Consider the following 56,484-nt stretch of genomic DNA (forward strand, 5'->3'; position numbering starts at 1 on the left):
AAACCCGCCAGAAACCAGCCGTCGATTCGCCCCTCGGTCGGGCGCAGCAGGTGCACATGGGGGCCACGCACGGCGCCGACGTCGTCATTCTCCGCGACACGGGCAGTTCGGCTGCCGCTGCGACCACTACGGATCGCGGAGACCATCACGTCACCGGCTTGGATCACTTCGACCTCCTGCGGCGGGGAAGTCTCGAAAGAAGCCGATGGTGCGCGGCTGGTCGCGATATCTGCCGCCGTCAGGACCCGGCGTGTGTCCGAAAGATCCTGTGCAGCTGGCGAACTACTCCGTATCCATTGCAGTGCGCCACCATTGACGAGATCAGCGAGCGCTGCTTCCCGCCAGGATTTGGCCCCGGATACCGACCAGCGCCCCAGACTTGCCGTGATGGTGGACAACTCGGAGACTGCGGCATCGAGTCGTGAAACCGCTTGGTCGACTTCGTTCGTGATCATTGCTGGGTCCACCGACGACCGAAGATGCCGGGCGGGCGTCAGGTCGACATCCTCGTCGAGGACCTCCAGCACGCGGACAGGCGCCGCCACACCCGGCACGATCACCCTATCCACGTCGGATGCGTCGAATGCGTACCACGCGGTTGTCACAAGGTCAGTCAACTGCCCCCAAGCGACATCACCCGTAGTGCGATGGACAGACGCCGACCCCGAAGTGTCGACAAAGAGAACAGAGTCAGGTGTCGGCGCACCCGGAACAGGCCGCCGCAGCACCCATAGATGCAATCCCAGCCCCCAAGGTGGCGCGACCCCGGCAGGCAACTCCACGACCGCTCGTAGAACACCCTTGCGTAGCAGCGCTCCACGAATTTTGCGACCGGTACTCCGGCGAGCTGCTGCTGGAGGAACTACCAAGACCGCTGTGCCACCAGGGCGGAGATGCGCCACCGCATGCTGAATCCAGGCCAGCTCCGATTCGCTGCGAGTTGGCGTACCGTACTCCCACCGCTCATCTTCGAGCTCTAAATCGTCTACGCCCCAATCCTTTTGACCGAACGGCGGATTGCACAACACAGCATCGACCCGGAGGTCACGAAATGCATCGTCGGTCAGGCTGTCGCCGGAATGCAGGTGCGGAGTGATCTCGGTAGATGCCTGGATGTGCAGCCTGGCTCGCTCGACCTGCACGGCAAGGACATCTTGGCCATACAGTTCGCTGGCGCCAGCGGCAATGGAAGCCAGTAAGAGCGAACCGCTGCCACACGCAGGGTCAAGCACACTTTCAAAAGGCTGTGCTGCTGGAGAATTCGCGAGGGCCGCCATCAAAGACGTGACCGGCAGGGGAGTGACGTAGACCCCTCCCGAGGACTCCTTGTCCAACACCCGTTCCGCGAGGGCGTCGATCGCCGCACGGGGACCCTCCGCCGCTGCCGCCGCGTTCAAGGCCGGCAGCATATCGGTGAGCAGTTTCGGCGCCCGCGATCCGCTCGCCTCCCAGCCCCCAGCTGACGCCCTCAGCTGGGTCATCACCTGCACGATCTCGTCCGCGGTGGCGTCCGCGCGAACCAGCGTGCGCAAGCCGGTAATGGGCGACTCGTCGGTGTCCTTACCCCGGCCCGCTAACCATGCCTGCACCTCATTCCAGTCAAAAACCGGCCGGGACTCAGTACCTCCAATCGGCGCGGGGAAGTCGTCGTGACGCCGCCGCCAGTTGCTGACCGTAGCCCTTGTGACGCCTGCCAGCTGCGCGATCTCTGTTGCGGTCACGGGTGGAACCAGGTTCGACATGTCGCTCCTCTCGTGTACATCCACCATCCTTTCCGATCTATCTGAAAAAATCAATCCACCAATTATATTGTGAAAACATTTTCAGTCATGCTAGCGTCGTAGTCAGTCAACAACCACTCAGCGCACCGCCAGGAGGACGCGATGAGCAACAACCGAAGATTCCGGCACTGCCGACCCCGACAGGCGGCGACACACCGCGAGTTCACATTGCGTAGCGGTGGCGATCTCGCTGGCAGACCCCCGATGATCCGCATGGCGCGCTGCTGTACCGGCAAGGTGCAGTACTTCGCCCAGACCGATGCCGAACTCGCACTAGCAGGCATCGATCGCACCGATCCCAGGCGCCACGAGCAGCGGGCGTATCGGTGCCCGAGCTGCGACGGCTGGCACCTCACCAGCCGGAACCGGCGCACCCCAGAACCTGTTGGCGGTGGATTGCAATGAATAAGGAGACCAGCTTGGACCGCACGACCACACCGAAGACCGCCACCCGGTGGTCGAGCCTGCACCGCATGATCGAACCCGCCGGCGCACGCCTCGACCTGCGTAGCTTCGTCCGAAAGAAGTACCTCGAGGATGCCGGATACGAGGTGCGAGAATTCAGCCACGACGGGCTCTCCGGGCTCCTGATCAGCGGCGCGAATCCGCCGGAGCGCGCCGAATGGTGCCCGGCCGCGCACGGTCTCACCGGCCTTCCGGTGTCGGTAACGACCAACCAGACTGGTGGCCTGCTGCTCACCAGAACAACCGGCAGGGTATACGCCCTGACCTACGGCCACCTCGGGCACCGCATCCTCGATTCCGCCTACCGCGACAACGATTTCGGGCTGGAGTTCGCCGTCCGCTGCCTCGATGAGAACGATGTCACACGGTTTCGCAGCGAGATCATGGACCGGCGTGGCCGGGTCGAGGACTACACCATGCTCGCCGGTAGCGACATCGCCGGCTTCGGTCTCGACCAGTTCACCTCACTCGTCCGCAGGATCTGCGGCAGGGCGCATCTGAACCTCACCGCCCGGTCCCGTTCCTCGGCGGCGGTTCGGGTCGAATGTTCCGGCTACGCAATCAAACTGCCACTCGCCGACACTCCCGCCCAGTTCCTGGCAGACCTCGCCGAGATCGAGCGAGTCTGCGAAATGAACGACCCGCTCAATGGCCTCGCGTTCATCCAGCGGTTCCGGATACTGAACAAGAACAGCCCGGCTGCCTTGGCCGCCGACCAGTCCTTGAGCAAGTTACTTGGCGATCCCAGCGACGCACGTCTCGGCATCACCCTGCCCGACAGCTGCGCAGACTTCTACGGCGCGGTCCGGTCATACGGTATAGCTCTGGGCAGAAAGGCAGCCACCGTCCGGGAAATCGACCTGGGCGCACTGCTCACGTGGATCTGTGACCGCGACGAACACCGCCGCCTGCGCGACCTGCACCAGCTCAGGATAACCATGTACGAGGACGAGGCTCAGACTGTACCGATCGGCCCGGATACCCGTGGCACCGACTGGCTGGTCGCCGAGGTCGAATCCGGTACCGAGAGCTACTACTTCGGCCAGGGCTGCTGGCATGAGATCGGAGCAGGGTACCTCGAAACCCTGCGTGAAGTACTCGACGAACTCCTCACCGCGACGACCGACATCACCGTCGTTGCATGGCCGAAAGGCAAACCGCACACCGATGGGCCGAAGCGGGGCCAGGACTCCCACGATGAGGACTGGTTCAACCGTCAGCTGGCCGCCCAGACCGGCTATCAGCTCTTCGACAAGCAGAAGATCGTCACCGGCTTCTACCGCGGCGGCGGCCTCGAAATCTGCGATGTCCTGGGTCCCGACTGTGAGCTGATCTGTGTCAAGAAGGCCAGCAGTAGCGCGCCGCTGAGCCACCTGTTCGCACAGGGTGTCAACGCGGTGAAGGTACTGCGGTTGGACAAGGAGGTCGCGCAGAAATTCCGGGACTACGTCGCGAGCCACAATCCCGAGCACCAAATGGTGCGTGACATCGGCACCCTGAAAGTCGTGTTCGCGATCCTGCTCAACGACGGCAGAGACATCACCACCGATTCGCTGTTCCCGTTCTCGCAGATCTCGCTGGTCAGGTCGCTGAACGAGCTGCGCGCCATGAACACTGAGGTCAGTGTCGTAGCGATCAAACGGTCGTAGGGGTGCGATCGAAATCCGCATGAACTCATGGTCACCGGCAGCTCGACGGCATTCCGCAAGACGCACCGCTGACCACCCGCGACACCATTCCAACCGGCTGTGAAGACACTTTCGTTGTTTCTCAGTCCAGCCAGCTGTGGTGACCTGCGCATCGGAGCCAGGGTGCGTATTTGGAGTGCGCTCCTCGGCGATGGTGTAGGCCAGCCGCCCGAGCACTTTGACTTCCTCGAGATCGATCGCGAATGGAGCGGCGACCAGACCCAGTTGTCACCATGGCTGCTCGTCAAGCGGCTGAAACTGTGGTGGGAGCCAGCAGGGCGGTTGCTGGTAACCATCTCCAAAGGGCCTGGCACGCCGCGCACAGACTCAACCCTGACCCCTCCACCGCGTACCGAGCAGCGATCCTCGCCGTAGAGTCGGCGGCAATCCCTGTGGTCGATCCGGCGCAAGCCGGTGCAAATCTGGGAAATGTTCTTGGCCAACTCGACCGACAAGTCCATCTGTACGGGATTGCCATCACCGACAAGTCGGGTGTGTCGGCTCCGATGACAGCAGTAGTACAGATGATCCGGCTGCTCTGGGAAGGCCATACCGACCGCCACGAGGGTGCCAGCCCAGCAATCCCGATTTCACGGGAAGCCGTCCAGATGGCGGTGCACCTTGCCGCAACTCTTGTCCCGTGGTTCGCTTCCGGAGCGATTCGACGGCGATAGCTCGACACCTGCAGTTGGCTCACGCCGGCGCGAGGTCGATTCGCCCGGTGTGGACGCCGTCCCGAAGGCGCTTTCTTCGTTCGAATTCAACAGCAGAACGTTTTTGTCCACCCCGTATTGTGACCCAGCCGTCGTACCGTGCGACCGCAGGCAAGTGCTTGTGAGTCGAGTGGTCCGTTTGGTGGCGTGATTAAGCGCCCACGTAGCAGATCCAACCGTTCAGTGCCGGGGCCGCGGCTGGCAACGTGGGCAGGAGAAGGAGGAGCGGTTCATGAACTTCTCCCGCACCAGCGGGGCGCCACAGCGGCGGCAGGGCTCGTCCTCACGACCATAGGCGTTGAGCGAACGCTCGAAGTAGCCGGACTGCCCGTTGACGTTGACGTACAGCGTGTCAAACGAGGTGCCGCCCGCGGCCAACGCTTCATTCATGACCGCAGTCGCCTCGTTCATCAGCGTACGCACCACTGGCTGGCTCAAGGCGGCGGCCGACCTGGCGCCGTGAATCTTCGCGCGCCACAACGACTCGTCGGCATAGATGTTGCCGATGCCGGAGATCACGCTCTGATCGAGCAGCACGCGTTTGATCTCGGTCTGTTTGGCACGCACCGCGGCCACCACGGCTTCGGGGTCGAAGCGGGGATCCAGCGGGTCGCGGGCGATGTGCGCCACCGGTTCCGGCACCAGGGTGCCGTCCACCTCGACCAGCGGTGCGAGCGCCCAGCCGCCGAAGGTGCGCTGGTCGACGAAGCGCAGCTGGGTGCCGTCGCCGAGGGTGGCGCGGATGTGCGCGTGCTTCTCCAGCGGCGCGTCCGCGGGTTGCACGAGCATTTGGCCGCTCATGCCGAGGTGCACGACGAGCGAGGTGTCCGGCTCGTCGAAGGTGAGCCAGAGATATTTTCCGCGCCGCTCGGCGGCGGCGACCTGCAATCCGGTCAACCGTGCGGCGAGATCGGCGGCGCCCTCGAGGTGCCGGCGCACCGAGCGGGGATGGGTGATCGCGACCGACTCGATGACGCGACCGACCACGTGTTCGGCGACGCCGCGCCGGACGACCTCTACCTCGGGGAGTTCGGGCACGTCAGGCTTCGGCGGTCAGCGCCTGGTAGGCGGTGCCCGCGGCCTTCTGCTCGGCTTCCTTCTTGGAGCGGCCGACGCCCTGCCCGTAGGCCCGGCCACCGATCACGGTGGTCGCGGTGAATTCCTTGTCGTGATCGGGGCCCGTCGAGGTGATCTCGTAGCTGGGCACGCCGAGGCCACGCTCGGCGGTGAGCTCCTGCAGGCTGGTCTTCCAGTCGAGGCCGGCCCCCATCCGGGGACCGCGCTCGAGCAGGTCGGCGAACAGCCGCAGCACCACCTCGCGCGCGACGTCGATGCCGTGCTCCAGGTGCACCGCGCCGAGCAGCGACTCCATGCCGTCGGCGAGGATGCTCGGCTTGTCCCTGCCGCCGGTGAGCTCTTCGCCCTTGCCGAGCAGCAGGTGCACGCCGAGGCCGCCCTCACCGAGCTGGCGCGCCACCTCGGCGAGCGCGTGCATGTTCACCACGCTCGCGCGCAGCTTCGCCAGCTCGCCCTCGGACTTGTCCGGGTGCTCGTGGTAGAGCCGCTCGGTGATGCTCAGTCCGAGGACGGAGTCGCCGAGGAACTCCAGGCGCTCGTTGGTCGGCAGCCCGCCGTTTTCATATGCGTACGACCGGTGCGTCAGCGCCAGGCGCAGCAGCTCCGGCTGCACCTCGACGCCGAGCGCCGCGAGCAGGCTCGCATGTCCACCGGACGAATCGGGTTCATCGCTCACGTCGATACGACAGGTTGAACTGTTAGACAGCCGCCGTGACCTGACGGCCCTTGTACGTGCCGCAGGACGGGCACGCGATGTGCGGCAGGGTCTTCTCACCACAGGCGCGGTTCGGGCAGGTGATCAGGGTCGGCGCGGTGGCCTTCCACTGGCTGCGCCGCGACCTGGTGTTGGAACGGGACATCCGGCGCTTGGGAACGGCCACGACTACTTCTCCTCTGTCATATTGCTTGCCATTTCGGCTGACTGGTCTGCTGCGGTGGCCGCACCCTCGTCGGGGCTGCCGTTGCCGGGCGATGCGGTGGCAAATTTCGCCAACCCGGCCCAGCGAGGGTCAAGTATCTCATGCGAGTGCTCAGAACCCGCAATCGCCATCCGCACGCCACATTCCGCGCACAGCCCGGCGCAGTCCGGCGTGCACAGCGGCTGCAGCGGCAGCTCGATGCCGATCGCGTCGATGATCACCGGTTCGAGGTCGATCGTGTCGTCGACCATGCGGTACGAATCGTCGTCGTCGGTGGTCTGCTCGGTGGTGCTGTCCGGGTAGGCGAACAACTCCGTGAGGTAGATGCTCACGCTGTCGGTGAACGGCTCGAGGCAGCGCGAGCACTCGCCCTCGATCGGCGCGGACACCGTTCCGGTGACCAGCACACCTTCGGACACTGCCTGCAGCTGCAGGTCGAGCACGACCTCGGCGCCGACCGGGACGCCGACCAGGTCGAGCCCGATCCGCTCGACGGTGGTGAGCGTGCGATGGAGCTCGCGCATCGTGCCGGCCCGGCGGCCGAGGCTGCGGACGTCCAGCACGAAGGCCGCGTCGGGCTCCCGGCGCGCGGCCGAGTCCTTACGCGGGGCAGAACCGGAACCGGCGGGCATCACGAACTCACTTCACTATCGGGGGAATGGGCAACCACACCACGATACGCGAGGCATACCGCCGACCTCAAACTGGCTCTAGCGGCGGTAATCGGCGGCGTAGTCGGGAGCGCCCGCGCCGGAGCGGAGCTGGTGGCGGCCGCGGCCGACGGTGCGCAGGGTGTTGCTCAGGGTCTCCTCGAAGTCGGCCAGCTTGGAGTCGACGTAGACGTCGCACTCCTCGCGCATCCGATCGGACTCGGCGTGTGCCGCGTCGATCACCCGCGCGGATTCGGCGTGCGCGGCGCGCACCACCTCGGTCTGCGCGACCAGGCGGTCCCGCTCGGCCTCGCCCTCGGCGACGGAACGATCGTAGGAAGCCTTGCCCGCGTCGATCATTCGCTCGGATTCCAGGCGGGCGCGGGCGGTGACGGCCTCGAACTCGGCGTTGCCGTCGGCGACGACGCGGTCGGCCTCGGCCTGGGCGGTGGCCACGAGGTGGTCGGCGTGCGCGCTGGCCTCGGCGACCATCCGGTCGGCGTGCGCCTTGGCGTCGGCGAGGATGCGGTCGGCCTCCTCGCGGGCCGAGCCGATGGTGTGCGCGGCCTGTTCGTTGGCGCTGGTGACGGTCACCTCGGCGGCCGATCGGGCGTCCGAGACGATCTTGTCCCGGATGTCGAGCACGTCCTGGGCGTCGTCGAGCTCGCCCGGCAGTGCGTCGCGCACGTCGTCGAGCAGTTCGAGCACGTCGCCGCGCGGCACGATGCAGCTGCGGGTCGGCGGGATGCCGCGCGCCTCCTCGACGATGGCGACCAGCTCGTCGAGGGCTTCGAATACGCGATACATGCTGACTGACCCCACTCTCCTACGACTCTTCGGCGAACTGTCCGCCGAGCCCCAGTGTGCCCCTCATCACGGCCTGTGCCGAGTCACCCTCCGGTGTGTCGTCGCAGTGTCTTGCACGCCACACAAATCAAGTGGAGGATCTGTCTCCGCTTCGTGTTATCGTCGATACGAAGATCGACAAGGTCTTCAGACGAGCGCAGGCCCCACCGGGCGTGCGGGATCAAGGCTCATGTTCGATCGGAAAGCCCATGACTGTTCTGGATCTACAGAGATCGGCAGGAGTTAGCACTACCAGCTACTTCATGCCGTGGGTAGGCCCATACCCGGCGTTGCAGACGGCTCCGGCGTCCGCGCGGTTCGAGCAGGCGATGGTTTACCTGCGCGGCGACCGGGCCTTCGCCCAGCTGATCCGCTTCGCGCTGGTCGGCGGGTCCAGCAACATCGCCTACGTGCTGCTGTTCTTCGCGATGCACGGCGTCGGGCCGCTGCTCGCGAACGTGGTCGGCTCGATCGTCAGCACCGTGATCGCCAACGAGCTGCACCGACAGCTCACCTTCCACGCGAGCGGCCGAGTCGGCTGGTTCACCGCACAGTGGGAAGGCGGCGGGCTGGCACTGGTCGGACTCGCCATCACCACCGCGTGCTTGGCCGCCCTGGACGTCTGGGCGCCCACCATCGGCGGACCGGCAGAGGCCACCGCCGTTCTCGGCATCACCGCGGCCGTCGGCGGCATGCGCTTCCTGGCACTACGGGGTTTGGTCTTCTGAACCTCGTCGAGTGAGGGGAATCAGCCCCGGTCCCAAGGCTTTCGGGACCGGGGCTGATTTGCGTTCTCAGCCTTTGCGTTCGGCGAGACGATCCAGCAGACGCTTGTGCACGGCTGGCGGGAGCATGTCGGTGACGTCGCCACCAAAGGTCGCCACCTCCTTGACCAGCGAGCTGGACAGGAAGCTGAGCATGGGATTGCTGGCGATGAAGAAGGTTTCGACGCCGGACAGCTTTTTGTTCATCTGAGCCATCTGCAGCTCGTAACCGAAGTCGGTCGCGTCGCGCAGGCCCTTCACGATGGCCGTGACACCCTGCTGCTTGGCGAAGTCCACCAGCAGGCCGTACCACGACTCCACGCGCACATTGGGCAGGTGAGCGGTCGCCTCGCGCAGCATCTCCATGCGCTCGTCGACGCTGAACATGCCCTGCTTGTTCTTGTTGATCATGACGGTGACAACGACCTCGTCGAACTGGGCCGCAGCCCGGTTGAAGACGTCGATGTGACCGTGCGTCACGGGGTCGAAGGACCCGGGGCACAATGCTCCTGCCATGGTCAGACGCTATCGTGCGGGACCGGCGGGCACCACAGAGGGTGCACAAGACCACATCGTTAGTCGAAAGTCGCCATCTCGATGCGCGTTTCGCCGTACTTACGCGGCTTCATCGCCGAATAACCCACGGGCCATTCGATTTCCGGCGATCGGCTGGACCGCTCGACCACGACGAGCGCATCCGGCCGCAGCCAGCCAACGGCGAGCGCCTGCAGGTCGGCGAGCACGGCATCGGTGTCGACCGCATACGGCGGGTCGGACAGCACCAGATCGAATTCGCCCGCGCCACCCAGTTCGAGCACGCTCGCCACCGTGCCGACGCGCAGTTCGGCGCCGGGCAGCCCGAGATCGGCGATATTGCCGCGCAGCACCGCGGCCGCCTTGCGGTCGGACTCGACCAGCAGTGCGTGCGCGGCGCCACGAGACAACGCCTCCAGCCCGAGCGCGCCCGACCCCGCGTAGAGGTCGAGCACCCGGACGCCGTCGAAGTCGATGCGCGCGTCGAGCGCGCTGAACAGCGCCTCCCGCACCCGGTCGGAGGTCGGCCGGGTGCCGGCCGGCGGCACCCGCAGCCGCCGCCCGCCCGCCGTTCCGGCGACGATCCTGGTCATTCGCCCGCGGACTCGCGCACGGCCAGCTCGATCAGCAGATCGCCACCCTCGACCTGCTGCACCGGGCCGATCGCGACCCGGCCGACGGTGCCCGCCCGCGGTGCGGTGATCGCGGCCTCCATCTTCATCGCCTCGATGGTGCCGACGGTGTCTCCGGCCGCGATCGTGTCACCTTCGGACACCGCCAGGGTCACCACACCGGCGAACGGCGCGGCGATATGGCCCGCGTTGCCCTTGTCGGCCTTCTCCGCGGCCGGGACCTCGCTGGCGATCGACCGGTCGCGGATGGCGACGGGGCGCAACTGGCCGTTGAGGATGCACATGACCGTGCGGATGCCGCGCTCGTCCGGCTCGGAGATGGCCTCCAGGCCGATGAGCAGGGTGACGCCCTTCTCCAGCTGCACCCGGTGTTCCTCGCCCTGGCGCAGCCCGTAGAAGAACTGGTTCGCCGACAGGCCCATGGTGTCGCCGTACTTTTCCCGGTGCGCGGTGAATTCGGCGGTGGGGCCGGGGAAGAGCAGCCGGTTCAGCGTCGCGCGGCGCTCATCCGAGGTGCCGGCCAGCCCGGCTTCGTCCGCGGCGGTGAGCGGAGTCTCCGGCTTCGCCTCACCGCGCCCGGCCAGCGCGCGGCTGCGGAACGGTTCCGGCCAGCCACCCGCCGGGGTGCCGAGTTCGCCACGCAGGAAACCGATTACGGAGTCGGGGATGTCGTAGCGGCCGGGGTCGGCGGCGAAATCCTCGATGTCGACGCCGGTGCCGACCAAGGCCAGCGCCAGGTCGCCGACCACCTTGGACGACGGGGTCACCTTCACCAGGCGGCCCAGCAATCGGTCCGCCGCAGCGTATTTCGCTTCCACTTCCTCGAACCGATCACCGAGGCCGAGAGCGATGGCCTGCTGGCGCAGGTTCGACAGCTGGCCGCCGGGGATCTCGTGGGTGTAGACCCGGCCGGTCGGGGCGGGCAGCCCGGACTCGAAGGGCGCGTACACCTTTCGCAGCGCTTCCCAGTACGGCTCCAGGTCGCACACGTGCTGCAGGTTCAGGCCGGTGTCGTACTCGCTGTGCGCAGCGGCCGCGACGATCGCGGAAAGCGCGGGCTGGCTGGTGGTTCCGGCCATCGCGGCGCTGGCGCCGTCCACCGCGTCCGCGCCCGCCTGCCAGGCGGCCAGGTAGGTGGCCAGCTGACCGCCGGGGGTGTCGTGGGTGTGCACGTGCACCGGCAGGTCGAAGTTGCTGCGCAGCGCGGTGACCAGGGTGGCGGCCGCGGGGGCGCGCAGAAGCCCGGCCATGTCCTTGATGGCGAGCACGTGCGCGCCCGCGTCCACCATCTGCTCGGCCAGCTTGAGGTAGTAGTCCAGGGTGTAGAGCGTTTCGTCCGGGTTGGACAGGTCGCCGGTGTAGCTCATCGCGACTTCCGCGATGGCCGTGCCGGTTTCGCGCACCGCGTCGATGGCCGGGCGCATCTGGTCGACATTGTTGAGCGCGTCGAAGATGCGGAAGATGTCGATGCCGGTGGCGGTCGCCTCCGAGACGAACGCGCGGGTCACCTGCTCCGGGTAGGGCGTGTAGCCGACGGTGTTGCGACCGCGCAGCAGCATCTGCAGGCAGATGTTCGGCACCGCCTCGCGCAGCGCGGCGAGCCGCTCCCACGGGTCTTCGTACAGGAAACGCAGCGCCACATCGTAAGTCGCGCCACCCCAGGCCTCGATGGACAGCAGCTCCGGGGTCAGCCTGGCCACGTGCCCGGCGACGCCGAGCAGCCCGTTGGTGCGCACCCGGGTGGCCAGCAGGGACTGGTGCGCGTCCCGGAAGGTGGTGTCGGTGACGCCGACTGCTTTCTGCGCGCGCAGATCCTGCGCGAACCCGTCCGGGCCGAGGCGGAGCAGGCGCTGCCGCGAGCCGTCCGGCGGCGCGACGGTCAGGTCGATCGGGGGCAGCTTGTCGTGCGGGTACACCGTGGTCGGACGCTCGCCGTGCGGCTTGTTGACGGTGATGTCGGCCAAATAGGTGAGGATCTTGGTGCCGCGGTCGGCCGAACCACGCTGGTTGAGCAGCTGCGGACGCTCGTCGATGAACGAGGTGGTGACCCGGCCCGCCTGGAAGTCCGGGTCGTCGAGCACCGCGAGCAGGAACGGAATGTTGGTGGTGACGCCGCGAATTCGGAACTCGGCGAGCGCACGCTGAGCCCGCGACACCGCGGCGCCGAAGTCGCGGCCGCGGCAGGTGAGCTTCACCAGCATCGAGTCGAAATAGGCGCCGATCTCCGCGCCGAGGTTCGCCCCGCCGTCGAGCCGGATGCCGGCGCCGCCCGGGGTTCGATAGGCGGTGATCCGGCCGGTGTCGGGGCGGAAACCGTTGGCCGGGTCCTCGGTGGTGATCCGGCACTGCATCGCGGCACCGCGGATGCTGACGGTCTCCTGGCTGAGGCCGAGCTGTTCGAGGGTCTCGCCCGCCGCGATGCGCAGCTGCGCCTGCACCAGATCCACGTCGGTGATCTCCTCGGTCACCGTGTGCTCGACCTGGATGCGCGGGTTCATCTCGATGAAGACGTGGTTGCCGCGCTCGTCGAGCAGGAACTCGACGGTGCCCGCGCAGCTGTAACCGATCTCCTTGGCGAAGGCCACCGCGTCGGCGCAAATACGGTCGCGCAGTGCGGGATCCAGATTCGGGGCGGGCGCGAGCTCGATCACCTTCTGGTGCCTGCGCTGCACCGAACAGTCGCGCTCGAACAGGTGCATCACGTTGCCCTGCTGGTCGGCCAGGATCTGCACCTCGATATGGCGCGGGTTCACCACGGCCTGCTCGAGGAAGACGGTGGGATCGCCGAACGCCGACTCGGCCTCGCGCGACGCAGCCTCGATGGACTCGCGCAGGTGCGCGGCGTCGGCGACCCGGCGCATGCCGCGCCCGCCACCGCCGGCTACCGCCTTGACGAAGATCGGGTAGTCCAATTCGTCTGCCGCGGCGAGCAACTCGTCCACGTCGGCGGACGGCGCGCTGGACCGCAGCACCGGCAGCCCGGCCGCCTTGGCCGCCGCGATGGCGCGCGCCTTGTTGCCCGCGAGTTCGAGCACCTCGGCGGACGGGCCGATGAAGGTGATGCCCTCGCGGGCGCAGGCCGCCGCCAGGTCCGGGTTCTCGGACAGGAAGCCGTAGCCCGGGTAGACGGCGTCGGCGCCCGCCGACTTGGCCGCGTCGACGATCGCGTCGATCGAGAGGTACGCCCGGACGGGGTGCCCCGGTTCACCGATCTGGTAGGACTCGGCCGCCTTCGTGCGATGGACCGAGTTGCGGTCCTCGTACGGGAAGACGGCCACCGTCCCAACGCCGAGCTCGTAGGCCGCGCGGAAGGCCCTGATGGCGATCTCGCCCCGATTGGCTACCAAGACTTTCGTGAACATTGGCCTAAGGTACCCGGACCCACCCGCCTCACAGACACGGAAGGGCCCTTCGCAAGCATCTTCACAACGCCGTCCGGCGGCGTTGCGAAGATGCGTTCATCCGCGCGTCACACTGTCAGATCCAGTGCATCGTGCGATGCCGGAGCCCACCGCGGAACTGACCGACGGCGAGGCCGATCATCAGTCCGCGCTCCTCGCCAACCAATCCACGGGTGAATGGCAGACGAATCATGCGTAACAAGACTTCCGGCAGGTGAATTTCCGGCAACCCATTGTTCGGGAATTCCGCATTCAGCCGGGCGAGGCCGATGCCACGGCTGCGTCCCTGCCGATATCCGGGACGGAAGCCCTGCCGGTATCGATAGGCGACGAGCGCCTCCGGCAGATATCCGAGACGGTATCCCTCGCGATGGGCCCGCCAGCCGAATTCGAGATCCTCGTTGGCGGCGTAGCTGGTGTCCTGGCCGCCCAGCTTCCGATACACCTCCGCCCGGCACGCCATGCTGGTCCCGATGATCACAGGTGCATAAACGCCGGTCGGCTGGAATTTGTCGGGGGTCGGGATGTTGGCGACGTGGCGGGGATTGGCCGCGTTGAGCGAATCACCTTCGACCGCAGAGCAAATCAGGTCGTACCCCTCGTCCAGGAACGCGACCATGCGGCTGATCCAATTGGAATGGGCCTGGTCGTCGTGATCGCAGAACAACAGGATCGTGCCGGTGGCGTTCGCCGCACCGACATTACGGGCAAATGCCGCGCCAGAGGTCCCCGACGCGTCCACATAGCGCAGTTCGAGGCGTCCTTGCAGCGGATGAGTTTCGATATGGAGTTTCACATCGATCGGGGATCCGTTGTCGGCTATGACGACATCGAATTCCCCCCTATAATCTTGACGCGTCAAGGCGCCTAGTTGGACATCGAGTAGATCCAGGCCGTCGGCCGTCCCGATGTAGGTTGGAATGACGATCGATACCGACCGTTCAGTCACCACGCGTACTCCTGCAATCGTTTCCCCACGCGGGAGCCCCTCCCCCGAGGGGACAACCTTAAACGCATTCCGGAAAGAGCGGCTACACCCGAGTTCCGTGGGCTTCCTCACAGACTTGGTCAAATGACCAAACGGTGATGGGCAAATGATCCGAGACCGCCGCTCCCCCGCCCGGCCGTCCACCACCGCGCCGCGCGCCCTATGCTCGTAGGTGCAGCTGGTTCACTGCGGCGCGTACGAGATGGAGCCCCGTCGTCGCGCAGCGGAGTCGAGTTCGACCGCCCCGAAAGGGTGGCCGGGCGAGAGGGAACCCGGTGGGAATCCGGGACTGTCCCGCAGCGGTGAGCAGGAACGACCGCCGTCACACGCACTGGGCAGCACGCCCGGGAAGCGACGGCCAGTAGGTCGGCCGAGAGGCCGGTGCCTGTGAGTCCGAAGACCTGCCAGCCGTGTCGGATACGCCGTATCCGGCGGCCACCGCCTCGTGGATCTGGGCGCGCGGTTCTACCAGTACAGATATGTCGGGCTCTAGTTTGTCGAAATCTCCTGGCGTATCTCGGTAGCCGCGCAGCCTGTTAAGGCGTCGGCCTACGACACCAGCACTGGAGAGACAACGTGACTGTTGTAAATCAGACACCGTTCACCGCAACGGTTCTCGGGCTACCTAGGGTCGGACCGCGGCGTGAGCTCAAGCGGGCCACCGAGGCCTACTGGGCGGGCAAGATCGACGCCGACAAGCTGCACGCCGTCGCGCGCGAGCTGCGCCACGCCCAGCTCACTGAATTACAAACGGCAGGCCTGGATTCGATCCCGGTGGGCACCTTCTCGTACTACGACCAGGTGCTCGACACCGCCCAGCTGCTCGGCGCACTGCCGCAGCGGGTCGCCGGGATCGCCGATCCGCTGGACCGGTACTTCGCCGCCGCCCGCGGCACGGACACGGTGGAACCGCTGGAGATGACCAAGTGGTTCGACACCAACTACCACTATCTGGTGCCGGAAATCGGCCAGGACACCGTGTTTTCGCTGAACCCGCAGAAGCTGCTGGACGAGGTGCGCGAGGCGGCCGAGCTCGGCGCGAACGCGCGCCCGGTGGTGGTCGGGCCGATCACCTTCCTGAAGCTGGCCAAGGCCACCGGCGGTGCGCCGCTGGACCGGCTCACCGAGCTCGTCCCGCTGTATCGCGAGTTGCTCCGGCTACTGGCCGAAGCGGGCGTCGGCTGGGTGCAGATCGATGAACCCGCGCTGGTCACCGACCTCACCGACGACGAAATCGACCTGGTGCGTAGCACTTACACCGACCTGTCCGCGTCGGCGCAGCGGCCCGCGATCCTGGTGGCGACCTACTTCGGCCACCCCGACGCGGCACTGACCGCGCTGGCGGGCACCGACATCGAGGGCGTCGCGCTCGACTTCACCGCAGGCACCAGCGTTTCCGATGTGGCGGGCGTGCCTGCCTTGGCGGGCAAGCTGCTGGTGGCCGGCGTGGTCGACGGCCGCAACGTGTGGCGGGCCGATCTCGACCAGGCCCTGTCCACCCTGGGCACCCTGCTGGGTAGCGCCGCGTCGGTGGCGGTCTCGACCTCGTGCTCGCTGCTGCACGTGCCGTACACGCTCGTCGCGGAGACCGGACTGGACGACCGGCTGCGATCCTGGCTGGCTTTCGGCACGGAGAAGGTGGCCGAGGTTCGGCTGCTGGCGACCGCGCTGACCGAGGGCACCGAGGCGATCAGCGCCGAATTGGCTGAGGTGCGTGCGGCATTGGCGACCCGGCAGTCCGACCCCCGGCTGAACGACGCACAGGTCCGCGCCAGGCTGGCGGCGCTCGGCCCGGACGCGAGCCGGCGCGCGCCCGCCGAGGAACGTCGTGCGCTGCAACAGGAACGGCTGCAACTGCCGCCGCTGCCGACCACGACCATCGGGTCGTACCCGCAGACCTCGGCGATCCGGTTGGCCAGGGCGGCGTTCCGCAAGGGCGAGATCGATGAGGCCGAGTACATCCGCCGGATGCGCGCCGAGGTCGCCGATGTCATTGCGCTGCAGGAGAAGCTGGGCCTGGACGTGCTCGTGCACGGCGAGCCGGAGCGCAACGACATGGTGCAGTACTTCGCCGAACAGCTCGACGGCTTCGCCGCCACCGAGCAGGGCTGGGTGCAGTCCTACGGTTCGCGCTGCGTGCGACCGCCGATCCTGTTCGGCGACGTGACCCGGCCCGCGCCGATGACCGTCGATTGGATCAGCTACGCGCAGTCGCTCACCGACAAGCCGGTGAAGGGCATGCTCACCGGGCCGGTCACCATCCTCGCCTGGTCGTTCGTGCGCGACGACCAGCCGCTCGGCGACTCGGCGCGGCAGGTCGCGCTGGCCATCCGGGACGAGACGGTGGACCTGCAGGCCGCGGGTATCCGCATCATCCAGGTGGACGAGCCCGCGCTGCGGGAGTTGCTGCCGCTGCGCAAGATCGACCAGCAGGCCTACCTCGACTGGTCGGTGCAGGCGTTCCGGATCGCCACCTCCGGCGTCTCGGACGCCACCCAGGTGCACACCCACCTCTGCTACTCGGAGTTCGGCGAGGTGATCGACGCGATCGCCGGGCTGGACGCCGACGTGACCTCGATCGAGGCGGCGCGCTCTCGGATGGAGGTGCTCGATGACCTCAACGCCGCGGGCTTCGACCTGGGTGTCGGGCCGGGCGTGTACGACATCCACTCGCCCCGGGTGCCGAGCGTGGAGGAGATCACCACCTCCTTGCGTGCGGCACTGAAAGCCGTTCCCGCCGAACGGCTGTGGGTCAACCCGGACTGTGGGCTGAAGACCCGTGGACAGGCCGAGGTGGAGGCGTCACTGCGGAACATGGTGGCCGCCGCGACGGCTGTGCGCTGATTCCGGCTCTTTGAAGTTCAGCCCCCTTCGTGTTCGCGGAGGGGGCTGAACTTCACCCTTGTTTATGACTGACTGGTCATTCATAATCGGCTCATGCCGAAGAAAGTCGACCGGGTCGCCCGCCGAGCGGAGATTCTCGAGGCTGCGGTGCGCGTGTTCGCCCGCAAGGGTTTCGCCACCTCGCGCATCGAGGACGTCGCCGCCGAGGCGGGCATCGCCAAGGGCAGCGTGTATCTGTACTTCGACAGCCGAGATGCCTTGCTGGCCGGGGTTTTCGACAGCTACGCCGAGAGCAGCGGGCAGGCGCTGGCCGAGCTCGGCGACGGCACCGCGCTGGATCGGCTGACTCGGCTGATCCACGGGACGGTCGAGATGCTCGCCGCGCACCCCGACCACGCGCGCGTCCTGCTGGATGTCTGGGCGTCGAATCCACCGCTCGATATGGCGTCGGTGTATCGCGAATACCGCGCGGCCGTCGCGGATCTGCTGCGGCAGGCCCAGGCCGACGGTGAGCTGCGGCCCGGTATCGGCGAACCGCATGCCGCGGTCGTGGTCGGTGCCATCGAGGGCTGTCTCGTCCAAGCGTTGGTCGATCCGCAGGTGCCTCTGCGCGAGCTGGCCGACCCGATCGTGCAGATCTGCGTGGAAGGAATCCGTCGATGAAGCTCACGGATCGATTGATCGCTCCGAATGCCACGCGCGGCGAGGTCGGCACGGGCTTCGGCGCGGCATTCGGCGGCGCCGCACTGGCTTTCGGGTTGGCGCTGCACGCCGAGTTGTCTTGGCTGAGCGTCGCCGTCGTCACGCTGGTCGCCTTCGACATGTTCGGCGGCGCGGTCGTCAACGCCACCGATTCGGCGAAGCGCTGGTATCACCGTCCGGGCCGAACCAGCCTGCACCACCTCGGCTTCGTCGCCATCCACGTCCAGCCGTTCCTGCTCGCCCTGGTGGTCCCCGGCTTCACCTGGCTCGCCGCCGCCGGCATCTACGCCTCGGCGCTTACCGGCGCCGTCCTCATCACGACCGCCCCGCGCGAGCTACGCCGTCCGATCGCCTTCGGCGTCACCGCCGCCGCACTCACCATCACCACGAGCATGCTCACCATCCCGCACGTCGTTGCCTGGTTCGCTCCGCTCCTGCTGATCAAACTGCTACTCGCACACCTACTTCCGGAGAACGCCGCCCGCTGACGATCGGTGCCTCCCACCCACGGGAGGCACCGACCTACCGCCTCACTCGAATTCGGTCTCCGGCCGCAGCCGCTGCCGCCGCCGTGACGTATACCGCTCACACGGTTCCTCGGCCCGCTTGACCGGTTGCTGCCGCGACCTGGAACTCATCCCCCGCCGCCACGCCGTATGACACCCCGGACATCGGTCCATACCAACCCCTTTTCACCCGTCGCCAACCACTCCATGAATCGCCCCTAACCACCTTCGACGCGCGAACTCACCCGTCGGTTCCGGGTAGCTACCAGGAATTTTCCAGAACGGTCCGGCTGGTTCGGCCGGGTTCAACCCGCCAGGTTGAAGGCCCGGTTGATCACGCCCATGTCGAAGTAGTCGCGCCAAGCGATGATGGCGTCGCCGACTATCTCGAAGACGCCGGTGACCGGGAGCGGGATGGCTTGGCCCGCGCTGCGGAGGGTGTCGGTGCGTTCGTTCATGACCAGGTTGCCCGCGGCGATCTGGTGGTGGATCTCGAAGTCGATGGCCTCGAAGGTGGTGAGGAAGCCCGCGATGAACTCGCGGATGGCGGCGCGGCCGACCACCGGTTCCATCGGGATGTTGTGGTAGACAGCGTCTTCGGCGAAGTAGGACGCGATGCGGTCCGGATCGGGGTCGGACCAGCTGCGGCACATGTCGCGGACGAGTTCATCGGGGCTTGGCATGGGTTTGGCTCACTTTCTGATGCCGGGGGCGGCCGAACCGCGTTGTTCGCACCGCCTCCCCGATTGAACCAAGCAAGTGTTCGGTTGGGAAGCCCCTGTCTCAGCGGAGGCCGGCGAGCTCGCGTTGCGGCACACCGACATACTCCGACAGCGGCCGGATCAACGCGTTCGAGGCCGCCTGCTCCGCGATATGCGCGGTCCACCCGGTGATCCGGCTCATCACGAAGATCGGCGTGAACATCTCGATATCGAAGCCCATCAGGTAGTAGGCGGGGCCCGCCGGGAAGTCGAGATTCGGCTTGATGCCGGTGGCCTCGGCCATCGCCCGCTCCAGTTCGGTGTACATCCGCAACCACCGTTGCCCGCCGGTCACCTCGGCGACCTCCGCCAGCGCGGCCCGCATGGTCGGCACCCTGGAGTCGCCGTTCTTGTAGACGCGATGCCCGAAGCCCATCACCTTCTGCTTGCTTTCGAGCTTGGCGCGCAACCATTGCGCGGCCAGCTCCGGTTCGCCGATCGCCAGCATGGTGTGCATGACGGCCTCGTTCGCGCCGCCGTGCAGCGGTCCCTTCAACGCACCGATGGCGGCCGTAATCGCGCTGTACATGTCCGACTGGGTGGAAGTGACCACCCGCGCCGCGAAGGTCGAAGCGTTGAAACTGTGCTCCGCGTAAAGGATCAGGGAGACCTCGAAGGCGCGGACGATGCGTGGGTCGGGCACCGTGCCGAAGCACATGTTCAGGAAGTTCTCCGCGAAACCCAGATGTGACTGCGGCGCAATGGGATCGAGGCCGCGCCGACGGCGCATATCGGCGGCGATGATCGTCGGCAGCGCCGCGGTCAGCCGTAAGGCCTTGGCCCGCAACGCTCGCGGCGCGGGGGCGGTACCCAGCTCCTCCTCTGGTTCCTCGGCCCCGAGGAAACTCACCACCGTCCGGACCACGTCCATCGGATGGCAGGAGGTGGGCATTTTCTCGATGAGCGACAGGATTGATCGGTCGACCCGGCGCTGCGCCCGCTCCCGCTGGCACAACAGGGCCAGCTGGGCCGCGTCGGGCAGTTCGCCGTACCAGAGCAGGTAGGCGACCTCTTCGAAGGAACAGTGGGCCGCGAGATCCTGCACCGCGTAGCCACGATAGGTCAGTGAGTTGGTCTCGGGCACCACCTTGGAGATGGTCGTGGTATCGACCACCACCCCGGCCAGGCCCTTCTTGATCTCGGTCATGTCGCTCACTCGCTAGGGGTGTACGTGAAGATTCCGGAATCGAAGTCGTTGTACTGCTGGTAGTTCAGGAGTTCGTAGAGTCGCGACCGGTGCTGCATCGCCGGGACGAGGCCGGATTGAGTTCCGGTCGAAGCGATTTCGCGCAGTCCGTGTTCCACGGCGTGCATGGCCAGCCGCAGCGTCGTCACCGGGTAGATGACGGCGTTGTAGCCGAGATCCGCCAGGGTCTGTGCCGAGAGCAGCTCGGATTTGCCGAACTCGGTCATGTTGGCGAGCAGCGGAACATGCACGGCGGCGCGGAATCTCGCGAACTCCGCGGCGTCGGTCAGGGCCTCGGTGAAGATGAGGTCCGCGCCCGCGTCGGCGTAGGCCTTGGCCCGATCGATGGCCCCGGCCAACCCCTCGGTACCGCGGGCGTCGGTCCTGGCACAGAGCACGAAGTTCGGGTCACGCCGCGCCGATACGGCGGCGCGCAGGCGGCGGATCATCTCGGCGACGGGCACCACCGCCTTGCCGTCGAGATGGCCGCAGCGTTTCGGGTTCACCTGGTCTTCGAGATGGCAGCCGGCCAGGCCCGCGTCCTCCAGGAGGGTCACCGTGCGTGCCGCGTTCATCGGCTCGCCGAACCCGGTGTCGGCGTCGATCAGCACCGGCAGGTCGGTGACCCGCGCGATCTGCTGCCCCCGCGCGGTGATCTCGGTGAGCGTGGTCAGGCCGATATCGGGCAGGGCGAGCTCGGCCGACATCACCGCACCCGAGACGTAGACCCCCTCGAAGCCGACTTCCTGAATCAGCTTGGCCACCAACGGATTGAACGCACCGGGCAACCGTTGAATCCGCCCGGAAGCTAACCCAGCCCGGAACGCCACCCGCTTGTCCGCCGCGCTCGTCGCGGCCGCCAGCAGTCCCGTCATCGGGGGCACCGCTCTAGGCTGACGGCATGAACGATCGTCCCTTGCGTTACCGCTTGATCACCGGCGTCGACGACGCCTCGTTCTGTGAGCGGATCAGCGGACTGCTCGATGAGGGCTACCGGCTGCACGGCTCCCCCTCGGTGACCTTCAACGGCGTCGCGGTGATCGCCGCGCAGGCGCTGGTCTGGGATGGCGAGTAGCTCGACGCCGCGCATCAGAAGATCCCTTCCGGAGTCCTGGGCGCGCGGTCCAGCACGGCGTTCGACACGGTGAACGTAAGCTGATCCAGTTCGCCCGCAGCCAGTTCCGGGGTGCGCTGGGCCGCGTCGAGGAAACGATCCTGCTCGGCCGGGTCGAGCACACCCTCGGCGAGCGTGCGGAACTTGGTGATGTACTGCTCCCGCGCGAACGGTCGCGCACCGAGCGGGTGCGCGTCGGCGACGGCGAGCTCGTCGACGATGGTCTCGCCGCTGCGCAGCGTCACCACCGCCCGTGCGCCGAACGCCTTTTCGTTCGGATCGGTGGCGTGATAGCGCCGCGTCCACTCCGGATCCTCGGTGGTGGAGATCTTGCGCCACAGCGCGACGGTGTCCGGTCGCTGCGCACGCTCCGGCGCGTAAGACCGCTCGTGGTGCCAGGTTCCGTCCTGTAGCGCGACCGCGAAGATGTAAGGCACGGAGTGGTCCAGGGTTTCGCGGCTGGCATACGGGTCGAACTTCTGCGGGTCGCCCGATCCGGTGCCGATCACCACGTGCGTGTGGTGGCTGGTGTGCAGCACGATCGAGGCGATCTGGTCGAGATCGCCGATGCGCGAACGCATCCGGCGGGCCAGGTCGATCGGCGCCTGGCTCTGGTACTCGGCCGAGTGCTCCTTGGTGTAGCTGTCCAGGATCGCGCGCTTGGCCTCGCCCGGACCCGGCAGTGGCACATGGTATTCCGCGTCGGCCCCGCCGAGCAGCCAGGCGATCACCCCGTCGGCGCCCTCCCAGATCGGCGACGGCGCGCCCTCGCCGCGCATGGCCCGGTCCACCGCCTCGACCGCCATCTTCCCGGCGAACGCGGGGGCGTAGGCCTTCCAGCTGGAGATCTCGCCCTTGCGTGACTGCCTGGTCGCGGTGGTGGTGTGCAGCGCCTGGCCGATCGCCTGATAGATCGTCTCGGTGTCGAGCCCCAGCAGCGTGCCGATGCCTGCCGCGGCGGACGGCCCGAGGTGCGCGACATGGTCGATCTTGTGCTCGTGCAGGCAGACTCCGCGCGCCAGGTCGATCTGGATCTCGTAACCCGTTGCCAGGCCACGGATCAGGTCACTACCGCTGCGACCGAGATGCTGGGCCACCGCGAGGATCGGCGGGATGTTGTCGCCCGGATGCGAGTACTCCGCCGCCAGGAAGGTGTCGTGAAAGTCGAGCTCGCGCACCGCGACTCCGTTGGCCCAGGCGGCCCATTCCGGCGATACCCAGCGCTGCGTGGGCAGGCCGAACACCGTCGCGCCCGACCGCCCCGGGCCGGGCCGATAGGGCTGCGCGAGCGCCTGCGCCCGAGCACTGGTCACCGGGCGGCGGGTCAGCGACGCGGCCGCGACCGCCGCGTTGTCGATGATCCGGTTCACGATCATCTCGGCGACCTCGGCCGGGACCTCGACCGGAACGGCGGCTACCTCGGCGATCTTGGTAGCCAGGTGTTCCGCGCGCGGGAAATCGGCGTCGGCGGGGCGGGCGCGTACGATGTGTGTCTTCAATGCGTCCTCCAAGGGGTGGTGAACGAACCTCTCTTCGCACGCTACGCAGCCGACATCTCGCGGAAAATACCTCGCAGCAGCATATTTCTGCGGAAAAGAAGTGTGGATATTGCGATGATTGCGAAGGCCCGGGGCTACGATCTTGCAGTGCGGAAGATGTATGCGGGCGCCCGGCTCCGGCGGTTGCGCGAAGAACGCAGACTCACCCAGGCGGCTCTCGCGAAGTCGCTGGATCTATCGCCCAGCTATCTCAACCAGCTCGAACGCGATCAGCGACCGCTCACCATCCCGGTCCTGCTGAAACTCAACTCCACCTTCGATCTGGACGTCCAGTTCTTCGCCGCCGACTCCGACGCGCGCCTCGTCTCCGATCTGCACGAGGTGCTGATCGACGCCGCGGGCGGGCACACCGCGCCGCTGACCGAGGTGGAGGAACTGGCGACCAGGCAGCCCGAGGTCGCCAGGATCGTCGTCGCGATGCACCGCCGCCTGCGCGCGGCGACCGACCAGCTCGACCTGCTCTCCGCCCGGGTATCCGCACCCACCGGCGCGCCGGGCATGCCCATGCCCTACGAGGACGTCCGGGACTTCTTCTACGACCACCACAATCACATCCCGCAGCTCGACCTCGCCGCCGAGCACCTGTTCGAGCAGTCCGGCCTGACCATCGGCTCGCTGGACCGCCAGCTCGCCAGAGTGGCCGAGGAGCGGGCCGGGGTCACCGTGCTCGTGCGCGGCGACGGCGCGGATCCGTCCATCCCGAAGCGGCAGTACGACCCCGACAGTCGCACACTGACTTTGGCGAGGCGCCTGCGGCCGGGGCAGCGCGCCTTCCAGATCGCGACCACCCTCGGATTCCTGCTGTACAGCACCGAGCTGGACGGCGTGCTCGCCGAAACCCCCTCGCTCACCGGCGAATCCCGCACGCTGGCGCGGATCGGGCTGGCCAACTACTTCGCGGGCGCACTGGTGCTGCCCTATGGCCGGTTCCTGCGCTCGGCCGAGGAGTTGCACTACGACATCGACCTGCTCGCGCTGCGCTTCGAGGTCGGCTTCGAGACCATCTGCCACCGGCTCAGCACGCTGCAACGCCAGGGCCAGCGCGGGGTGCCGTTCTTCTTCGTCCGCACCGACCGCGCGGGCAATATCTCGAAACGCCAGTCCGCCACCGCCTTCCACTTCTCCCGGGTCGGCGGCAGCTGCCCGCTGTGGGTGGTGCACGAGGCGTTCGCCCATCCCGGCCGCATCCTCACCCAGGTCGCGGAGATGCCGGACGGGCGGCGCTACCTGTGGATCGCGCGCACCGCGATGACCGCGCCGCACGGATTCGGCACCGCGACAAAGAACTGCGCGATCGGCCTCGGCTGCGACATCGAATACGCCGAGCGCCTGGTCTATTCGTCCGGCCTCCAGCTCGTCGACCCCGCCGTGGCGGTCCAGATCGGCGCTGGGTGCAAGGTCTGCGAGCGGCCGTCGTGCCCGCAGCGCGCCTTCCCGCACATCGGCAGCCCCCTCGCCGTCAACGAGCTCACCAGCACCGACCTGCCCTATCCGCGCGTCGGACGCTGATCGCCCGCGATCCTGGCGAGCTTGTCCGGGTTGGCCACCGCGTAGATGCCGCGGATCTGCTCGGTGCCCGGATCGATGTCGAGCACGACGACCGCGAACAGCGCGTCACCGGAGAAGACCACCGCCGACGGGTCGCCGTTGACCCACCGGTGCCGGATGCGCAGGTTCGGCACATGGCCCAGCACAATCGGACTCGTGATCAACCGGGCGACCTTGTCCATGCCGTGGATCGGGCGCAGCGCCGCCCGCTGCTTGCCGCCGCCGTCGGACCAGAACGTCACGTCCGGCGCCAGCAGTTCGAGCAGGCCCGCCATATCGCCGCCGAGCTGGGCGGCGAGGAACCTCTCGGTCACCTCCCGCTGCACCCGCGGGTCGGCCTGGTGGCGCGGCCGGCGGGCATGGACGTGTTCGCGCGCCCGGTGCGCGAGTTGCCGGACGGCCGCGGTGTTGCGGCCGAGCATGTCGGCGATGTCTGCGTGCGGATAGCCGAACACGTCGTGCAGCACGAAGACCGCGCGCTCTAGCGGCGTGAGCGTCTCCAGCACCACCAGCATCGCCATCGAGACGGATTCGGCGCGCAGCGCGGGCTCGGCGCTGTCCTGGGCCGTCGGTTCGTCGGAGACCAGCGGCTCGGGTAGCCACGGGCCGACGTAGGTTTCCCGCCGCCGGCTGATCGCGGCACGCCTGGCCAAGGCGTGGTTGACCGCGATACGCACCAGATAGGCGCGCGGATGCTCGATCTCGGGGCTGTCCGCGCGCAGGCGCGCTACCCAGGCCAGCCAGGTGTCCTGCAGCACGTCTTCGGTGTCGGCGACACTGCCGAGCATGTTGTAGACGACCGAGAACAGCAGTTCTCGGTGGCCGGCGAACACACTGGTCGCATCCTCGTCCACGATTTCGATCATCGTCGCTCCTCATGCCGGTGTCGTTACTAGGAGCGAGACAGCTCGGGGAAAAGTGACGCTCGCACGAAAATTGTGATCCGGCTCTCCCCATGTCACGTAGCGCCCTGGGCCGCGGCTCTCGGATGGCAACGGATGAAAACTCGTCCGCACCCGAGAGAGGACATCGGAGTGAGTGCACTCACCGAATCACCGTCGTTCCTGGCGACCCGCCGCGGCAAACTCATGCTGGCGCTGCTGTGCCTGGTCGCGTTCCTCGACTTCGTCGACGGTTCGATCGTCAATGTCGCGCTACCCACCATCCAGCACGAACTGGGGCTGTCGGTCTCGACGCTGCAATGGATCACCAGTGGCTACCTGCTGACCTACGGCGGGCTGATGCTGCTCGGCGGGCGGCTGGCCGACCTGCTCGGCCGGCGTCGCGTGCTGATCGCCGGGACGATCCTGGTCGGTGCCGCCTCGGCCATCGGTGGCCTGGCCGAGTCCAGCGAGCTGCTGATCGGCGCCCGCTTCGCCCAGGGCGTGGGCGCAGCATTGATGCTGCCCGCGGCGCTGTCGATCCTCACCACCAACTTCCGGGAGGGCACCGATCGCACCACCGCGCTGAGCGTGTGGGGCGGCACCGCCGGACTCGCCTCCGCCGCAGGGGTTTTCCTCGGCGGCGTACTGACCCAGGGCCCCGGCTGGCGTTGGGTCTTCTACGTCAACACACCCGTGTGCCTACTGGTGCTGGCCGTGGTGCCGTTCCTGGTGCCCGACGACCGGCGCAACGAGATACGTGGCGGCTTCGATGTTTTCGGTACCGCGCTGGCGACCGGCGGTCTGATGCTGCTCGTCTACGGCTTGGTGCAAGCGCCGCAGCACGGTTGGGGCGACGTGCGGACGATACTGCAACTCGGCGTGGCGGTCGTGCTGCTGGTCGGCTTCGTGCTCAACGAGCGACGGACCGCGGATCCTCTTGTGCCACTGACGATCTTCCGGGTCAAAGGTCTCGCGGCGGCCAACCTGACCCACCTCACGCTGGCCGCGGGCATGCTCGCGATGTTCTTCTTCGTCACGCTCTACATGCAGGAAGTGCTGGGCTACGGGGAGTTCCAGGCGGGTAGCGCCTATCTGCCGATCAGCCTCACCATCGGTGCCGCCGCCGGCGTGACCGCGAAGATCATCGCCAAGACCGGGACTCGGCCGCTCATCGTGGCCGGCTCGGTGATCTCCGGGGTCGGGCTGATCTGGCTGTCGCGCATCCCCACCGACGGTTCGTATCTGGTGGACCTGCTGCCGCCGATGGTGTTCATGTCCGTCGGACTCGGCGTGGTGTTCGTCGCGAACACCACCGCCGCCAACGCGGGCGTGCCCGCCGAGCAAGCCGGACTAGCCGCCGCACTGCTCAATACGGGCCAGCAGATCGGCGGTGCGCTCGGTTTGGCCGTGCTGACCGCGGTCGCCACCTCGCACACCGCGAGCCAGTTGACCGCGGGCGACGCGCCGCTGGAGGCGATGACGTCCGGTTTCCAGCTCGCCCTGTTGATCGGCGGGTTCATCACGCTCAGCGCCGCGTTCATCGGGTTGCGTACCGCCAACTCGCGCGGGGAGGAAGCAGCGGCGATACCTGTTGCCGCTTAGCGTGACTGCGGGCCGGGTAGCGGTAGTGTCCGCACCCGGTCCGCAGGTGTTCCATTCGTCCAAGCCCGTAGCCCGACGTCAGGTCTACCGTGCGAAGCATGGCAACGACACGTTCTTCCACCGCTGACGGCTCGATCGACGTCCTGCTGGTGGGTCTGCTCGACCAGTGGATGGCCGCGATCGTCGCCAACGATGCGGCCAGGATCGCCGACTACATGACCGATGACTGGACCATGGTCTCCGAGAACGGGATCACCTCCGCCAAGGAATTCCTCGCGTTCGTCGAGTCCGGTGCCCTGACCCATTCGGCGAGGCAGCGGGTAGGCGAGGCCTCGATCAAGCACTACGGGAAGGTCGCGGTGCTGACGGTGCGGGCCACCAATATCGCCCACTACCAAGGCGAACGGTTCGACGCCGACGAGTGGACGACGGACGTGTTCGTCGAGACCGAGCAGGGCTGGCGCTGCTCGCTCACCCAGATCACCGCCGTCGCGGCGCGGTGATTCCCGTTGCCGGCGAGCCGATTACGACTTGGCCAGGTACTCCAACCGTTCGGCGTCGACAGCCGCGTGCATCATGCTCGCCAAGCCCGGGTGCTTCTTCAGGCCCGGGTCGGCCTCGACCACCTCGCGGGCGAGATCCTGTGCGGCGGTGATTACTTCGAGATCGTCGAGCAGCGAGAGCAGGCGCAGCGAGCGGGCGGTGCCGGACTGGGCCGAGCCGAGCACGTCGCCCTCGCGGCGGGTGCGCAGATCGAGCACGGCGAGTTCGAAGCCGTCGGTGGTGGCGGCGACGGCGTCCAGTCGCGCCATGGCCGAGCCGTTGGGCGCGGAATCGGTGACCAGCAGGCACAATCCAGGGTGCTTGCCTCGGCCGATACGCCCGCGCAGCTGATGCAACTGGCTGACGCCGAAGCGGTCCGCGTCCACGATCACCATGACGGTCGCGTTCGGCACGTCCACACCGACCTCGACGACGGTCGTGCAGACGAGCACGTCGACGGAGCCGTCGTTGAAAGCGCGCATCACCTGGTCTTTTTCGTCCGCGGGCAGGCGGCCGTGCAGCAGGCCGACGCGCAGCTCGGCCAGCGGACCGGTGCGCAGCATCTCGAAGACATCCAGCGCAGCCTGCGTGGTCGGGCCTTCCTTTTCCGGCTCGGCGGCCTTCTTGCCGTTGCGGGACTTGCCGGATCCCTCCGCCTCGTCGTCACCGATGCGTGAGCACACCACGTAGGCCTGCCGACCGGCCTTGACCTCCTCGACGATGCGCTCCCAGGCGCGGTCGACCCAGTTCGGATGCTGCTTGCGCGGAACGACCTTGGAGGTGATCGGCGAGCGGCCTCGCGGCAGTTCGGTGAGCGTCGAGGTCTCCAGGTCGCCGAGGGTGGTCATCGCGATGGTGCGCGGGATCGGCGTCGCGGTCATCACCAGCAGATGCGGACTGGCGCCGGATTTCGCCTTGGCGCGCAACGCATCCCGCTGTTCGACGCCGAAGCGGTGCTGTTCGTCGACGACCACCATGCCGAGGTCGAAGAACTCGACGTTGTCCTGGATCAGCGCGTGCGTGCCGATCACGATGCCCGCCTCGCCGGTCATCGCCGCCAGTAGCGCGGCCTTCTTGGTCGCGGTGGACATCGAGCCGGTGACCAGCACGACCTTGGTCGACCTGTCGCCCGCGCCGAGCTCACCGGCGTTGCCGAGGTCGCCGAGCATGCCGCGCAAGGAGCGATAGTGCTGGGCGGCAAGCACTTCCGTCGGCGCGAGCAACGCGCACTGCTGGCCCGCGTCGACGATCTGCAGCATCGCCTCCAGCGCGACGATCGTCTTGCCCGAGCCGACCTCACCTTGGAGTAGCCGGTGCATCGGATGGCTGCGCGACATATCCGCGGAGATCTCCGAGACCACCTTCTTCTGGCCCTCGGTCAGCTCGAACGGCAGCCGCTTCTCGAATTCGGCGGCGATGCCGTCGGCGCGCGGCGGACACGGGCGCGCGGCCCGGCCGGACACCTCGTGGCGGCGTTCGGCGAGCACCAGCTGCAAGGCCAGCGCCTCGTCGAAACGCAGCCGCTCCTGCGCCTGGTCGATATCGGTCTTGCGCTCCGGCAGGTGGATCAGGCGCAGCGCGTCCGAGATCTTCATCAGCGAACGCTCGTTCCTGATGTCGTCGGGCAGCGGGTCATCGATGGGATCGAGCTGATCGAGCACCTGCCGGACGCAGGCGAGCACGTCCCAGCTCTGCACCTTCGCGGTGGCCGGGTACACCGGGATGAACTCCCGCTCCATGAACGAGGTGTCCACGCCCTCAGCGCCTTTCGCGCTCTGCGCGAGGCCGCGCAGGTCACCGCCGCCGCGCACGGTCTTCACCGCGCCCACCGACTCGTCGTCGGCTTCGGGCAGGATCAGATAGCCCGGATGGCTCAGATTCCACTGACCGGGCCGCCAGTAGTTCACCGTGCCCGACATCATCGCGCGAAGCCCTTCGCGCACAACATATTTCACCTTGTCGCCGTTGAAGAAGGTGACGTCGACGCCGCGGCCGGTACCGGAACCGGTGTCCAGCACCACCTTCAGCAGCGAACCGCGGCGATTGCGCATCGGCCGCAGCTCGGCCTTGGTGATCCGGCCGATCACGGTGATATGCGTACCGTCTTCCGGCTCTTCCTCGGTCAGCGGCTGGCCCTGGGTGGCGTAACGCAGCGGGTAGTGCCGGAGCAGGTCCTCCACCGTGTGCATGTCGAACGCGTCGACCAGCGAACCCGCCGCCTTCACGCCGAGGACATGGTCGAGCCGGTCACTCAGGGTCGCCATCTACTCCACTCCGATCTGCACCAGATCCCCGTGCTGCCCACCGGAATACACGGTGACCTCCACGCCGGGAAAGCTTTCGCCGATGTGTGCGGCGAGTTCGCCGGCGAGACCGTCCGGTGCCGCCGCGCCCATCAACAGGGTGACCAGTTCGCCACCGAAGGCGAGCATCCGGTCCAGCAGGGTCAGGCCCGCCGCGCGCACGTCGTGGTCGATCACCACCACGTCGTGGCCGACCAGGCCGAGCCCGTCGCCCGCTTCGCAGGTGCCCACCATGGTGAGCGCCCGCTCCTGCGCCGCGCGCAGCGACCCCCACCTGGTGGTGGCGGCCGCCTCGGACATGGCGAAGGCGTCGTCGACGGCGATCCGGCCGCGATCGTGCACGGCCAGCGCCGCGAGGCCCTGCACCATGGATGCGCTCGGCAGCAGCAGCACGTCACGGTGCGCGTCACGGGCAGCGACACCGACCGCGACCAGGTCGTGCGCGGGTAGCGCGCCGTTGGGCAGCACGAGCACCTCGCGGTTCGGCATCGCCCGGATCGCGTCGAGCAGGGTCGCGGCCGGCACCGCGCCGTCGCCCGCGAGCACCACCGCGCCGGCGTCCTCGAACAGCTCGGCCGCGCCGTCACCGGCCGCGACCGCCAGGATGCCGCGGTCGGCGGGGCCGTCGGTCTCCTTGGCGGAGTCCATCGTGGTGTGGGTGACCAGGTGCCCGGATGTCATGTCGTGTTTGGCGGGCGCGAAGCTCTCGATGCGGATGCCGCTGAGTTTCCCGGCGGCGAGACCCGCCTCCACCGCAGCGCCCGCGTCGGCGCAGTGCACGTGGGCGGACCAGGAACTGTCACCGTCGCCGACGACCACCACCGAGTCGCCGAGCTCGGTGAGGCGGGCGCGCAGCCGGGCCAGCTGGTCCTCGTCGGTGTCGGCCAGCAGGTACATCACCTCGTATTGCGGTGCGGGCGAGCCGGTTACCTCGGCGTTTTCGACAACTTGCGCCGGGACCGGGTCGCGCGGGGTGTACTCCGGCCGGGTCGGGAACTCGCCGAGGGTGACCGAGACGAGGCAGTCCAGCAGCACCACCAGCCCGCGCGCGCCCGCGTCGACGACGCCCGCCTCGCGCAGCACACCGAGCTGGGACGGGGTGTCGCCGAGCGCTTTGGCGGCACCGTCGGCCGCCGCCACCGCCACCTCCGCGAGCGAGGTGTCCGGGCAGTCGGCGGCACTGGCGGCCGCACAGTCGAGGACGGTGAGGATCGTGCCTTCGATCGGTTCGCTCAGCGCTTCGCGGACCAGAGCCGAACCCCGGCGCAGAGCATCGCGGAGGGTTTCGGCGGTCAGTGGCTCGTGCCGGACCGCCTCGGCGATACCGCGCAGGACCTGCGAAAGGATGATGCCCGAGTTGCCGCGGGCACCGAGTGTCGCGCCGCGCGCCATCGCCGCGGCAACGTCGTGCGCCGAGCCCTGAGCACCCTTCGCGGCCGCATCCATCGCGGCGCGCATCGTGGCGAGCAGGTTGGTGCCGGTGTCGGCGTCCGGGATGGGGAAGACATTGAGGGCGTTGATCTCCTCGCGGCGGTTCTCCAGCCCGTCGAGGCAGGCGCGGCCCCAGCGCAGCAACGCCGTGCCGTCCATCACATCCCGCGCTCCGGGCACCGTCACCCCTTCTTTGTCAGACCTGCACCGCCCGCAAGGTTAGCGGGCGATACCGACATACTGGTGGTACCCACCTCGTGTTCCGGCAACGTCGGAAAGCGACCCGGTTTGGTGGATCGGGGGCCGTCCCGCTACCCTTGCAGGGTTGCCTCGCGTGGCCGTTGCCGGTTTGCGCTGGCCGATGTCAGTCGGCAGGGGTACGTCAATACATTGTTTCCGGACATGCTGCCCGCGGGCGGCGGTCCTCCACATGACATGAAGGAGTTCGCGACTATGGCTGCCGTCTGCGACGTCTGCGCCAAGGGCCCCGGCTTCGGGAAGTCGGTCTCGCACTCGCACCGGCGCACCAACCGTCGCTGGAACCCGAACATCCAGACCGTTCGCGCCCAGGTTGCGCCGGGTAACACCCGTCGCATGAACGTGTGCACCTCCTGCCTCAAGGCAGGCAAGGTCGTTCGCGGCTGATTCAGCCTCGGCTGAACCGGTAAGAGACCGACGCACGCCCCGGCACCCGCAAGGGTGGTCCGGGGCGTAGTCATCGATGGGTGAGAATGCCGGGTATGACCGAGCCCGAGTGGCGCATCCGGCCGCTCGCCGCCGAGCACACCTACAGCCTGGCCGAATGCCACATCGCCTGCTGGCGGGAGGCGTACCCCGGCCTGGTGCCCGCGCATGTGCTCGACGCGTTCGATGTCGAGCGCCGCGCCGAGCAGTGGGAGCGGCAACGGGTCACCTACCCCGGACGGACGTGGGTGGCGCTCGTCGATGATCGAGTGATCGGCTTCGTGACCGCGGGCGACAGTCTCGACGATCCGGCGGTGACCCCGCTCCAACTGAACGCGCTGTACGTCCGCGCGTCCTGGTACGGCACCGGCGTCGCGCACGATCTGCTGCGCGCCGCGGTCGACCCCTCGGCGGCCTGCTCGCTGTGGGTGTTCGAGGAGAACCCGCGCGCCCAGTCCTTCTACCGCAAACACGGTTTCGCGCTGGACGGCACCCGCCGGGTCGAAGCGTTCACGCCCGCCATCGAGGTCCGGATGGTGCGCCCGTCCGGCACCCAGCGGTGAGACAGCCCACTCGCGCGCACGCGATAAGGTGCTGACCATGACCTCCACCGAGCAAGCCGGGTACGTGAGCACCGCCGACGGCGTTCTGCAGATCACCATCGCGACCGCGGCCAACGGCACGTCCATGGACTTCGGCGGAATCGTCGCGGGCACGGCCGCCCTGCGGTCGCTCGGCAGCGATGTCGGCGCCGTCCTGTTGACCGGCACGGGCGCCAACTTCTGCGCGGGCGGCAACGTGCGCGGCTTCGCGGCAGCGACCGACCGGGCCGCCCACATCTACAGTCTGGCAACGGATCTGCACCATTTCGTGCGCGCGCTCGACGCGACGACCGTGCCGGTGGTCGTCGGCGTGCACGGCTGGGCCGCGGGTGCGGGCATGAGCCTGGTCTGCGCCGCCGATATCGCGCTCGGCGGGCCGAGCACCAAGCTGCGCCCGGCGTACCCCGGCATCGGCCTGAGCCCCGACGGCGGCATGTCGTGGACGCTGCCGCGCATCGTGGGACTGAGCCGGGCCCGCGAAATCCTGCTCACCGACGCGGTTTTGGACGCCGACGAGGCGGTGCGGCTCGGCATCCTCAGCAGGCTGGTCGCCGACGACGAGGTACAGGCCGAGGCACTGAAGCTGGCCCAGACCCTGGCCGCCGGACCACGATCCACCTACGCGAGCATCAAAACCCTACTGGCACAGTCCACTTCGTCGGCCCTGAGTGATCAGCTGGATCGCGAGCGTGATGCGATCGCTGCCGCGGCCAACGGCGCGACCGGCCGCGAAGGGGTCGACGCGTTCGTGGCGAAGCGAAAGCCCGACTACAGCTAGCTCACTCGCTGGTCTGCAAGACGAACTCGGCGACCGCGTCGGTGAAGGAGTCGTTGTCGTCACCGGCCGCGGTGTGGGCCGCGCCGCCGATCTCGACCAGCTGCGCGTGCGGCACCAGCTCTTGAAACGCCGCTGCGCCTTCGGGACTCACCACATCCGACTGCATGCCGCGCACCAGCAGTACCGGAATCGTCAGCTTGCGCGCGGCGGCTTCCAGCTGCTCGGTCAGCTCCGACGGATCCTCGACGCGCTGAGACAGCATGTCCGGGTCCCAGTGCCAGTACCAGCGGCCGTCGCGCCGGCGCAGATTGCGCAGCAGGCCGTCGGTGTTCTTCGGACGCGGCCGGTGCGGCAGGTACTCGGCGACGGCGTCGGCCGCTTGCTCGAGGCTGTCGAATCCGTTGTGGTGCTTGCCCAGAAAGTCCATCACCCGCGCGACGCCGGCCTGCTCCGGTCTGGTCACGATGTCGACGAGCACCAGCGCGCTGATCGCCGTGCCCGCGGGTTCGGCGGTGGCGAGCAGGCCGGTGATGCCGCCCATGCTCGCCCCCACCACCACGGCGGGCGCTCCGAGCTGTTCGAGCACGAGCAGCAGGTCGGCCACCATGGTGTCGCGGCGGTAGTCGGCGGCGTCGGACCACGCGCTGTCGCCGTGTCCGCGCGCGTCCAGCGTGACGACGCGCATGCCCGCCGCACCCAGCTTCGCGCCGGTCTGTTTCCACGAGTGCCTGGTCTGCCCGCCGCCATGCAGAAAGACGACGAGCGGACCGTCGGCCGGGCCGAACTGGTCCGCGACCAGCTCGATCCCACCCGAGCCGCGCAGCCGCAGCAGTGCGGGCTCGAGAAGTTTGTTCGCTTTACTCACGAATCGAGGATCGCATAGAACCGGTTACGGTTCGCGGGCGAGCCTCGATAACCGGCTAGCTCAGCAGTCCCACTTGCCGGACGCGCTCAGCGTGCGCTGCAGCAGGCAGGCGACCTTGGCGTTGACCGAGGAGGAGATGGTGGAGGAGCCGTTGGAGGTGAATTCCTCGCCGATCTGCGTCGAGGCGGTGTCCGCGGGGGCGGACGTGGTCTCGGTGGCCTGCTCCAGCGGCAGGCCCGCCGCACTCGCGGACGCGGCGCCACCCGCGAGGGCAGCACAGATGGCCAGGGTGGCGGTGGTGCCGCGCAGTGCGCCGCGAACGGTGGTGTTGGGCATGGAAAAGCTCCTCACTCGAATTTCAATCTAGGTAGATCACACACAGACGCCTGCTCAAGGCAGGCGCCAGTCAACGGGTTCGGCACCCAGTTCGTCGAGTAGTTCGTTCACTCGGGAAAACGGGCGCGAACCGAAGAAGCCACGCGAAGCCGACAGCGGCGACGGATGCGCGGACTCGATGTAGGGCACCTCGGCCCCGACCAGGGTCGGCTTGAGCGTCGCCGCGTCCCGACCCCAGAGAATGGCGACCAGCGGCTCGTCCCGGGCGACCAGCGCGCGAATCGCCTGCTCGGTCACCGCCTCCCAGCCCTTGCCACGATGCGAGGCGGGCTGGCCGGGGGTCACCGTGAGCACCCTGTTCAGCATCAGCACGCCCTGATCAGACCAGGGGCTCAGGTCACCGCAGGACGGCGTCGGGTGGCCGAGGTCCTTGGTGTACTCGGCGAAGATGTTGGCCAAGCTGCGCGGGACCGGCGAAACATCCGGTGCCACAGAGAAACTCAGGCCCATCGCATGACCGGGCGTCGGGTACGGGTCCTGGCCGACGACCAGCACGCGCACCGCCTCGAACGGACGCTGGAAGGCGCGCAGCACATTCTCACCGGACGGTAGGTAGCCGCGGCCCGCCGCGTTCTCTTCGCGCAGAAACTCGCCCATGGCGGAAATCCGATCCGCCACCGATTCGAGTGCCTTCGCCCATCCCGGATCCATGATTTCCGACAGTGGTTTCGCGCCCATGACCGCACAACTTATCGTGGTTCGCTCCCGGACGCCGAGTCCGCCCCACTGAACGATTCCCAGCCGGCGCTGCCCGAGGGGGGTACGCCGTCGACCGTGACGCCGTGACCGGCCGACACTCGGCCGATCGGCACCCATCCGGCGGGCAGCTCGGACCCGGCCGACCAGCTGCCGACGAACGCGTGGTCCTCGCCGCCGGACAGAATCCATTGCGCCGCATCGGCATCCAGGTGTGCGGCGAGGTTTTCGAGTTCCGGGTCGTGCAATGCGGACGAATGCAGGTCGATGGCGACACCGGATGCGGTGGCGATATGGCTGAGATCGGCGAGTAGGCCGTCGGATACGTCGGTGAGCGAGTTCAAGCTGTCGCTGAGCGTTTCGAGCACCGCCGGATAGGGCGGCTGCGGGACACGATGTGCGGCAAGCGCTTCGGCGAAGTCGTCGGCTTCGGCACCGGCCGTCAGGATCGCGAGGCCGGCGGCCGACCAGCCGAGACGGCCCGCGACGGCGACCGTGTCCCCCACGCGCGCACCGGCTCTCGTGACGGCCGCCCGGCCACGCAGGTCACCGAACGCGGTCACCGAGATGACCAGGTCGCGGCTGCGGACCAGGTCACCGCCCGCGATCGACGCGCCGGCCCGGGTCGCCTCCGCCCACATCCCCTCGGTCAGGCCATCGATCACGTCCAGCGCAGTGTCGGCCGGGCAGCCGAGCGCCACCACGAACGCGCTCGGCCACGCGCCCATCGCGACCACGTCGGCCGCGTTCTGCGCGATCGCCTTGCGTCCGATATCCACCGGACTCGACCAGTCGAGCCGGAAATGCCGGTCCTGCACGAGCATGTCGGTGGTGACCACGAACCGCCCGTCGGGTGCGGCCACCAGCGCGGCGTCGTCACCGGGCCCGAGCAACACCCCCGGCGCCTGCACCCGACCACTGTTGATCCGCGCGATCAGCGCGAACTCCCCCAGTTCACGCACCGTCCTCGGCCCCGTGTACTCGCTGATGACCGGTCCTTTCAGACGCGCTGCCGACTGGAATCGACCCGAAGGTACCCTTTTCAGGGCAATCGACTACTACCGGGCCGGTCACCGCGCCGCCGCACCTCCCGCGGCCCCGACCACCCATTCAGCGCGACAGGAAGGATCGGTGAGCATGGCGGCGGAATCGTCGGACCGCGATTCGGCGAAGGAGACGGTGGGGAAGCCTGTCGAGGGCGCCGAGGCCGCCACAGCGAAAACCGATGGCAGCACCCTCGACTCGTCCGCGAGCGCCCGCCAGTACTCCCCCGCCCTCATCGCCACCGCCGTGGCCTTGCCGGTCGTCCTAGTGGTCGGTGTCCTGGTGGCCGCGATCATGGCCCGCCGCGCCCCCGTCGAACGCGAACCGCTCGTCCTCGGCCCGGTCCCCGCACCCGCTGCCACCGGCCCCGCCTGCACCACCCTGCTCCCCGCCCTGCCCACCGAATTCCCCCCCCCCCCCGACCCCCCGACCCGCGCGGTGGCGCGCGAACATATCGATGCCGTTTCCGACCGACCCCGCCACGACCAGCAGCGCCGCGCCGACTTGGTCCGCGGCATCCTGTTCGGCACGCTCAGCCCTGCCGAGATCCGTGTCCAGGTCGAACGATACGGCTTGGATTCCGATCGCGAATACCGCGCGATCCGCGCCCGCNCCCCTAGACCCAGGCCCCCTCCCCAACTGACCCAACCGGGACATGACGGCACTCGCACAACGCCGCCACCACGTCCCGTCGATCAGTCGCGAACCGGGTTCAGAGTGGCTTTCCCGCTGGAGAGGTCGAGTTCGGCAGCGCCCCGTGCTAGCGAAGTCCGGTGCCGCGCGCCAGGGCCGTCTCGATCAAGGTGGACACCAAGGTTCGATAGTCGACGCCAGTGGCTTCCCACATCCGCGGGTACATCGAGATCGGAGTGAAGCCGGGCAGGGTGTTGATCTCGTTGATCACCGGCCCGTCGGCGGTGATGAAGAAGTCCACCCGGGACAGGCCCTGACAGTCCAGTGCCCGGAACGCCTTGATCGCCAATTCCCGGACGCTGTCGGAGACTTCGTCGTCCAGCTTCGCCGGGATGTCGAACTCGCAGACGTCGTCGAGGTATTTGGTCTCGAAGTCGTAGAACTCGGGGCCGGCGGCGGTGGTGTCTTCCTCCGGCATCCGGATCTCCGCCACCACACTGGCTTCCACTCGACCGTCCGGGAATTCGAGTACGCCGCACTCGACCTCACGTCCCACGATGCCCGCCTCGACGATCACCTTGGGATCGTGCGCCCGGGCGGTAGCGATAGCCGTGTCCAGCGCTGCCCAATCGGTGACCTTCGTGATGCCGATCGATGATCCACCACGCGCGGGCTTCACGAATACCGGCAGCCCGAGGCGCGCCCGGTCCTCCTCGCTGAGCGTCTCGGTGCCGGGCCGCAGCACCACCTGCAGACCGATCGGCAACCCTTCGGCCGCAAGAAGTTTCTTGGTGAACTCCTTGTCCATGCCGGCCGCGCTGGCCAGCACGCCCGCGCCGACGTAAGGCACGCCGGCCAGTTCCAACATGCCTTGCAGGGTTCCGTCCTCCCCGAACGGCCCGTGCAGCAGCGGAAACACCACATCGACCGAGCCGAGGGTGGCGCCGGGATCATCGAGCGCGACCAGCGCACCCGAATTGCTGGGACCGGCGGCCAAGGTCAACGCCGTCCCGGTGCTGTCGACCGAGGGCAGCGCGCGGTCCTGGAATCCGAGGGCCGCGACCTCCGAATCGGCCAGCACCCATGCCCCTTCGGTACTGATCCCGATCGGCACGACGTCGTACTTTTCCGGATCCAGGTTGGGCAGCACGCTGCCCGCCGCCACGCAGGACACAGAGTGCTCATTGCCCCGCCCGCCGAAAACCACAGCCACCCGGATCCGGTTCGTCATGCCCCGAACCGTACCCGTCGCCGCGAGCGGCCCACACCGCTACCCGTGAGCCCAACCGCGGGGCGGGGCCGGGCGGCCTATTCCGGCTTGATCCGCCGCCCGAGCAGATTACCGACGGCTTCCCGCACGGCCATACCTTCGTGGCAGACCTGGTTCACGGCGGTGGTGAGGGGCATGTCGACGTCGTGTTTTACGGCGAGGGCGCGGATGGAGGTGCAGGATTTGACGCCTTCGGCGACTTGGCCGTGGGTTGCTTCCTGGGCGGTTTCCATGGAGCCGCCCGCACCGAGGGCGTGGCCGAAGGAGCGGTTGCGGGACAGGGGTGAGGTGCAGGTGGCGACGAGGTCGCCGACGCCGGCGAGGCCGGAGAGGGTGGCGGGTTCGGCGCCGAGGGCGACGCCGAGGCGGATGATTTCGGCGAGGCCGCGGGTGATGATGCTGGCGACGGTGTTGTCGCCCAAGCCCATTCCGGAGGCGATGCCGCAGGCGAGGGCGATCACGTTCTTGCACGCGCCGCCGATTTCACAGCCGATCACATCGGTGTTGGTGTAGGGGCGGAAGTATCCGGTGGCGCTGGCGTGCTGCAGCGCGACGGCGCGGTCGGCGTCGGAGCAGGCGATCACGGTCGCCGCGGGCTGGCCGACGGCGATCTCCCGGGCCAGGTTCGGGCCGGACAGCACGGCGACCCGGCTCGCGTCGGCCCCGCTGACCTCGGCGATCACCTGACTCATGCGCAGCAATGTGCCGTTCTCGATGCCTTTGGCGAGGCTGAGCAGTGAGGCGTCCGGAGGGATCAACCCTTTCCACTGCTCGAGGTTTACGCGCAGGGATTGGGACGGCACCGCGAGCACCACGATGTCGGCCGCGTCGAGGGCGACGGCGGGGTCGTGGGTGGCTTTCAGCGGGGGCAAAGGAATATCGGTGAGGTAGGACGGATTGCGATGTTGGGTGTGCAGTATTTCGGCGACCTCGGGTCGTCGCGCCCAGATGGTGACGTCGGTTCCCGCGTCCGCCAAGACCTTTGCGAACGCGGTCCCCCAAGATCCCGCGCCCAGTACTGCCGCCCTCGTCATCTGCCCAATATGCCATGGAAGGATTGGACGCATGCGCCCGCACGCCGTGCATGCCGTGATCGCGGTGAAGAGCCTCGATCAGGCCAAGAGCCGACTGGCCGACCGGCTGCGCCCGGAACACCGGGCCCGGCTGGTCCTCGCCATGCTCGCCGACACCATCACTGCTACCGCGGCCGTCCAGGAGATCGTTTCGATCACCGTGGTCACGCCGGATCCGGCGGTGGCCGACCTGGCCCGCTCGATGGGCGCCGCGGTGCACCCGGAGCCCCGCACCGCCGGCCGAGACGGGTTGAATAACGCGCTCGCCGACGCCGCGACGGGGCTGCGGCACCGGTACGGCCCGGTCGATCTGCTCGCGTTGCAGGCGGACCTGCCCGCACTGCGCCCGGAGGAACTCGGAGACGTGCTGACGGTCGCCCCGCGCGGGCTGCGCTCGATCGTGGTCGATCACGCGGGCACCGGCACCGCAGCGCTACTTGTCCGCGACCCCATTGCCGCCCTCGAACCCCGTTTCGGCCCTGGTTCGGCGGGCAAACACAGAGCGGCGGGTGCGGTCGATCTGGCCGGCGAGTGGCCCGGGTTGCGACTGGATGTGGACACGGCTGATGACCTGGACCTGGCCATTGAGCTCGGCGCGGGCTGCGCGACCCGGGTGGCGCTGCACGACATCGGCTGGCCAGATCCTGTTCACATTCCGGTTCGCCGAGTGTGCTAGGAGGTCGCTAGGGTGAGGTGATGCTGACGTCAATCACAGTGTCGGGCTCCACACTGCCCGGTTTGTAGGGGATGATCGTTGGCGTGAGTGAGCGAAGCGAGCTAACCGTCTGCCAGCGTGTATCGCGCCTGTCAGAGCCTAGCGCCAGCGAGGTACGGCCATGAGCGATACGGAAGTTGTCAAACAGCAATTGCTTCCTACCCCGCCGCCTGCGGCGAGTCCGGTGCCGACCGACGCGACGATCGCGCAGTTGCCACGTGATCGCTACCTCAACCGCGAGCTGAGCTGGCTCGATTTCAACGCCCGGGTGCTGGCCCTGGCCGAGGACGCGTCGCTGCCCCTGCTGGAGCGCGCCAAATTCCTCGCCATCTTCGCGTCGAATCTCGACGAGTTCTACATGGTGCGCGTCGCGGGTCTCAAGCGCCGCGCCGAGACCGGTCTGCTGGTGCGTTCCGCGGACGGCCGCTCGCCCGGCGAGCAACTGGAGTTGATCGCCGCCCGCGCGCAGGAGATCGCCGTGCGCCACGCGCGCGTCTTCCTGGACGACGTGCTGCCCGCGCTCACCGCCGAGGGCATCGCGATCATCGACTGGACCGACCTGAACGACGATGAGCGCCAACGCCTCTCGGGCCACTTCCAGGATCAGGTGTTCCCGGTGCTGACCCCGCTCGCGGTGGACCCGGCACACCCGTTCCCCTACATCAGCGGGCTGAGCCTGAATCTCGCGGTGACGGTGAAGGATTCCGCCACCGGCGGCGAGCACTTCGCCCGAGTCAAGGTGCCGGACAACGTAGATCGGTTCGTCCGGGTGCGGCGCACCGACGCCGGTTCGACCATCGCCGCCTTCCTGCCGATGGAGGAGCTGATCGCGGCGCACCTCGATCTGCTGTTCCCCGGCATGGAAGTGGTTGAGCAGCACTCGTTCCGGATCACCCGCAACGCCGACTTCGAGGTGGACGAGGACCGCGACGAGGACCTGCTGCAGGCCCTCGAACGCGAACTCGCGCGCCGCCGCTTCGGCTCGCCGGTGCGGCTGGAGGTCTCCGACGACATGACCGAGCACATGCTCGAATTGTTGTTGCGTGAACTGGATGTCGACCCCGGCGACGTCATCCAGGTGCCCGGCCTGCTCGACCTGTCCTGCCTGTGGCAGGTGTACGGGGTGGACCGGCCGAACCTCAAAGACGCGCCCTACGTGCCCGCCACCCCGCCCGCGTTCGGCGAGCGGGAGACGCCGCGCAACGTGTTCGCCGCGCTGCGCGAGGGCGACGTGCTGGTGCACCACCCCTACGACTCGTTCTCCACCAGCGTGCAGCGGTTCATCGAACAGGCCGCCGCGGACCCGCAGGTGCTCGCCATCAAGCAGACGCTCTACCGCACCTCCGGTGACTCCCCGATCGTCAACGCGCTCATCGATGCCGCCGAGGCGGGCAAGCAGGTGGTCGCGCTGGTCGAGATCAAGGCGCGCTTCGACGAGCAGGCCAACATCAAATGGGCACGCCAGCTGGAGCAGGCCGGCGTGCACGTGGTCTACGGCCTGATCGGCTTGAAGACGCACTGCAAGACCTGTCTGGTGGTGCGCCGCGAGGGCGCGACCATCCGTCGTTACTGCCACATCGGCACCGGCAACTACAACCCGAAGACCGCGCGGCTCTACGAGGACGTCGGATTGCTCACCGCCGCACCGGAAATCGGTGCCGACCTGACCGACCTGTTCAATTCGCTGACCGGTTACTCACGAAAAGAGAACTACCGCAACCTGCTTGTCGCGCCGCATGGCGTGCGCGCCGGGATCATCGAGCGGATCCAGCGGGAGACCGAGCTGGCCGCCGAGGGCAAGGACGCCCGAATCCGGTTGAAGGCCAATGCGATCGTCGACGAGGAGATCATCGACGCGCTGTATCGGGCGTCACTGGCCGGTGTGCCGGTGCAGATCGTGGTGCGCGGCATCTGCGGGCTGCGCCCCGGTGTGCCAGGGATGAGCGAGAACATCGAGGTCCGCTCGATCCTCGGCCGCTTCCTCGAACATTCGCGCGTCATGCACTTCCAGGCCCAGGATCAGTACTGGATCGGCAGTGCCGACATGATGCACCGCAACCTGGACCGGCGCGTGGAAGTGATGGCGCAGGTGAAGGATCCGCGGCTGACCGAGCAGCTCGGGCAGGTCTTCGACTCCGCCCTGCATCCCAACACCCGCTGCTGGGTACTCAGCTCGGATGGCAATTGGCTCGCGTGGCCCGAACACGCAGGCGATGACGATGTCAAAGTGCGTGACCACCAAGAATTCCTCATGCGGCTGCGGAGGCCAGAACAACAGTGAGTGGTGCTACGGGGTACGAGATGGAAGGGGGCCCCTTCTGGGATCCCCGTGTTACCGCCAACATTCACGCCGCAGGCGCGGTGCTGTGGCGGCGAGCGCCGAACGGCGGCGTGGAGATCGCCGTGGTGCACCGGCCGAAGTACCAGGATTGGTCGCTGCCCAAGGGCAAGCTCGATCCGGGTGAGACGCCGGTGCTCGCCGCGGTCCGTGAGGTCCGCGAGGAGACCGGTCTGGACTGCAGGCTGGGCCGCTACCTCGGCCACGTCACCTATCCGGTGCCCGGACACCGCAAGCTGAAGCGCGTCGACTACTGGGCGGCCGAAGTGGCCGGTGGCGAGTTCACCTCGAATGATGAAGTGGACGTGCTGAATTGGTATCCGCTGGATCGGGTGATGGACCAGCTGTCCTACCCGATGGATCGGCAGGTGCTGCGCGCGTTCACCCGGCTGCCACCGGAAACCCGCACGCTGCTGTTGGTGCGGCACGCGAAAGCCGGTCGGCGAGACCGCTTCTCCGGTCCCGACCCGCTGCGCCCACTGGATCGGTCGGGCCAAGCCCAAGCAGGAGCTCTGGTCTCGAACCTGCTGGCGTTCGGGGCATCTGAGATCTATTCGGCCGATCCGGTGCGCTGCGTGCAGACGGTGACACCGCTGGCCGAGAAGCTCGGCGTCGAGATCACGCTCGAGCCGCTGCTGTCCGAAACCGGTTATGCCGCAGCGCAGGACGCGGCGCGGCAGCGGGTCGTCGCACTGGTCTCGGACACCGAGGTGCCCGTTGTGTGCAGTCAGGGCAAGGTGATTCCGGATCTGCTGCGCTGGTGGGCCGAGCGCGACGGCATCACGCTGCCGTCCGCACGCAACCGCAAGGGCAGTGTGTGGGTGCTGTCGTTCATCGACCGCAAGCTGGTCGCCGCCGACCATCTGGACCGCTCGCTGAACTCCGACGTCGTGAAGTCCTGACCGCTGTCATCGGAAGCACCCGAACAGCCCCCTGAAAGACAGCCCCAGACAACCGAAACGGCCCCGGAGGCATCCTCCGGGGCCGTGTTCGATCGGTACAGCGGGTGATTGGCCGCACGACCGCTCACCCGGCGCCAATACCGTACTGGCGCAGTATCTAGCGGCGACCGCGAGCGGGCGCCTTCTTGGCGGCCGACTTCTTGGCCGGAGCCTTCTTGGCGACCGTCTTCTTGGCCGCGGTGACCTTCTTGGCCGGCGCCTTCTTGGCGGCGGTGACCTTCTTGGCAGGCGCCTTCTTCACGGCCGTCTTCTTGGCAGCCGTCTTCTTGGCGGGCGCCTTGGCCGCAGTCGTCTTGCGAGCAGCGGTCTTTGCGGGCGCCTTCTTGGCGGCCTTCTTCGCCGTGGTCTTGGCCGGGCCCTTCGTGGGGGTGGCCTTCTTGGCGGCGGTCTTCTTGGCCGCCGTCTTCTTGGCAGCCGCCTTCTTCGCCGCCACCGGCGCATTCACGCCGCGCTTGACGGCGGGACCGCTCTGGGCGAGCTTCTGCTTACCCGCGATCACGGCCTTGAACTGAGCGCCCGGACGGAACGCAGGCACCGAAGTGGGCTTCACCTTGACGGTTTCGCCGGTGCGCGGGTTCCTGGCAACTCGAGCCGCACGCTTGCGCTGTTCGAACACACCGAATCCGGTGATTGTGACGCTCTGACCCTTGTGCACCGCGCGCACGATGGTGTCGACCACATGCTCGACTGCCGCGGTGGCCGTGCGCCTATCAGTACCCAACTTTTCGGTCAGAACGTCGATCAGTTCCGCCTTGTTCATTGAATCCTCCGCAGACTAATGGCCCGTCGTCGGACCGACTAGGTACCACGGTAAACCCACTTTGGGCAAGAGTCTATGTGCCACGCCAAAATTCATGTGGTTTAGCACACGTCCAGCTATCGGCCCCCTTGTCATCCAGCTAACACCCCGGGGTGTTTAGGACTGCGAAATACGTGCCGGGAGGGTAGTGGGTTTCCATGCTGGCCTTGCGTTTTCGAACTGGGCGATGGTGTCGCTGCGGCGCAGGGTGAGCCCGATGTCGTCCAATCCTTCGAGCAGACGCCACCGTGTGTAGTCATCAATATCGAACGGCAACACGGCGGTTCCGGCGGTCACCGTGCGCGCCTCGAGGTCCACAACCAATTCGAGTCCAGGCTGTTCCTCGAGCAACTTCCAGAGCATTTCGACATCGTTCTGTGACATCTGAGCGGCCAAGAGCCCGCCCTTACCCGCATTGCCACGGAAGATGTCGGCGAACCGGGACGAGATCACCACCCGAAAGCCGTAGTCCGACAGCGCCCAAACGGCGTGCTCACGCGACGATCCGGTGCCGAAATCCGGGCCCGCTACCAGCACACTTCCCCGGTTGTACGGCTCGTTGTTCAGAATGAAGTCCGGATCGTTACGCCACGCGGCGAAGAGTCCGTCCTCGAATCCAGTGCGGGTCACCCGCTTCAGGTACACAGCCGGGATGATCTGATCGGTATCGACATTGGAACGGCGGAACGGCACGCCGATCCCCTTGTGCACGGTGAAGGCTTCCATTGATTCTCCTGAGTCGGTAGGGGTATCGCGTCCGGTCAGTCCAGATCCGCAGGCGAGGACAGGGTTCCGCGAACCGCCGTCGCGGCCGCTACGAGCGGGGAAACCAGGTGCGTACGGCCACCTTTGCCCTGCCTGCCCTCGAAGTTCCGGTTCGACGTCGAGGCGCAGCGCTGGCCCGGTTCGAGCTGATCCGGATTCATTCCCAGGCACATTGAGCAGCCCGCCTGCCGCCATTCGGCGCCTGCCGCGGTGAAAATCTCGCCCAGTCCTTCTAATTCGGCCTGTGCGCGAACCCGCATCGACCCCGGTACAACCAACATTCGTACCGAGTCGGCGACCTTGCGTCCCTTTAAAATACCGGCCACCGCACGCAAATCCTCGATGCGTCCGTTGGTGCACGATCCGACGAATACGGTGTCGACCGAGACCTGCCGAAGCGGAGTGCCCGGCTCCAAATCCATGTACCGCAGCGCTTTCGCGGCGGACTCGCGCGCCGTCTCATCGGCGATCTGGGCGGGGTCCGGCACCGATTCGCCAAGGGGCGCGCCCTGTCCCGGGTTGGTGCCCCAGGTGACGAACGGGGTCAGCTCGCTCGCGTCGATGTGCACCTCGGCGTCGAACACCGCGCCCTCGTCGGTCTTCAGCGCTTCCCAGGCGGCCACTGCTGCCGTCCAGTCGGCTCCCTGCGGCGCGTGCGGGCGTCCTTCGAGGAATTCATAGGTCGTTTCGTCCGGGGCGATCATGCCCGCCCTGGCGCCCGCTTCGATGGACATGTTGCAGATGGTCATTCGCGCCTCCATCGACATGGCCCGAATCGCCTCGCCGCGGTACTCCAGCACGTAGCCCTGGCCGCCGCCGGTGCCGATTTTGGCGATGACGGCCAGAATCAGGTCCTTGCTCGTCACACCGGGGGCCAACGTGCCGTCCACGGTGATCGCCATCGTCTTGAACGGGCGCAGCGAGAGTGTCTGGGTGGCAAGGACATGTTCGACCTCGGAGGTGCCGATACCCATCGCCAGCGCGCCGAACGCGCCGTGCGTCGAGGTGTGACTGTCCCCGCACACCACCGTCATTCCCGGCTGGGTGAGGCCCAACTGGGGGCCGACGACGTGCACGATGCCCTGGTCCAGATCGCCCATCGGATGCAGCCGCACACCGAATTCCGCGCAGTTGCGGCGCAGTGTGTCCACCTGGGTGCGCGAAATCGGGTCCGCGATGGGCTTATCGATGTCGGCGGTCGGGACATTGTGGTCCTCGGTCGCGATGGTCAGATCGGGCCGCCGGACCGGCCTGCCCGCCGCGCGCAGGCCGTCGAAGGCCTGCGGGCTGGTCACCTCGTGCACGAGATGCAGGTCGATGTAGATCAGGTCGGGTTCGCGCCCGACGCCCTCGCCCGAACCGCGGGCTACGACGTGCTGCTCCCACACCTTTTCGGCCATGGTGCGTGGCTGTGCCATTTCTCGATCACCTTTCGACGAGCATCCGGTCGCGGTCCGGGCTGGGAGCGCGGGGGCGGCTGCACAAGTTTTCGGATATGCGAGGTCGGATGCCCCGTGGGAGATTCCGCGTGGGGAACACCCAGCAGTGGATTTCCCAGCATCCGAGACGCTAGTATCGTTCTATGAGACAGCATAGCGGCATCGGCGTCCTCGACAAAGCAGTGGCGGTGTTGTACGCCGTCGCCCAGCACCCCCGCGGTCTCAACGAGCTGTGCGCCCGGACCGGCCTGCCCCGCGCCACCGCCCATCGCCTGGCCGTCGGCCTGGAAGTGCACCGGCTGCTGGCCCGCGACAACACCGGAATGTGGCGCCCCGGCCCCGCCCTCGCCGAGCTCGCCGCAGGCGCCACCGATCCGCTGCTGGAGGCCGCGTCCGCGATCCTGCCCCGGTTGCGCGAGATCACCGGCGAAAGCGTCCAGCTGTACCGCCTGGACGGCAATGCGCGCATCTGCGTCGCGGCCTTGGAACCACCCGTCGGACTCCGCGACACCGTCCCCGTCGGCGCGCGACTCCCACTCACCGCGGGCTCCGCCGCCAAGGTGCTGCTCGCCTGGGCCGATCCCGACCTGCAACGCATCATCCTCGCCGACGCCGTCTTCGGCGAACGCGCGCTGACCGAGGTGCGCAAGCGCGGCTGGGCACAGAGCGCGGCCGAACGCGCCTCCGGCGTGGCCAGCGTTTCCGCCCCCGTGCGCGATGCCGGCGGCACCGTGATCGCCGCCGTCTCGGTCTCCGGCCCGATCGACCGCATGGGCCGCAGGCCCGGTGCCCGCTGGGCCGCCGACCTCGTCGCCGCCGCCGAAGCCCTACACAAGCGCCTATAACACGTTCTAGAAATGACCTTCTAGAGTGAGTCCATGGGAGTCAACCAACGGGCACAGATCGTCATGTCCGACACCGAGATCACCGAGTTCCTGGAGCGCAGCCGCATCGCCACCCTGGCGACCATCGGCCCCAAGGGCACGCCGCACCTGACCGCCATGTGGTACGCGCTCATCGACGGCGAGCTGTGGTTCGAAACCAAGGCCAAGTCGCAGAAAGCCGTCAACCTACGCCGCGACCCGCGTATCACCTGCATGATCGAGGCCGGCCAGACCTACGACCAGTTGCGCGGCGTCTCCCTAGAGGGCCACGCCGAGATCATCGACGACCCCGACAAGCTCTACGCCGTCGGCGTCAGCGTGTGGGAGCGCTACACCGGCCCCTACAGCGAAGACGTCCGCCCCATGGTCGAGGCCATGCTGCACAAGCGCACCGCCATCCGCGTCGTCGCCCACCGCATTCGCAGCTGGGATCACCGCAAGCTCGGCCTCCCCCAGCTCCCCCTCGGCGGCACCACCGCCCAATACCTCGACTGACCCGCCTATGCGTTGCGGCACAGCCCCCGACGCGCCCTCGATATCGACCTGACATCGCCCCCCTCCGGCGACTAACGTCGAACCGTTCGACACCAATCGGCCGAAACCCGCCGGACCTGTTCCGCGGCACCCGGCCGCCACCACGAGGAGACGGCGATGACGGAACCGGATAGTTCCCCGAGCTCGAGCAACACCGAGGGCACCAGCGCCGACGAGCTGAAGCGCAAGTTCAAAGAGGCGCTCGACCGCAAAAACCAGCACAACGCCCGCACCGCCGACCACCTCGACGGCCGCTCCAAGGGCGCCAACGCCACCCACGGCAGCGCCAGCCACAAGCGCGAATTCCGCCGCAAGAGCGGATAACCCCCGCGGCCGAAAAAGGCCCTCCGGTCACCGACCGGGGGGCCTTCGTTGTACCTGGGGGTTCCCTACCCGCCTCGCGAGCCAACCTCCCTCAGAGAGGCATACGCGAAGGCCCAGCCATGAGTTCAGTAACGAGACATCCCATCCCGACCTCCCCCCATGCCCGCCGAGGGCGAAGCCCCTCGGCCCGGGGGTCCGGGGGCGGCGAAGCCCGCCGGGCGGGGTTTGGGGGTTGCACCCCCAAAAAACACGCGGAAAACCAGCAAGGCCCATGCTCTCCATGAGCATGGGCCTTGCACTGGTTTGTAGCCCCGACGGGATTCGAACCCGCGCTACCGCCTTGAGAGGGCGGCGTCCTAGGCCGCTAGACGACGGGGCCAGGACTGCTTCTCGTTTGCACGAGGAGCACCTTTGGTTGATCTTTCGATCAGGAGGCTCGGCTAGCTTAGCTGGCCGGAGCGTGGCGACCAAATCGCCAGCTGCTGTACTGATTTCGGCCGCGCAACCGATCTCGACAACAATCTCTCCGCTGGGGTACCAGGACTCGAACCTAGAATGGCTGAACCAGAATCAGCTGTGTTGCCAATTACACCATACCCCAATGACCAGGTCTTTCAGCCTCGCGTCTGGGTGACTGCGAGGCCTTGTTCCGAGCCGAGAAGAAGAGTACCAAACGGCTACGGGTTAACTACAAATCGCCTGGTCAAAGCCATGTTTTCGGCCTGTTTCGCCAGTTTCAGGTAGTAGCCGACCACTCCCGTGCGGAGTGCAGCCGCGCGAGGGTTGCTTCGCGGCCGAGCAGTTCGAGCGACTCGTACAGTGGCGGGCTGATGTGTGATCCGGTCACCGCGACGCGCACGGGCGCGAATGCCTTGCGCGGTTTGAGGCCCAGTTCATCGATCAGCGCGGTTTTCAGCGCTTCTTCTATAGCGGATGTCGACCACTGCGCGAGTGGCTCCAGCGCAGTAATAGCAGCTTGCAATACCGGGGTTGCGTCGGCGCCGAGATTCTTGGCTCCCGCGGCGGGGTCGATCGCAAATTGTTCGGCGGGCGCCAACAGGAAACGCAACAGTTCCCAAGCATCGGACAAGACGACGATCCGGGTCTGCACGAGTTCGGCCGCCGCGGCGAAGATCTTCTCATCGATTTCGGCGCCGATATGACCGTGTTGGGTCAGGTACTCGCGCAGTCGGTTGCTGAAATCAGCGGGTTCCAGCAATCTGATGTGCTCAGCGTTGAGCGCATCCGCCTTCTTCTGATCAAATCTGGCCGGATTCGAATTTACTTTCGATATGTCGAACGCAGCAACCATCTCCGCCATGGTGAACAGGTCGTGGTCGTCTGCGATGCTCCAGCCGAGAAGTGCCAGGTAATTCAGCAAACCTTCCGGGATGAATCCACGGTCCCGATGGACGAACAGATTCGACTCGGGATCGCGCTTGGACAACTTCTTGTTGCCCTGTCCCATGACGAACGGCAGGTGACCGAACTCCGGCGTGAAGTCGGCCACGCCGATCCGGCGCAGGGCGCCGTAGAGCGCGAGCTGGCGCGGTGTCGAGGAGAGCAGGTCCTCGCCGCGCAACACGTGAGTGATCTTCATCAAGGCGTCGTCGACCGGGTTGACCAGCGTGTACAACGGATCGCCGGTGCCGCGGGTGAGCGCGAAGTCCGGCACGGTGCCCGCTTTGAAGGTGGTCTCGCCGCGCACCAGATCGTGCCAGCTGAGGTCCTCGTCGGGCATCCGGAGGCGAATCACCGCGGGGCGCCCGGCATCTCGGTACGCCTCGATCTGCTGGGCGGTGAGCTCGCGATCGTAGTTGTCGTAGCCGAGTTTCGGGTCGCGGCCGGCCGCGCGATGACGCGCCTCGACTTCCTCAGGGGTGGAGAAGGATTCGTAGGCCTCGCCCGCGTCGAGCAGGCGGCGGACCACATCGAGGTGCAGATCCTTGCGCAGCGACTGGCGGTACGGCTCGTAGGGGCCGCCGACCTCCGGGCCCTCGTCCCAGGTGAGGCCGAGCCAGCGCAGCGCGTCGAGCAGCGCGCGGTAGGAGTCCTCGGAATCCCGTGCCGCATCGGTGTCTTCGATGCGGAATACGAACTTTCCACCGTGGTGCCGGGCGTAGGCCCAGTTGAACAGCGCCGTCCGGATCAGGCCGACGTGCGGCGTCCCGGTCGGCGACGGGCAGAAGCGGACCCGTACTTCAGTCATGGCTCTCTTTCGACTAGCTGACCATTACCAGTGACCGGCAAGCAGTCACTAGCGGTGCTTGGCGGCAACGGGATTGATGAGGGTGCCGATGCCCTCCACGGTCACGGACACTTGCTGGCCGGCCTGGACCGGACCGACACCCTCGGGCGTCCCGGTGAGGATCACGTCACCGGGCAGCAGCGTCATCACCGTGCTGATCCATTCGATGAGCTTCGGAATGTCGTGCAGTAGAAGCGAAGTGCGGCTGCGCTGGCGGACTTCGCCGTCGAGCTCGGTGACGATCTCCAGATCCGAGGGGTCCAAGGAGGTTTCGATCCACGGGCCGAGCGGGCAGAAGGTGTCGTAACCCTTGCCCCTGGTCCATTGGCCGTCGTGGCGCTGCTGATCGCGCGCGGTCACATCGTTGGCGACGGTGTAGCCGAGCACCACGTCCAGCGCGCGGGCGGCGGGCACGTCCTTGCACGGACGGCCGATGACGACGGCGAGCTCGCCCTCGTAGTCGACCTGAGAGGAGCTGGGCGGCAGGATGATCGGCGCGTTCGGCCCGATGATCGAGGTGTTCGGCTTGAGGAAGATCACCGGATCTTCCGGTGCGGGCCCGCCCATTTCGGCCGCGTGCGCCGCATAGTTCTTGCCGATACACACCACCTTGCTCGCCAGGATGGGCGCGAGCAGGCGCACATCGGCCAGCGGCCAGCTCCGCCCGGTGAACGTCGGCGTACCGAACGGGTGTTCCGCGATTTCCTTCGCGATGCTGTCGCTTCCGTCCCCCTCGATGCTGACGAACGCGACCCCATCGGGACTGGCTACTCGACCTAGACGCATGCCGGGCAGTCTATCGACCGGCTTCCACCTGCCCGAACGCGCCCAACCGAGCGGTACGCACGGCCGCGCACCGGCGCCCTGAGCCAGCTGTGAGCAGGCCGACATCCACTCCCCGTAATCCACTTGCCCAGCCGGTGTAACGTAAGGCTCGCTGTTCACTCAATGGGACTTGATTCCCAAATAATGAGATACGAGGTGAGGCCGATGGCTACCGTCCCGCAGATCCAGGAGGCTCGACGGTGGTCCATGCTCGGCCTCGGCGTCTTCGCGCAGGCCGCCAGCGCGGTCTTCGTGAACGGTGCACCCTTCCTGCTGCCCGCGCTGACCGATCGGGGCATGCCGCTGGCCACCGCGGGACTGCTGGTGGCAATGCCCACACTGGGATTGGTCTGCACATTGATCGCGTGGGGGTACGTGGTCGATCGAATCGGTGAGCGCAAAGTATTGATCGGCGGTCCACTGCTGATGCTGGCCGCCGGCGTCGCCGCGTCGACTACCACGCACGACATCGCTTTGGGCGCACTGCTGTTCCTCGGCGGCATCGGCGCCGCGAGCACCAACGGCGCGAGCGGCCGCGTCATCGTCGGCTGGTTCCCACCGCATCGGCGCGGCCTGGCCATGGGAATTCGGCAGACCGCCCAGCCGCTCGGTGTCGCCGTCGGCGCGCTGACCGTGCCCGCCGTCGCGGCCACATACGGTGTGCCCGCGGCGATTCTGGTGCCGACGGTGATGGCGGGCGTCGCCGCGCTGGGCTGCCTGATCGGCATCATCGATCCACCGCGACCGACCGGGGCCGGCACAGATGCGGCGTTGCGCGCCAATCCTTATCGCGGTGATTCGACGCTGTGGCGCATCCATGCGGTCTCTGTGCTGCTGGTCATACCGCAGGGCACCGTGTGGACTTTCGCACTGTTGTGGCTGCACCGCGACGCAGGCTGGTCGCTGGCCGCCGCAGGCATTCTGGTCACCGTGACCCAAATCCTGGGTGCCGCAGGACGAATCGGTGCGGGCGCCTGGTCCGACCGCGTCGGCAGCCGGTTGGGTCCGTTGCGCACCGTCGCGATCGCCGCCGTGCTGTCGATGGCCGCGTTGGCCCTGGCGGCGGCGACCCACATGTGGTGGGCCGCAATCCCGTTGCTCGTCGCCGCCTCGGTGATTACGGTCTCCGACAACGGGCTGGCCTTCACCGCCGTCGCCGAGATCGCCGGTCCCTACTGGAGCGGCCGTGGTCTCGGCATCCAGAACACCGGCCAGAATCTGGCGATGGCCGCGGTCCCGCCGGTGTTCGGCGCGCTCATCAGCACAAGCGGTTTCGCCGCCGCCTACCTGGTGGCCGCAGCGCTGGCGGTAGCCGCCGTCCCCTTGGTACCGACCGGCCGCACTCAATAACCGTCCAGCCCTGACGGATTGACGCCCGATCCGAGCCATCGCCCCGAGGGCCGATGCGACGACCAGCACAGTGGAAGGTCGGGAACGACTAGGCCACAACGCTTTTAGTACAAATGCACCATTCAGCCCACTGAACACGACACCTGCCGCAACCACGCGCTCCGGTGCTGATTACATCGCAACCCCCACACCTGTCGCATTTAGCGACACCTTGTCGCCAAGGGTAGTATGGAAACATTCCGTCGCTATCAGGACGAGGAGCCCGATGCCGAGGATCGACGCACCGACCGTCGCGGAACACCGGGCGAACCAAGAGCGCGCGCTGCTCGACGCCGCCCGGGAGGTGCTGCTACAGAACGGACCGCAGGCGGTGACGCCCGCCACGGTCGGCGCGGCCGCCGGGCTGGCGCGCAGCAGCGTCTATAAATACTTCCGGTCCGGCGACGAAATCCTGTTCCGGATCGTGGCGGACGCGCTGACGGAATGGGGCGTGCGCCTGCGCGATACGGTCGAACGGGCCGAGACCGCCGCAGGCCAAGTCGAGGCCTACGTGCGAACCACCTTGGCGCTGGCCGCATCCGGCGCGCACCGCATCGCCGTGCTCGGCAGCATCCTGCCTCGCGACGAGACCGCCCGGCGCGACCTGGCCGACGCGCACCACGAATTGGCCACCCCGCTGCGCGCGGCACTGACCGCCCTCGGCAATGCGAACCCCGACCTGACCGCCGATCTGATCGACGGCGCACTGGCGCGGGCCATCGAACGCATCGATGCGGGCCGCCCCCTCGACGAGATCGCCCCGGAGACAGTCGCGTTCGTCCGCCGCGCGGTCGGTATCAGTCACCGCCCGAGCCGCCACCGCAGTACCGGCTGAGCCCGGCCGGTCTCAAACCGCAAGCAGCGCAGCGGGATCGAAGGTGACCCGGAACGGCTTGTCGGCGTCGACGACCGCATCGAAGATACTGCCGGACCCGACAACGGGATCGGCGCCATAACCGCCGTCGCCCAACACCATACGATGCACCAGCACCTCGGGCTGATGCTCGACGATCCAATACTGCGGAATGCCGACCGCCGCGTACTCGCGCACCTTCCGTACCCGGTCGGTGCGTTCGGTCCCGCTGCCCGGCGCGATGACCTCGACGGCCAGCCGCACCTCGGATCCGGGAATTCGCTTGGGCACGTCCGCGACCACCGCGGCCCGGGCGACCTCACGGGGAATCACGATGATGTCGGGCTTGCGCACCCCGCTGCGCGTGCTGACCTCCCAGCCACTGCCGACACAGAGATGCACGGCTGCACCGACGGCGCCCGCATCGATGAACCGGCCGAGCCGCTGCGTCACGTGGTTGTGCCGAGCGCCGGCATCCACCTCGACCAGCCAGCCGTCCTCGAGCTCGAAACCCTTGCCGCCGCCGGGCACATCGCGCAGGTCCAGCCCGGCATACGGGCCGACCTGGGGCCGCTGCTTCCCGCGCCGTCCGTTCACCGAAACCTCCGTTTCACCAGGCGATCCATCGACGGGCGGCTGGGTGCGGCACGTCATGGACTCAACCCCTGGTTACCACGCCACGTGCGTTTCACACGTACCCGAAAGGTCCCGCACCGGAAGTGCTCCGGCACGGGACCTCAGGGGTTTCGATCAGACGATGGCGGCGATGCGGTCGCCGATCTCGACCGTCGACGCCGAGCCCGCGCGTGCGGCGAGGTCCTTGGCGACGGCGGATTCGATGCGGGCGGCGGCTTCGGTATTGCCGAGATGGTTGAGCAGCAACGAGACCGAGAGGATCGCGGCGGTCGGGTCGGCCTTGGACTGCCCCGCGATGTCGGGGGCGCTGCCGTGCACCGGCTCGAACATGCTCGGGTTGGTGCCGGAGGCATCGATGTTGCCGCTGGCGGCCAGGCCGATGCCACCGCTGACGGCGGCGGCGAGGTCGGTGATGATGTCGCCGAACAGATTGTCGGTGACGATCACGTCGAACCGGCCCGGGTCGTTCACCATGTGAATGGTCGCGGCATCGATGTGCTGGTAAGCCGTTGCTACGTCAGGGAATTCGGCCGCGACCTCGTCGACGGTGCGCTGCCACAGCGAGCCTGCGAAGGTGAGCACGTTGGTCTTGTGCACCAGCGTGAGGTGCTTGCGGCGGGCCTGCGCCTTGGCGAAGGCGTAGCGCACCACGCGCTCGATGCCGAAGCGGGTGTTGGTGCTGACCTCGGTCGCCACCTCGTGCGGAGTCTGCACGCGGATCGCGCCGCCGGTGCCGGTGTAGGGCCCCTCGGTGCCCTCACGGACTACGACGAAATCGATGTCGGGAGTGCCCGCCAGCGGACTGGTCACCCCCGGAAACAGTTTCGAGGGCCGGAGATTCACGTGATGATCCAGCGCGAACCTGGTGCGCAGCAGCAGCCCGCGCTCGAGCACGCCGCTCGGCACCGACGGATCACCGATCGCGCCGAGCAGGATCGCGTCGTGCTGCCGCAACTCCGGCAGCACGGAGTCCGGCAGAATCTCACCGGTCGCGTGGTACCGCTTGGCGCCGAGGTCGTACTCGGTCCGCTCGACACCGGGCTGGACCACGTCGAGCACCTTGAGCGCCTCGGCGATGACCTCGGGGCCGATGCCGTCGCCGGGGATAACAGCAAGCTTCATTGCAACAACGCTCCGTTCAATATCGCCGGCCGCACCGTGACCGGCCGCGCTCAGTGCCCAATTTCCCGGTGCCGCGCACCTTTTCGGCTCCGGCGCACGATGTCGTGCACGCGGTTGCCGATCGGTGCGCGGCGTCCGGGCATTCGATCAGAACAGGTCGACGACGACGACCTTTGCGGCACCGACGGATTCGGCGATCGCGGCCTCCACGTCGGCGGGCACCTCACGGTTGACGCGCAGCATCACCGTCGCGCCTTCCTTGTCGACGTCCTGGCTCAGCTGTGCGGCGAGGATGTCGATCCCGGCCTCGCCGAGCTTGGTGCCGATCTTGCCGAGCGCGCCCGGCTTGTCCTCGTAGTTCAGCACGGCCACGTTCAGGCCCTCGGCGCGCATGTCGTAGTTGCGGCCGTTGATGTTGACGATCTTCTGCGCCTGCTGCGGCTCGGTCAGCGTGCCCGCCACGTTCAGGGTGCGGCCGTCGCCGAACACCGCGCGCAGGTCGACGACGCTGCGGTGGCTCGGGCTCTCCGACACGGTGTTCACCTGTGCGGTGATGCCGCGCTCCTTGGCCAGGGTCGGCGCGTTGACGAAGGTGACCTGGTCCTCGACCAGGGCCGAGAAGATGCCGCGCAGCGCCGAAAGTTCCAGCACCGCTACGTCTTGCGCGGCGAGCTCGCCACGCACCTGCACCTCGACGCTGACCGGCAGTTCGTCGGACAGCGCGCCGAGCAGCGCGCCCTGCTTGCGCACGATGTCGAGCCACGGCGCGACCTCTTCGCCGACGCTGCCACCGGTGACGTTCACCGCACCGGGCACGAATTCCCCGGCGAGCGCGAGCAATACGGACTTGGCGACATCGGTGCCCGCCCGGTCCTGCGCCTCGGAGGTGGACGCGCCGAGGTGCGGGGTCACCACGACCTGCGGGAGCTCGAACAGCGGGCTGTCGGTGCACGGCTCGGTCTCGAACACGTCGAGGCCCGCGGCCCGCACATGGCCGGACTTGATGGCATCGGCGAGCGCCTGCTCGTCGACCAGGCCGCCACGCGCCGCGTTGACGATGATGACGCCCGGCTTGGTCTTGGCGATGGCTTCCTTGCCGATGATGCCCTTGGTCTCCGGGGTCTTCGGCAGGTGCACCGAGATCAGGTCGGCGCGCTCGAGCAGCTCG

Annotated in this window: 53 protein-coding genes, 2 tRNA genes and 1 riboswitch (2 of these 56 running past the window's edge); of the genes, 21 read left to right on the plus strand and 34 right to left on the minus strand. The window is 67.5% G+C overall.

Annotated elements, in window-relative coordinates; all coding sequences use genetic code 11:
- Positions 1-1,742, minus strand: partial view of an N-6 DNA methylase gene (locus tag DBO33_RS32420; protein ID WP_159080645.1) — the 5' portion only. Its footprint begins 280 nt before the window's first position; the window shows 1,742 of its 2,022 coding nt (coding positions 1-1,742); it begins with the start codon at positions 1,740-1,742; its stop codon lies beyond the left edge, outside the window.
- Between the two features lie 458 nt (positions 1,743-2,200).
- Between DBO33_RS32420 and DBO33_RS32430 the strand changes: the two genes are divergently transcribed.
- A complete protein-coding gene (locus tag DBO33_RS32430; RefSeq protein WP_199856823.1) occupies positions 2,201-3,895 on the plus strand; it encodes a DUF6119 family protein in 1,695 nt (564 codons plus the stop codon).
- 932 nt (positions 3,896-4,827) lie between these two features.
- On the opposite strand, the gene mutM is transcribed toward DBO33_RS32430, so the two are convergent.
- The 5 genes from mutM to DBO33_RS32455 all read right to left on the minus strand — a co-directional run bounded on the left by mutM (position 4,828) and on the right by DBO33_RS32455 (position 8,101).
- Positions 4,828-5,685 (minus strand): bifunctional DNA-formamidopyrimidine glycosylase/DNA-(apurinic or apyrimidinic site) lyase, encoded by an 858-nt coding sequence (mutM, locus tag DBO33_RS32435; RefSeq protein ID WP_107658439.1) that lies wholly within the window; start codon positions 5,683-5,685, stop codon positions 4,828-4,830.
- A 1-nt stretch (position 5,686) separates the two neighbouring features.
- Positions 5,687-6,400: a ribonuclease III gene (gene rnc / locus DBO33_RS32440; RefSeq protein ID WP_234391158.1), complete on the minus strand. Its 714-nt coding sequence runs from the start codon at positions 6,398-6,400 to the stop codon at positions 5,687-5,689.
- Positions 6,401-6,422: 22 nt separating this feature from the next.
- Positions 6,423-6,605 carry a 50S ribosomal protein L32 gene (gene rpmF / locus DBO33_RS32445; RefSeq protein ID WP_014987105.1) on the minus strand — a complete coding sequence of 61 codons (183 nt, stop codon included), beginning with the start codon at positions 6,603-6,605 and terminating at the stop codon, positions 6,423-6,425.
- Positions 6,606-6,607: 2 nt separating this feature from the next.
- The gene (locus DBO33_RS32450) at positions 6,608-7,276 is read right to left on the minus strand and encodes a YceD family protein (protein ID WP_199856824.1); all 669 of its coding nucleotides are present in this window, start codon (positions 7,274-7,276) and stop codon (positions 6,608-6,610) included.
- A 78-nt stretch (positions 7,277-7,354) separates the two neighbouring features.
- Positions 7,355-8,101 (minus strand): DivIVA domain-containing protein, encoded by a 747-nt coding sequence (locus DBO33_RS32455; protein ID WP_107658440.1) that lies wholly within the window; start codon positions 8,099-8,101, stop codon positions 7,355-7,357.
- Positions 8,102-8,349: 248 nt separating this feature from the next.
- Between DBO33_RS32455 and DBO33_RS32460 the strand changes: the two genes are divergently transcribed.
- The gene (locus DBO33_RS32460; RefSeq protein WP_107658441.1) at positions 8,350-8,868 is read left to right on the plus strand and encodes a GtrA family protein; all 519 of its coding nucleotides are present in this window, start codon (positions 8,350-8,352) and stop codon (positions 8,866-8,868) included.
- Between the two features lie 66 nt (positions 8,869-8,934).
- On the opposite strand, the gene coaD is transcribed toward DBO33_RS32460, so the two are convergent.
- From coaD to DBO33_RS32480, 4 genes are all read right to left on the minus strand, one after another.
- Positions 8,935-9,420, minus strand: a complete 486-nt coding sequence (gene coaD, locus DBO33_RS32465) for a pantetheine-phosphate adenylyltransferase (protein ID WP_107658442.1) — start codon at positions 9,418-9,420, stop codon at positions 8,935-8,937.
- Between the two features lie 59 nt (positions 9,421-9,479).
- Positions 9,480-10,031 (minus strand): 16S rRNA (guanine(966)-N(2))-methyltransferase RsmD, encoded by a 552-nt coding sequence (gene rsmD / locus DBO33_RS32470; RefSeq protein ID WP_107658443.1) that lies wholly within the window; start codon positions 10,029-10,031, stop codon positions 9,480-9,482.
- Complete coding sequence (locus DBO33_RS32475) at positions 10,028-13,432, minus strand: pyruvate carboxylase (RefSeq protein WP_107658444.1); 3,405 nt, start codon at positions 13,430-13,432, stop codon at positions 10,028-10,030. Before DBO33_RS32475 ends, rsmD begins: the two co-directional genes overlap by 4 nt.
- A gap of 115 nt (positions 13,433-13,547) precedes the next feature.
- Positions 13,548-14,423, minus strand: a complete 876-nt coding sequence (locus tag DBO33_RS32480; RefSeq protein ID WP_159080646.1) for a glycosyltransferase — start codon at positions 14,421-14,423, stop codon at positions 13,548-13,550.
- A 264-nt stretch (positions 14,424-14,687) separates the two neighbouring features.
- Positions 14,688-14,882, plus strand: a riboswitch (cobalamin riboswitch).
- 153 nt (positions 14,883-15,035) lie between these two features.
- Here DBO33_RS32480 and metE point away from each other — a divergent pair.
- The 3 genes from metE (at position 15,036) to DBO33_RS32495 (ending at position 18,493) form a co-directional block, all read left to right on the plus strand.
- Positions 15,036-17,303, plus strand: a complete 2,268-nt coding sequence (gene metE / locus DBO33_RS32485) for a 5-methyltetrahydropteroyltriglutamate--homocysteine S-methyltransferase (protein WP_107658446.1) — start codon at positions 15,036-15,038, stop codon at positions 17,301-17,303.
- A 93-nt stretch (positions 17,304-17,396) separates the two neighbouring features.
- Positions 17,397-17,966 carry a TetR/AcrR family transcriptional regulator gene (locus tag DBO33_RS32490; protein ID WP_107658447.1) on the plus strand — a complete coding sequence of 190 codons (570 nt, stop codon included), beginning with the start codon at positions 17,397-17,399 and terminating at the stop codon, positions 17,964-17,966.
- Entirely contained in the window at positions 17,963-18,493 is a 531-nt protein-coding gene (locus tag DBO33_RS32495; RefSeq protein ID WP_107658448.1) for a hypothetical protein, read from the plus strand. The genes DBO33_RS32490 and DBO33_RS32495 overlap by 4 nt, the downstream gene beginning before the upstream one ends.
- Positions 18,494-18,816: 323 nt before the next feature.
- On the opposite strand, the gene DBO33_RS32500 is transcribed toward DBO33_RS32495, so the two are convergent.
- The 3 genes from DBO33_RS32500 to prpB form a co-directional block, all read right to left on the minus strand.
- Positions 18,817-19,194 carry a nuclear transport factor 2 family protein gene (locus DBO33_RS32500; RefSeq protein WP_107658449.1) on the minus strand — a complete coding sequence of 126 codons (378 nt, stop codon included), beginning with the start codon at positions 19,192-19,194 and terminating at the stop codon, positions 18,817-18,819.
- 100 nt (positions 19,195-19,294) lie between these two features.
- A complete protein-coding gene (locus DBO33_RS32505; RefSeq protein ID WP_107660789.1) occupies positions 19,295-20,419 on the minus strand; it encodes a bifunctional 2-methylcitrate synthase/citrate synthase in 1,125 nt (374 codons plus the stop codon).
- A 5-nt stretch (positions 20,420-20,424) separates the two neighbouring features.
- Positions 20,425-21,333, minus strand: coding sequence for a methylisocitrate lyase (gene prpB / locus DBO33_RS32510; protein ID WP_107658450.1), 909 nt, complete (start codon positions 21,331-21,333; stop codon positions 20,425-20,427).
- A gap of 26 nt (positions 21,334-21,359) precedes the next feature.
- On the opposite strand from prpB, the gene DBO33_RS32515 reads away from it, so the two are divergent.
- Positions 21,360-21,533, plus strand: coding sequence for a DUF1737 domain-containing protein (locus DBO33_RS32515; protein ID WP_107658451.1), 174 nt, complete (start codon positions 21,360-21,362; stop codon positions 21,531-21,533).
- 14 nt (positions 21,534-21,547) lie between these two features.
- Here the strand turns inward: DBO33_RS32515 and prpD are convergent, their stop codons facing one another.
- Positions 21,548-23,071: a 2-methylcitrate dehydratase PrpD gene (prpD, locus tag DBO33_RS32520; RefSeq protein ID WP_107660790.1), complete on the minus strand. Its 1,524-nt coding sequence runs from the start codon at positions 23,069-23,071 to the stop codon at positions 21,548-21,550.
- A 147-nt stretch (positions 23,072-23,218) separates the two neighbouring features.
- On the opposite strand from prpD, the gene DBO33_RS32525 reads away from it, so the two are divergent.
- Positions 23,219-24,640 (plus strand): short-chain fatty acyl-CoA regulator family protein, encoded by a 1,422-nt coding sequence (locus DBO33_RS32525; RefSeq protein ID WP_199856825.1) that lies wholly within the window; start codon positions 23,219-23,221, stop codon positions 24,638-24,640.
- Here the strand turns inward: DBO33_RS32525 and sigJ are convergent.
- Complete coding sequence (gene sigJ / locus DBO33_RS32530; RefSeq protein WP_107658453.1) at positions 24,619-25,545, minus strand: RNA polymerase sigma factor SigJ; 927 nt, start codon at positions 25,543-25,545, stop codon at positions 24,619-24,621. The two genes, DBO33_RS32525 and sigJ, sit on opposite strands and share 22 nt — an antisense overlap.
- 168 nt (positions 25,546-25,713) lie before the next feature.
- On the opposite strand from sigJ, the gene DBO33_RS32535 reads away from it, so the two are divergent.
- Positions 25,714-27,165: an MFS transporter gene (locus tag DBO33_RS32535; RefSeq protein WP_325050763.1), complete on the plus strand. Its 1,452-nt coding sequence runs from the start codon at positions 25,714-25,716 to the stop codon at positions 27,163-27,165.
- 98 nt (positions 27,166-27,263) lie between these two features.
- Complete coding sequence (locus DBO33_RS32540) at positions 27,264-27,668, plus strand: nuclear transport factor 2 family protein (protein WP_107658455.1); 405 nt, start codon at positions 27,264-27,266, stop codon at positions 27,666-27,668.
- Between the two features lie 21 nt (positions 27,669-27,689).
- On the opposite strand, the gene recG is transcribed toward DBO33_RS32540, so the two are convergent.
- Together recG and DBO33_RS32550 are read right to left on the minus strand one after the other, a co-directional pair.
- On the minus strand, positions 27,690-29,972 hold the full coding sequence (gene recG / locus DBO33_RS32545; RefSeq protein WP_107658456.1) for an ATP-dependent DNA helicase RecG: 2,283 nt from the start codon (positions 29,970-29,972) through the stop codon (positions 27,690-27,692).
- Positions 29,973-31,601, minus strand: a complete 1,629-nt coding sequence (locus DBO33_RS32550; protein WP_107658457.1) for a DAK2 domain-containing protein — start codon at positions 31,599-31,601, stop codon at positions 29,973-29,975.
- 294 nt (positions 31,602-31,895) lie between these two features.
- Between DBO33_RS32550 and rpmB the strand changes: the two genes are divergently transcribed.
- The 3 genes from rpmB (at position 31,896) to DBO33_RS32565 (ending at position 33,506) form a co-directional block, all read left to right on the plus strand.
- Entirely contained in the window at positions 31,896-32,087 is a 192-nt protein-coding gene (rpmB, locus tag DBO33_RS32555; RefSeq protein ID WP_011210730.1) for a 50S ribosomal protein L28, read from the plus strand.
- Positions 32,088-32,182: 95 nt separating this feature from the next.
- A complete protein-coding gene (locus DBO33_RS32560) occupies positions 32,183-32,689 on the plus strand; it encodes a GNAT family N-acetyltransferase (RefSeq protein ID WP_107658458.1) in 507 nt (168 codons plus the stop codon).
- A gap of 37 nt (positions 32,690-32,726) precedes the next feature.
- Entirely contained in the window at positions 32,727-33,506 is a 780-nt protein-coding gene (locus DBO33_RS32565) for an enoyl-CoA hydratase/isomerase family protein (protein ID WP_107660791.1), read from the plus strand.
- Between the two features lies 1 nt (position 33,507).
- Here DBO33_RS32565 and DBO33_RS32570 read toward each other — a convergent pair whose 3' ends face one another.
- From DBO33_RS32570 to DBO33_RS44810, 5 genes are all read right to left on the minus strand, one after another.
- Positions 33,508-34,371: an alpha/beta fold hydrolase gene (locus tag DBO33_RS32570; protein ID WP_107658459.1), complete on the minus strand. Its 864-nt coding sequence runs from the start codon at positions 34,369-34,371 to the stop codon at positions 33,508-33,510.
- Positions 34,372-34,431: 60 nt separating this feature from the next.
- Complete coding sequence (locus DBO33_RS32575; RefSeq protein WP_107658460.1) at positions 34,432-34,707, minus strand: hypothetical protein; 276 nt, start codon at positions 34,705-34,707, stop codon at positions 34,432-34,434.
- A gap of 54 nt (positions 34,708-34,761) precedes the next feature.
- Positions 34,762-35,445, minus strand: a complete 684-nt coding sequence (locus tag DBO33_RS32580) for a uracil-DNA glycosylase (RefSeq protein WP_107658461.1) — start codon at positions 35,443-35,445, stop codon at positions 34,762-34,764.
- An 11-nt stretch (positions 35,446-35,456) separates the two neighbouring features.
- On the minus strand, positions 35,457-36,425 hold the full coding sequence (locus DBO33_RS32585; RefSeq protein WP_107658462.1) for a thiamine-phosphate kinase: 969 nt from the start codon (positions 36,423-36,425) through the stop codon (positions 35,457-35,459).
- A 108-nt stretch (positions 36,426-36,533) separates the two neighbouring features.
- Positions 36,534-36,869, minus strand: coding sequence for a hypothetical protein (locus DBO33_RS44810; RefSeq protein WP_407670647.1), 336 nt, complete (start codon positions 36,867-36,869; stop codon positions 36,534-36,536).
- Between DBO33_RS44810 and DBO33_RS44815 the strand changes: the two genes are divergently transcribed.
- Positions 36,802-37,380, plus strand: coding sequence for a hypothetical protein (locus tag DBO33_RS44815; protein ID WP_407670642.1), 579 nt, complete (start codon positions 36,802-36,804; stop codon positions 37,378-37,380). The two genes, DBO33_RS44810 and DBO33_RS44815, sit on opposite strands and share 68 nt — an antisense overlap.
- Here DBO33_RS44815 and DBO33_RS32595 read toward each other — a convergent pair.
- Both DBO33_RS32595 and DBO33_RS32600 read right to left on the minus strand, forming a co-directional pair.
- A complete protein-coding gene (locus tag DBO33_RS32595) occupies positions 37,268-38,371 on the minus strand; it encodes a D-alanine--D-alanine ligase family protein (protein ID WP_107658463.1) in 1,104 nt (367 codons plus the stop codon). The two genes, DBO33_RS44815 and DBO33_RS32595, sit on opposite strands and share 113 nt — an antisense overlap.
- 77 nt (positions 38,372-38,448) lie before the next feature.
- Positions 38,449-39,444 (minus strand): NAD(P)H-dependent glycerol-3-phosphate dehydrogenase, encoded by a 996-nt coding sequence (locus tag DBO33_RS32600; protein ID WP_107658464.1) that lies wholly within the window; start codon positions 39,442-39,444, stop codon positions 38,449-38,451.
- Between the two features lie 31 nt (positions 39,445-39,475).
- On the opposite strand from DBO33_RS32600, the gene cofC reads away from it, so the two are divergent.
- The 3 genes from cofC to DBO33_RS32615 all read left to right on the plus strand — a co-directional run bounded on the left by cofC (position 39,476) and on the right by DBO33_RS32615 (position 43,438).
- Entirely contained in the window at positions 39,476-40,159 is a 684-nt protein-coding gene (gene cofC, locus DBO33_RS32605) for a 2-phospho-L-lactate guanylyltransferase (RefSeq protein WP_107658465.1), read from the plus strand.
- A 160-nt stretch (positions 40,160-40,319) separates the two neighbouring features.
- Positions 40,320-42,479 (plus strand): RNA degradosome polyphosphate kinase, encoded by a 2,160-nt coding sequence (locus tag DBO33_RS32610; RefSeq protein ID WP_107658466.1) that lies wholly within the window; start codon positions 40,320-40,322, stop codon positions 42,477-42,479.
- Positions 42,480-42,499: 20 nt separating this feature from the next.
- On the plus strand, positions 42,500-43,438 hold the full coding sequence (locus DBO33_RS32615; RefSeq protein ID WP_107658467.1) for an NUDIX hydrolase: 939 nt from the start codon (positions 42,500-42,502) through the stop codon (positions 43,436-43,438).
- A gap of 157 nt (positions 43,439-43,595) precedes the next feature.
- Here the strand turns inward: DBO33_RS32615 and DBO33_RS32620 are convergent, their stop codons facing one another.
- From DBO33_RS32620 to leuC, 3 genes are all read right to left on the minus strand, one after another.
- Positions 43,596-44,258 carry an HU family DNA-binding protein gene (locus DBO33_RS32620; protein WP_107658468.1) on the minus strand — a complete coding sequence of 221 codons (663 nt, stop codon included), beginning with the start codon at positions 44,256-44,258 and terminating at the stop codon, positions 43,596-43,598.
- Between the two features lie 156 nt (positions 44,259-44,414).
- Entirely contained in the window at positions 44,415-45,023 is a 609-nt protein-coding gene (gene leuD, locus DBO33_RS32625) for a 3-isopropylmalate dehydratase small subunit (protein ID WP_107658469.1), read from the minus strand.
- Positions 45,024-45,058: 35 nt separating this feature from the next.
- Positions 45,059-46,480 carry a 3-isopropylmalate dehydratase large subunit gene (gene leuC, locus DBO33_RS32630; protein WP_107658470.1) on the minus strand — a complete coding sequence of 474 codons (1,422 nt, stop codon included), beginning with the start codon at positions 46,478-46,480 and terminating at the stop codon, positions 45,059-45,061.
- Between the two features lie 164 nt (positions 46,481-46,644).
- On the opposite strand from leuC, the gene DBO33_RS32635 reads away from it, so the two are divergent.
- From DBO33_RS32635 to DBO33_RS32645, 3 genes are all read left to right on the plus strand, one after another.
- On the plus strand, positions 46,645-47,346 hold the full coding sequence (locus DBO33_RS32635) for an IclR family transcriptional regulator (protein ID WP_107658471.1): 702 nt from the start codon (positions 46,645-46,647) through the stop codon (positions 47,344-47,346).
- 33 nt (positions 47,347-47,379) lie between these two features.
- Positions 47,380-47,880: a pyridoxamine 5'-phosphate oxidase family protein gene (locus DBO33_RS32640; RefSeq protein ID WP_107658472.1), complete on the plus strand. Its 501-nt coding sequence runs from the start codon at positions 47,380-47,382 to the stop codon at positions 47,878-47,880.
- A 156-nt stretch (positions 47,881-48,036) separates the two neighbouring features.
- Complete coding sequence (locus DBO33_RS32645) at positions 48,037-48,243, plus strand: DUF5302 domain-containing protein (protein WP_107658473.1); 207 nt, start codon at positions 48,037-48,039, stop codon at positions 48,241-48,243.
- 306 nt (positions 48,244-48,549) lie between these two features.
- Here the strand turns inward: DBO33_RS32645 and DBO33_RS32650 are convergent.
- From DBO33_RS32650 to DBO33_RS32665, 4 genes are all read right to left on the minus strand, one after another.
- Positions 48,550-48,622 (minus strand) — tRNA-Glu (locus DBO33_RS32650).
- Between the two features lie 150 nt (positions 48,623-48,772).
- A tRNA-Gln gene (locus tag DBO33_RS32655) sits at positions 48,773-48,844 on the minus strand.
- 135 nt (positions 48,845-48,979) lie between these two features.
- Positions 48,980-50,452, minus strand: a complete 1,473-nt coding sequence (gene gltX / locus DBO33_RS32660; RefSeq protein ID WP_107658474.1) for a glutamate--tRNA ligase — start codon at positions 50,450-50,452, stop codon at positions 48,980-48,982.
- Between the two features lie 48 nt (positions 50,453-50,500).
- Positions 50,501-51,277, minus strand: a complete 777-nt coding sequence (locus DBO33_RS32665; protein WP_107658475.1) for a fumarylacetoacetate hydrolase family protein — start codon at positions 51,275-51,277, stop codon at positions 50,501-50,503.
- 204 nt (positions 51,278-51,481) lie between these two features.
- On the opposite strand from DBO33_RS32665, the gene DBO33_RS32670 reads away from it, so the two are divergent.
- Positions 51,482-52,666 carry an MFS transporter gene (locus tag DBO33_RS32670; RefSeq protein WP_107658476.1) on the plus strand — a complete coding sequence of 395 codons (1,185 nt, stop codon included), beginning with the start codon at positions 51,482-51,484 and terminating at the stop codon, positions 52,664-52,666.
- Positions 52,667-52,931: 265 nt separating this feature from the next.
- Entirely contained in the window at positions 52,932-53,540 is a 609-nt protein-coding gene (locus DBO33_RS32675) for a TetR/AcrR family transcriptional regulator (RefSeq protein WP_107658477.1), read from the plus strand.
- Positions 53,541-53,552: 12 nt separating this feature from the next.
- Here DBO33_RS32675 and DBO33_RS32680 read toward each other — a convergent pair whose 3' ends face one another.
- The 3 genes from DBO33_RS32680 to serA form a co-directional block, all read right to left on the minus strand.
- A complete protein-coding gene (locus tag DBO33_RS32680; RefSeq protein ID WP_234391159.1) occupies positions 53,553-54,155 on the minus strand; it encodes a Uma2 family endonuclease in 603 nt (200 codons plus the stop codon).
- A gap of 153 nt (positions 54,156-54,308) precedes the next feature.
- Entirely contained in the window at positions 54,309-55,316 is a 1,008-nt protein-coding gene (locus DBO33_RS32685) for a 3-isopropylmalate dehydrogenase (RefSeq protein WP_107658478.1), read from the minus strand.
- Positions 55,317-55,463: 147 nt separating this feature from the next.
- A protein-coding gene (gene serA / locus DBO33_RS32690; RefSeq protein ID WP_107658479.1) for a phosphoglycerate dehydrogenase crosses the window boundary here: on the minus strand, positions 55,464-56,484 show its 3' portion. 578 nt of this gene lie beyond the right edge of the window; the window shows 1,021 of its 1,599 coding nt (coding positions 579-1,599); the start codon falls outside the window, past its right edge — the gene reads right to left on this strand; its stop codon occupies positions 55,464-55,466.

The organism is Nocardia suismassiliense, from assembly GCF_900269665.1.
In the GTDB taxonomy this organism is placed as follows: domain Bacteria; phylum Actinomycetota; class Actinomycetes; order Mycobacteriales; family Mycobacteriaceae; genus Nocardia; species Nocardia suismassiliense.

Bases quoted from the DNA above. Each gene is read 5' to 3' on its own strand.
- DBO33_RS32665 (WP_107658475.1), bottom strand. From the start codon at position 51,277: ATGCGTCTAGGTCGAGTAGCCAGTCCCGATGGGGTCGCGTTCGTCAGC.
- DBO33_RS32515 (WP_107658451.1), top strand. From the start codon at position 21,360: ATGAACGATCGTCCCTTGCGTTACCGCTTGATCACCGGCGTCGACGAC.
- DBO33_RS32645 (WP_107658473.1), top strand. From the start codon at position 48,037: ATGACGGAACCGGATAGTTCCCCGAGCTCGAGCAACACCGAGGGCACC.
- DBO33_RS32550 (WP_107658457.1), bottom strand. From the start codon at position 31,601: ATGGACGGCACGGCGTTGCTGCGCTGGGGCCGCGCCTGCCTCGACGGG.
- DBO33_RS32500 (WP_107658449.1), bottom strand. From the start codon at position 19,194: ATGCCAAGCCCCGATGAACTCGTCCGCGACATGTGCCGCAGCTGGTCC.
- DBO33_RS32455 (WP_107658440.1), bottom strand. From the start codon at position 8,101: ATGTATCGCGTATTCGAAGCCCTCGACGAGCTGGTCGCCATCGTCGAG.
- DBO33_RS32490 (WP_107658447.1), top strand. From the start codon at position 17,397: ATGCCGAAGAAAGTCGACCGGGTCGCCCGCCGAGCGGAGATTCTCGAG.
- DBO33_RS32670 (WP_107658476.1), top strand. From the start codon at position 51,482: ATGGCTACCGTCCCGCAGATCCAGGAGGCTCGACGGTGGTCCATGCTC.
- DBO33_RS32450 (WP_199856824.1), bottom strand. From the start codon at position 7,276: ATGCCCGCCGGTTCCGGTTCTGCCCCGCGTAAGGACTCGGCCGCGCGC.
- DBO33_RS32475 (WP_107658444.1), bottom strand. From the start codon at position 13,432: ATGTTCACGAAAGTCTTGGTAGCCAATCGGGGCGAGATCGCCATCAGG.
- DBO33_RS32495 (WP_107658448.1), top strand. From the start codon at position 17,963: ATGAAGCTCACGGATCGATTGATCGCTCCGAATGCCACGCGCGGCGAG.
- DBO33_RS32505 (WP_107660789.1), bottom strand. From the start codon at position 20,419: ATGACCGAGATCAAGAAGGGCCTGGCCGGGGTGGTGGTCGATACCACG.
- leuD (WP_107658469.1), bottom strand. From the start codon at position 45,023: ATGGAAGCCTTCACCGTGCACAAGGGGATCGGCGTGCCGTTCCGCCGT.
- DBO33_RS32675 (WP_107658477.1), top strand. From the start codon at position 52,932: ATGCCGAGGATCGACGCACCGACCGTCGCGGAACACCGGGCGAACCAA.
- DBO33_RS32565 (WP_107660791.1), top strand. From the start codon at position 32,727: ATGACCTCCACCGAGCAAGCCGGGTACGTGAGCACCGCCGACGGCGTT.
- DBO33_RS32560 (WP_107658458.1), top strand. From the start codon at position 32,183: ATGACCGAGCCCGAGTGGCGCATCCGGCCGCTCGCCGCCGAGCACACC.
- DBO33_RS32580 (WP_107658461.1), bottom strand. From the start codon at position 35,445: ATGGGCGCGAAACCACTGTCGGAAATCATGGATCCGGGATGGGCGAAG.
- DBO33_RS32685 (WP_107658478.1), bottom strand. From the start codon at position 55,316: ATGAAGCTTGCTGTTATCCCCGGCGACGGCATCGGCCCCGAGGTCATC.
- DBO33_RS32600 (WP_107658464.1), bottom strand. From the start codon at position 39,444: ATGACGAGGGCGGCAGTACTGGGCGCGGGATCTTGGGGGACCGCGTTC.
- DBO33_RS32640 (WP_107658472.1), top strand. From the start codon at position 47,380: ATGGGAGTCAACCAACGGGCACAGATCGTCATGTCCGACACCGAGATC.
- DBO33_RS32635 (WP_107658471.1), top strand. From the start codon at position 46,645: ATGAGACAGCATAGCGGCATCGGCGTCCTCGACAAAGCAGTGGCGGTG.
- DBO33_RS32540 (WP_107658455.1), top strand. From the start codon at position 27,264: ATGGCAACGACACGTTCTTCCACCGCTGACGGCTCGATCGACGTCCTG.
- coaD (WP_107658442.1), bottom strand. From the start codon at position 9,420: ATGGCAGGAGCATTGTGCCCCGGGTCCTTCGACCCCGTGACGCACGGT.
- cofC (WP_107658465.1), top strand. From the start codon at position 39,476: ATGCGCCCGCACGCCGTGCATGCCGTGATCGCGGTGAAGAGCCTCGAT.
- leuC (WP_107658470.1), bottom strand. From the start codon at position 46,480: ATGGCACAGCCACGCACCATGGCCGAAAAGGTGTGGGAGCAGCACGTC.
- rpmB (WP_011210730.1), top strand. From the start codon at position 31,896: ATGGCTGCCGTCTGCGACGTCTGCGCCAAGGGCCCCGGCTTCGGGAAG.
- gltX (WP_107658474.1), bottom strand. From the start codon at position 50,452: ATGACTGAAGTACGGGTCCGCTTCTGCCCGTCGCCGACCGGGACGCCG.
- recG (WP_107658456.1), bottom strand. From the start codon at position 29,972: ATGGCGACCCTGAGTGACCGGCTCGACCATGTCCTCGGCGTGAAGGCG.
- prpB (WP_107658450.1), bottom strand. From the start codon at position 21,333: ATGACGGGACTGCTGGCGGCCGCGACGAGCGCGGCGGACAAGCGGGTG.
- sigJ (WP_107658453.1), bottom strand. From the start codon at position 25,545: ATGATCGAAATCGTGGACGAGGATGCGACCAGTGTGTTCGCCGGCCAC.
- DBO33_RS32595 (WP_107658463.1), bottom strand. From the start codon at position 38,371: ATGACGAACCGGATCCGGGTGGCTGTGGTTTTCGGCGGGCGGGGCAAT.
- DBO33_RS32615 (WP_107658467.1), top strand. From the start codon at position 42,500: ATGGAAGGGGGCCCCTTCTGGGATCCCCGTGTTACCGCCAACATTCAC.
- DBO33_RS32610 (WP_107658466.1), top strand. From the start codon at position 40,320: ATGAGCGATACGGAAGTTGTCAAACAGCAATTGCTTCCTACCCCGCCG.
- DBO33_RS32575 (WP_107658460.1), bottom strand. From the start codon at position 34,707: ATGCCCAACACCACCGTTCGCGGCGCACTGCGCGGCACCACCGCCACC.
- rsmD (WP_107658443.1), bottom strand. From the start codon at position 10,031: ATGACCAGGATCGTCGCCGGAACGGCGGGCGGGCGGCGGCTGCGGGTG.
- DBO33_RS32620 (WP_107658468.1), bottom strand. From the start codon at position 44,258: ATGAACAAGGCGGAACTGATCGACGTTCTGACCGAAAAGTTGGGTACT.
- DBO33_RS32460 (WP_107658441.1), top strand. From the start codon at position 8,350: ATGACTGTTCTGGATCTACAGAGATCGGCAGGAGTTAGCACTACCAGC.